The sequence below is a fragment of the Pseudomonas sp. SIMBA_068 genome, assembly GCF_046534705.1.
Taxonomy (GTDB): Bacteria; Pseudomonadota; Gammaproteobacteria; order Pseudomonadales; family Pseudomonadaceae; genus Aquipseudomonas; species Aquipseudomonas putida.
The window spans coordinates 229,842-286,947 of sequence record NZ_JAWRYI010000008.1; the positions used below are offsets into that span (position 1 = coordinate 229,842).

53 protein-coding genes (2 of these 53 only partly in view) are annotated in these 57,106 nt (G+C 63.6%); 28 read left to right on the forward strand and 25 right to left on the reverse strand.

Annotated elements, in window-relative coordinates:
- On the reverse strand, positions 1–835 hold the 5' portion of the coding sequence (pap, locus tag SB756_RS19435) for a polyphosphate:AMP phosphotransferase (protein WP_410911470.1). It extends 659 nt beyond the left edge of the window; only the first 835 of its 1,494 coding nucleotides appear in the window; its start codon is at positions 833–835; its stop codon lies beyond the left edge, outside the window.
- 136 nt (positions 836–971) lie between these two features.
- Here pap and mnmC point away from each other — a divergent pair, with 136 nt between their 5' ends.
- From mnmC to SB756_RS19460, 5 genes are all read left to right on the forward strand, one after another.
- On the forward strand, positions 972–2,936 hold the full coding sequence (gene mnmC / locus SB756_RS19440; RefSeq protein WP_410911472.1) for a bifunctional tRNA (5-methylaminomethyl-2-thiouridine)(34)-methyltransferase MnmD/FAD-dependent 5-carboxymethylaminomethyl-2-thiouridine(34) oxidoreductase MnmC: 1,965 nt from the start codon (positions 972–974) through the stop codon (positions 2,934–2,936).
- A gap of 198 nt (positions 2,937–3,134) precedes the next feature.
- Entirely contained in the window at positions 3,135–4,922 is a 1,788-nt protein-coding gene (locus tag SB756_RS19445) for an N-acetylglutaminylglutamine amidotransferase (protein ID WP_410911474.1), read from the forward strand.
- Between the two features lie 3 nt (positions 4,923–4,925).
- Positions 4,926–6,671 (forward strand): N-acetylglutaminylglutamine synthetase, encoded by a 1,746-nt coding sequence (ngg, locus tag SB756_RS19450; RefSeq protein WP_353456450.1) that lies wholly within the window; start codon positions 4,926–4,928, stop codon positions 6,669–6,671.
- Positions 6,672–6,795: 124 nt separating this feature from the next.
- Entirely contained in the window at positions 6,796–7,980 is a 1,185-nt protein-coding gene (locus SB756_RS19455) for an osmoprotectant NAGGN system M42 family peptidase (RefSeq protein WP_341797846.1), read from the forward strand.
- Between the two features lie 84 nt (positions 7,981–8,064).
- Positions 8,065–8,292 carry a YheU family protein gene (locus SB756_RS19460; RefSeq protein WP_059395309.1) on the forward strand — a complete coding sequence of 76 codons (228 nt, stop codon included), beginning with the start codon at positions 8,065–8,067 and terminating at the stop codon, positions 8,290–8,292.
- A gap of 52 nt (positions 8,293–8,344) precedes the next feature.
- Here the strand turns inward: SB756_RS19460 and csrA are convergent, their stop codons facing one another.
- A complete protein-coding gene (csrA, locus tag SB756_RS19465; protein ID WP_341797845.1) occupies positions 8,345–8,524 on the reverse strand; it encodes a carbon storage regulator CsrA in 180 nt (59 codons plus the stop codon).
- Positions 8,525–8,815: 291 nt separating this feature from the next.
- On the opposite strand from csrA, the gene SB756_RS19470 reads away from it, so the two are divergent.
- On the forward strand, positions 8,816–8,968 hold the full coding sequence (locus SB756_RS19470) for a DUF3309 family protein (RefSeq protein ID WP_003252624.1): 153 nt from the start codon (positions 8,816–8,818) through the stop codon (positions 8,966–8,968).
- 164 nt (positions 8,969–9,132) lie between these two features.
- Here SB756_RS19470 and SB756_RS19475 read toward each other — a convergent pair whose 3' ends face one another.
- From SB756_RS19475 to SB756_RS19520, 10 genes are all read right to left on the reverse strand, one after another.
- Positions 9,133–9,942, reverse strand: a complete 810-nt coding sequence (locus SB756_RS19475; protein WP_410911475.1) for an SDR family oxidoreductase — start codon at positions 9,940–9,942, stop codon at positions 9,133–9,135.
- Between the two features lie 69 nt (positions 9,943–10,011).
- On the reverse strand, positions 10,012–13,254 hold the full coding sequence (locus SB756_RS19480) for a transporter substrate-binding domain-containing protein (protein WP_410911476.1): 3,243 nt from the start codon (positions 13,252–13,254) through the stop codon (positions 10,012–10,014).
- A gap of 9 nt (positions 13,255–13,263) precedes the next feature.
- The gene (locus SB756_RS19485) at positions 13,264–13,890 is read right to left on the reverse strand and encodes a response regulator transcription factor (RefSeq protein ID WP_059395312.1); all 627 of its coding nucleotides are present in this window, start codon (positions 13,888–13,890) and stop codon (positions 13,264–13,266) included.
- A gap of 29 nt (positions 13,891–13,919) precedes the next feature.
- Positions 13,920–15,116, reverse strand: coding sequence for a hypothetical protein (locus tag SB756_RS19490; protein WP_410911478.1), 1,197 nt, complete (start codon positions 15,114–15,116; stop codon positions 13,920–13,922).
- Positions 15,113–15,847, reverse strand: a complete 735-nt coding sequence (locus SB756_RS19495) for a molecular chaperone (RefSeq protein ID WP_410911480.1) — start codon at positions 15,845–15,847, stop codon at positions 15,113–15,115. The genes SB756_RS19490 and SB756_RS19495 overlap by 4 nt, the downstream gene beginning before the upstream one ends.
- Positions 15,848–15,963: 116 nt before the next feature.
- Positions 15,964–18,474, reverse strand: coding sequence for a CS1-pili formation C-terminal domain-containing protein (locus tag SB756_RS19500; RefSeq protein ID WP_241800036.1), 2,511 nt, complete (start codon positions 18,472–18,474; stop codon positions 15,964–15,966).
- A gap of 90 nt (positions 18,475–18,564) precedes the next feature.
- On the reverse strand, positions 18,565–19,044 hold the full coding sequence (locus SB756_RS19505; protein ID WP_410911482.1) for a CS1 type fimbrial major subunit: 480 nt from the start codon (positions 19,042–19,044) through the stop codon (positions 18,565–18,567).
- 221 nt (positions 19,045–19,265) lie between these two features.
- The gene (locus tag SB756_RS19510; protein ID WP_016485333.1) at positions 19,266–20,930 is read right to left on the reverse strand and encodes a cation acetate symporter; all 1,665 of its coding nucleotides are present in this window, start codon (positions 20,928–20,930) and stop codon (positions 19,266–19,268) included.
- Positions 20,927–21,238, reverse strand: coding sequence for a DUF485 domain-containing protein (locus tag SB756_RS19515; protein WP_019473848.1), 312 nt, complete (start codon positions 21,236–21,238; stop codon positions 20,927–20,929). The genes SB756_RS19510 and SB756_RS19515 overlap by 4 nt, the downstream gene beginning before the upstream one ends.
- Positions 21,239–21,491: 253 nt before the next feature.
- Positions 21,492–22,352, reverse strand: coding sequence for a glycine betaine ABC transporter substrate-binding protein (locus SB756_RS19520; protein ID WP_410911484.1), 861 nt, complete (start codon positions 22,350–22,352; stop codon positions 21,492–21,494).
- 197 nt (positions 22,353–22,549) lie between these two features.
- On the opposite strand from SB756_RS19520, the gene SB756_RS19525 reads away from it, so the two are divergent.
- Positions 22,550–24,115 (forward strand): beta (1-6) glucans synthase, encoded by a 1,566-nt coding sequence (locus SB756_RS19525; RefSeq protein ID WP_410911486.1) that lies wholly within the window; start codon positions 22,550–22,552, stop codon positions 24,113–24,115.
- A gap of 19 nt (positions 24,116–24,134) precedes the next feature.
- Here the strand turns inward: SB756_RS19525 and SB756_RS19530 are convergent, their stop codons facing one another.
- Positions 24,135–24,488 carry a hypothetical protein gene (locus tag SB756_RS19530; RefSeq protein ID WP_410911487.1) on the reverse strand — a complete coding sequence of 118 codons (354 nt, stop codon included), beginning with the start codon at positions 24,486–24,488 and terminating at the stop codon, positions 24,135–24,137.
- Positions 24,489–24,678: 190 nt separating this feature from the next.
- Between SB756_RS19530 and SB756_RS19535 the strand changes: the two genes are divergently transcribed.
- Both SB756_RS19535 and SB756_RS19540 read left to right on the forward strand, forming a co-directional pair.
- Complete coding sequence (locus tag SB756_RS19535; RefSeq protein ID WP_341797836.1) at positions 24,679–25,977, forward strand: serine/threonine protein kinase; 1,299 nt, start codon at positions 24,679–24,681, stop codon at positions 25,975–25,977.
- 73 nt (positions 25,978–26,050) lie between these two features.
- A complete protein-coding gene (locus SB756_RS19540; RefSeq protein WP_410911523.1) occupies positions 26,051–26,797 on the forward strand; it encodes a VacJ family lipoprotein in 747 nt (248 codons plus the stop codon).
- Between the two features lie 114 nt (positions 26,798–26,911).
- Here the strand turns inward: SB756_RS19540 and SB756_RS19545 are convergent, their stop codons facing one another.
- Entirely contained in the window at positions 26,912–28,060 is a 1,149-nt protein-coding gene (locus SB756_RS19545) for a patatin-like phospholipase family protein (RefSeq protein WP_410911489.1), read from the reverse strand.
- Positions 28,061–28,122: 62 nt separating this feature from the next.
- The gene (locus SB756_RS19550) at positions 28,123–29,058 is read right to left on the reverse strand and encodes a lipid A biosynthesis lauroyl acyltransferase (protein WP_114942682.1); all 936 of its coding nucleotides are present in this window, start codon (positions 29,056–29,058) and stop codon (positions 28,123–28,125) included.
- 111 nt (positions 29,059–29,169) lie between these two features.
- Here SB756_RS19550 and minC point away from each other — a divergent pair, with 111 nt between their 5' ends.
- The 7 genes from minC (at position 29,170) to SB756_RS19585 (ending at position 35,945) form a co-directional block, all read left to right on the forward strand.
- Positions 29,170–29,931 (forward strand): septum site-determining protein MinC, encoded by a 762-nt coding sequence (gene minC / locus SB756_RS19555; RefSeq protein WP_016501048.1) that lies wholly within the window; start codon positions 29,170–29,172, stop codon positions 29,929–29,931.
- Between the two features lie 101 nt (positions 29,932–30,032).
- Positions 30,033–30,845 carry a septum site-determining protein MinD gene (minD, locus tag SB756_RS19560; RefSeq protein WP_016501049.1) on the forward strand — a complete coding sequence of 271 codons (813 nt, stop codon included), beginning with the start codon at positions 30,033–30,035 and terminating at the stop codon, positions 30,843–30,845.
- Positions 30,846–30,848: 3 nt separating this feature from the next.
- Positions 30,849–31,103, forward strand: coding sequence for a cell division topological specificity factor MinE (gene minE / locus SB756_RS19565; protein WP_003252572.1), 255 nt, complete (start codon positions 30,849–30,851; stop codon positions 31,101–31,103).
- A 151-nt stretch (positions 31,104–31,254) separates the two neighbouring features.
- A complete protein-coding gene (locus tag SB756_RS19570) occupies positions 31,255–31,890 on the forward strand; it encodes an RluA family pseudouridine synthase (protein WP_019472567.1) in 636 nt (211 codons plus the stop codon).
- A 182-nt stretch (positions 31,891–32,072) separates the two neighbouring features.
- Complete coding sequence (locus SB756_RS19575) at positions 32,073–33,362, forward strand: M18 family aminopeptidase (RefSeq protein ID WP_341797833.1); 1,290 nt, start codon at positions 32,073–32,075, stop codon at positions 33,360–33,362.
- Between the two features lie 217 nt (positions 33,363–33,579).
- Positions 33,580–33,747, forward strand: coding sequence for a hypothetical protein (locus SB756_RS19580; protein ID WP_016501052.1), 168 nt, complete (start codon positions 33,580–33,582; stop codon positions 33,745–33,747).
- 44 nt (positions 33,748–33,791) lie between these two features.
- Positions 33,792–35,945 (forward strand): mechanosensitive ion channel family protein, encoded by a 2,154-nt coding sequence (locus SB756_RS19585; protein ID WP_410911492.1) that lies wholly within the window; start codon positions 33,792–33,794, stop codon positions 35,943–35,945.
- Positions 35,946–36,062: 117 nt separating this feature from the next.
- Here the strand turns inward: SB756_RS19585 and SB756_RS19590 are convergent, their stop codons facing one another.
- Complete coding sequence (locus SB756_RS19590) at positions 36,063–36,776, reverse strand: UTRA domain-containing protein (protein ID WP_341797831.1); 714 nt, start codon at positions 36,774–36,776, stop codon at positions 36,063–36,065.
- Between the two features lie 328 nt (positions 36,777–37,104).
- Between SB756_RS19590 and SB756_RS19595 the strand changes: the two genes are divergently transcribed.
- From SB756_RS19595 to SB756_RS19620, 6 genes are all read left to right on the forward strand, one after another.
- The gene (locus SB756_RS19595) at positions 37,105–38,163 is read left to right on the forward strand and encodes an ABC transporter substrate-binding protein (RefSeq protein ID WP_341797830.1); all 1,059 of its coding nucleotides are present in this window, start codon (positions 37,105–37,107) and stop codon (positions 38,161–38,163) included.
- Between the two features lie 129 nt (positions 38,164–38,292).
- On the forward strand, positions 38,293–39,099 hold the full coding sequence (locus tag SB756_RS19600; RefSeq protein WP_341797829.1) for an alkaline phosphatase family protein: 807 nt from the start codon (positions 38,293–38,295) through the stop codon (positions 39,097–39,099).
- A complete protein-coding gene (locus tag SB756_RS19605) occupies positions 39,096–39,947 on the forward strand; it encodes an ABC transporter permease (protein ID WP_410911494.1) in 852 nt (283 codons plus the stop codon). Before SB756_RS19600 ends, SB756_RS19605 begins: the two co-directional genes overlap by 4 nt.
- Positions 39,937–40,731 (forward strand): ABC transporter permease, encoded by a 795-nt coding sequence (locus SB756_RS19610; RefSeq protein WP_410911496.1) that lies wholly within the window; start codon positions 39,937–39,939, stop codon positions 40,729–40,731. Before SB756_RS19605 ends, SB756_RS19610 begins: the two co-directional genes overlap by 11 nt.
- Before the next feature lies 1 nt (position 40,732).
- Positions 40,733–41,722 (forward strand): ABC transporter ATP-binding protein, encoded by a 990-nt coding sequence (locus tag SB756_RS19615; protein ID WP_016501059.1) that lies wholly within the window; start codon positions 40,733–40,735, stop codon positions 41,720–41,722.
- A 14-nt stretch (positions 41,723–41,736) separates the two neighbouring features.
- Positions 41,737–42,390 (forward strand): HAD family hydrolase, encoded by a 654-nt coding sequence (locus SB756_RS19620; RefSeq protein WP_341797827.1) that lies wholly within the window; start codon positions 41,737–41,739, stop codon positions 42,388–42,390.
- A 138-nt stretch (positions 42,391–42,528) separates the two neighbouring features.
- On the opposite strand, the gene SB756_RS19625 is transcribed toward SB756_RS19620, so the two are convergent.
- Positions 42,529–43,491, reverse strand: a complete 963-nt coding sequence (locus SB756_RS19625; RefSeq protein WP_341797826.1) for an NAD(P)H-quinone oxidoreductase — start codon at positions 43,489–43,491, stop codon at positions 42,529–42,531.
- A 140-nt stretch (positions 43,492–43,631) separates the two neighbouring features.
- Between SB756_RS19625 and SB756_RS19630 the strand changes: the two genes are divergently transcribed.
- Both SB756_RS19630 and SB756_RS19635 read left to right on the forward strand, forming a co-directional pair.
- Complete coding sequence (locus tag SB756_RS19630; protein WP_410911497.1) at positions 43,632–45,713, forward strand: carboxy terminal-processing peptidase; 2,082 nt, start codon at positions 43,632–43,634, stop codon at positions 45,711–45,713.
- Between the two features lie 118 nt (positions 45,714–45,831).
- Positions 45,832–46,800 (forward strand): EAL domain-containing protein, encoded by a 969-nt coding sequence (locus tag SB756_RS19635; RefSeq protein WP_410911499.1) that lies wholly within the window; start codon positions 45,832–45,834, stop codon positions 46,798–46,800.
- Positions 46,801–46,888: 88 nt separating this feature from the next.
- On the opposite strand, the gene SB756_RS19640 is transcribed toward SB756_RS19635, so the two are convergent.
- The 6 genes from SB756_RS19640 to SB756_RS19665 form a co-directional block, all read right to left on the reverse strand.
- The gene (locus tag SB756_RS19640; RefSeq protein WP_016501064.1) at positions 46,889–47,257 is read right to left on the reverse strand and encodes a hypothetical protein; all 369 of its coding nucleotides are present in this window, start codon (positions 47,255–47,257) and stop codon (positions 46,889–46,891) included.
- On the reverse strand, positions 47,254–47,592 hold the full coding sequence (locus SB756_RS19645; protein ID WP_410911501.1) for a helix-turn-helix domain-containing protein: 339 nt from the start codon (positions 47,590–47,592) through the stop codon (positions 47,254–47,256). Before SB756_RS19645 ends, SB756_RS19640 begins: the two co-directional genes overlap by 4 nt.
- A gap of 110 nt (positions 47,593–47,702) precedes the next feature.
- The gene (locus tag SB756_RS19650; RefSeq protein ID WP_341797823.1) at positions 47,703–48,143 is read right to left on the reverse strand and encodes a YkvA family protein; all 441 of its coding nucleotides are present in this window, start codon (positions 48,141–48,143) and stop codon (positions 47,703–47,705) included.
- A gap of 288 nt (positions 48,144–48,431) precedes the next feature.
- Positions 48,432–49,196: an FKBP-type peptidyl-prolyl cis-trans isomerase gene (locus SB756_RS19655; RefSeq protein WP_234229165.1), complete on the reverse strand. Its 765-nt coding sequence runs from the start codon at positions 49,194–49,196 to the stop codon at positions 48,432–48,434.
- 228 nt (positions 49,197–49,424) lie between these two features.
- The gene (gene pcaQ, locus SB756_RS19660; RefSeq protein WP_341797822.1) at positions 49,425–50,357 is read right to left on the reverse strand and encodes a pca operon transcription factor PcaQ; all 933 of its coding nucleotides are present in this window, start codon (positions 50,355–50,357) and stop codon (positions 49,425–49,427) included.
- Positions 50,358–50,367: 10 nt separating this feature from the next.
- Complete coding sequence (locus SB756_RS19665; RefSeq protein WP_410911503.1) at positions 50,368–51,297, reverse strand: helix-turn-helix transcriptional regulator; 930 nt, start codon at positions 51,295–51,297, stop codon at positions 50,368–50,370.
- A gap of 349 nt (positions 51,298–51,646) precedes the next feature.
- Here SB756_RS19665 and SB756_RS19670 point away from each other — a divergent pair, with 349 nt between their 5' ends.
- From SB756_RS19670 to SB756_RS19685, 4 genes are all read left to right on the forward strand, one after another.
- A complete protein-coding gene (locus tag SB756_RS19670) occupies positions 51,647–52,987 on the forward strand; it encodes an MFS transporter (RefSeq protein WP_410911505.1) in 1,341 nt (446 codons plus the stop codon).
- Between the two features lie 130 nt (positions 52,988–53,117).
- Positions 53,118–53,828, forward strand: coding sequence for a fumarylacetoacetate hydrolase family protein (locus tag SB756_RS19675; protein WP_341797821.1), 711 nt, complete (start codon positions 53,118–53,120; stop codon positions 53,826–53,828).
- An 18-nt stretch (positions 53,829–53,846) separates the two neighbouring features.
- Positions 53,847–54,605 (forward strand): SDR family oxidoreductase, encoded by a 759-nt coding sequence (locus SB756_RS19680; RefSeq protein ID WP_132844474.1) that lies wholly within the window; start codon positions 53,847–53,849, stop codon positions 54,603–54,605.
- 24 nt (positions 54,606–54,629) lie between these two features.
- On the forward strand, positions 54,630–55,580 hold the full coding sequence (locus tag SB756_RS19685) for a 2-hydroxyacid dehydrogenase (RefSeq protein ID WP_341797820.1): 951 nt from the start codon (positions 54,630–54,632) through the stop codon (positions 55,578–55,580).
- A gap of 122 nt (positions 55,581–55,702) precedes the next feature.
- Here the strand turns inward: SB756_RS19685 and nirD are convergent, their stop codons facing one another.
- Both nirD and nirB read right to left on the reverse strand, forming a co-directional pair.
- Positions 55,703–56,065 carry a nitrite reductase small subunit NirD gene (gene nirD / locus SB756_RS19690; protein ID WP_132844468.1) on the reverse strand — a complete coding sequence of 121 codons (363 nt, stop codon included), beginning with the start codon at positions 56,063–56,065 and terminating at the stop codon, positions 55,703–55,705.
- Positions 56,065–57,106 carry the final stretch of a nitrite reductase large subunit NirB gene (gene nirB / locus SB756_RS19695; RefSeq protein ID WP_341797819.1) on the reverse strand. It continues 1,511 nt past the right edge of the window, so the window shows 1,042 of its 2,553 coding nt (coding positions 1,512–2,553); the start codon falls outside the window, past its right edge; its stop codon occupies positions 56,065–56,067. Before nirB ends, nirD begins: the two co-directional genes overlap by 1 nt.

The window sequence follows — 57,106 nt, forward strand, 5'->3', positions numbered from 1 at the left end:
CCAACTGCTCCTGATAGTCAGCCTTGTCCAGGCGCAACGTCATGTCCAGGGCGCCGAGCAGGCTGCGGTCGTCGATGCTGCGGCCCAGCGGGGCGACATTGCCCTGGTGCTTGCCCTTGGGGTTGTTGGCCAGCGCGGCTTGCAGGCTGTCCAGCAGGATGCGCCCCACCGCCAGGCTACGGTAGTTCGGGTCTACCCCTTCGACGACATGCCACGGCGCATAGTCGCGGCTGGTGCGGCGCAGCACGCGCTCGCCAAAGCGCACGAAGCGGTCGTAGGTTTGCGACTGCTGCCAGTCCAGCGGGCTGATCTTCCAGCTGTGCAGCGGGTCGTCCTTGAGCGATTTCAGCCGTGCCTTCATCTGCTTCTTGGACAGGTGGAACCAGAACTTGATGATCAGCGCACCTTCATCGCACAGCATCTGCTCCAGGCGCTCGGCGCCCATGATAGCCTGATCGAGCACGGCATCCTTGAACACGCCGTGCACCCGCCCCTGCAGCATCTGGCTGTACCAGTTGCCAAAGAACACGCCCATCCGCCCCTTGGGTGGCAAAGCCCGCCAGTAACGCCAGGCGGGCGGCCGTGCCAGCTCTTCGTCGGTTTGCTGGTCGAAGGTGAGCACATCGATCATGCGCGGGTCCATCCACTCGTTGAGCAGCTTTACCGTCTCACCCTTGCCAGCGCCTTCGATGCCGTTGATCAGCACGATCACCGGGAAGCGCGCCTGCTGCTTGAGTTCGTACTGGGCTTCGAGCAGGGCCTCGCGTAAAGCGGGCACCTCGGCGTCGTAAGCCTCCTTGTCGATGCTGTGGCCGATTTCGGCGGATTCGAACATGCACTGGCTCCTTCAATGGATAAGCAAGACTAGCGGATTTCATTTATGCCTGTACTGACCTGTTCGCGCGTGAACGCGCTCCCACAGGTAACCCGGATGGCATAAAATCCCGCCATCCGCTGCAACCGAGCCAACCATGTCCACCCTCCTCCAGCACGCCCAGATCGACTGGGACGACCAGGGCCGCCCCCACTCGCGGCGATATGACGACGTCTATTTCGCGGTCAACGAAGGCATCGAAGAAACCAAACACGTATTCCTCGGCCAGACCCGCCTGGCCGAGCGCTTTGCCAACCTGACGCCGCACAGCTGCATGGTGATCGGCGAAACCGGTTTTGGCACCGGCATGAACTTTTTCTGCGCCTGGCAGCTGTTTGACCAGCACGCCCACAGCGACGCACGCCTGCACTTCATCAGTGTCGAGAAATACCCCCTCGGCCACGACGACATGGCCCGCGCCGTGCGCCTGTGGCCTGAACTTGCCGCCTACACCGAGCCCCTGCTGGAACAATATGTGGCGGTGCACCCGGGCTTTCAGCAATTCACCTTCGCCAATGGCCGGGTCACCCTGACCCTGCTGATCGGCGACGTGCTCGAGCAGCTGCCACAACTCGATGCGCGGATCGATGTGTGGTTCCTCGACGGTTTCGCCCCGGCCAAGAACCCCGACATGTGGACACCGGAGCTATTCGCGCAGCTGGCGCGGCTATCGCACCCGGGCACTGTGCTGGGCACATTCACCACCACCGGCTGGGTGCGCCGCAGCCTGGTCGACGCCGGTTTCGCCATGAAGAAGGTGCCAGGCATCGGCAAGAAGTGGGAGGTTATGAGCGGCGCCTACGTCGGCCCCCAGCCAGCCCAAGGCGCACCTTGGTACGCACGCCCCGCCCCTTCACAGGGGCCACGCGAGGCACTGGTGATCGGTGCCGGGCTGGCCGGCAGCACAACCGCTGCCAGCCTGGCCCGGCGTGGCTGGCAGGTCACCGTGCTGGAGCGCCACGAAGCGCCGGCCCAGGAAGCTTCGGGCAATCCGCAGGGGGTGCTGTACCTCAAGCTGTCCGCCCATGGCACCGCACTTTCACAGATGATCCTGTCCGGTTTCGGCTACACCCGGCGCCAGCTTGAACGCCTGCAGCGTGGCCGCGACTGGGATGCCTGCGGCGTGCTGCAACTGGCCTTCGACAACAAGGAAGCTGAGCGCCAAGGCAAGCTGGCTGCCGCCTTCGACCACGATTTGCTGCACGCACTGGAGCGCGCCGACGCCGAAGCCATCGCCGGGGTGGCCTTGCCGGCCGGCGGGTTGTTTTACCCCGAAGGCGGCTGGGTGCACCCACCTGCGTTGTGCCAGCAACAGCTGCAGCACCCAGGGATTCGGCTGGTCACCCATCAGGAAGTGCTGGAGCTGCGCAAGGCAGACCAGCAGTGGCAGGCCTGGGCAGGTGACCGCCTGATTGCCAGCGCGCCCGTGGTGATTCTGGCCGGTGCCGCCGAAGTCAGGCGCTTCGAGCCTTGCGCGCAACTGCCGCTCAAGCGTATCCGGGGGCAGATTACCCGCTTGCCCGCCACCGCCAGCAGCCGGGCGTTGCGCACCGTGGTGTGTGCGGAGGGCTACGTGGCGCCGCCGCGCGGTGATGAACATACCCTGGGCGCAAGCTTTGATTTTCACAGCGAAGACTTGGCGCCGACGCTGGCCGAGCACCAGGGCAACCTGGCGTTGCTGGACGAGATTTCCGTCGACTTGGCGCAGCGCCTGGGCACAGCCAGGTTGGCCCCTGAGCAGTTGCAGGGGCGCGCGGCATTCCGTTGCACCAGCCCGGATTACCTGCCGATCGTGGGGCCGGTAGCTGATGTACAGGCGTTTACCGAGGCCTATGCGGTGTTGGGCCGGGATGCGCGGCAAGTGCCGGATGTAGCCTGCCCTTGGCTGGATGGGTTGTATGTGAACAGCGGGCATGGGTCGCGCGGGTTGATCACGGCGCCGCTCAGTGGCGAGCTGGTGGCGGCCTGGGTGTGTGGTGAACCGCTGCCGTTGCCCCGGGCAGTGGCAGAGGCGTGTCATCCGAACCGGTTTGCCTTGCGTAAGCTGATTCGGGGGAAGTAAGAAATCGGGCCGCTGTGCGGCCCTTCGCGGGCTCGCCCGCTCCCACAGGCATAGCACGAGTCGGGCTTGCCCCCGGACATTGCCCAGCGGCCACATATAACAAATCGTTCTAAAACTCTCAAAAAGCACATCGGTCAGTTCCTTAAGGTGCCCTAATCCTGGGCACCCCCTCCCCAACGGAAAAACCGGTAAGGACTTATGTGCGGATTAGCAGGAGAGTTGCGTTTCACCCCCATCGACCAGGCCCCTCGCCCAGCCGACCTGGCTGCGGTAGAGCGCATAACGCATCACCTCGCGCCTCGCGGCCCGGATGCGTGGGGCTTCCATAGCCAAGGCCCTATTGCCCTCGGCCACCGGCGCCTGAAAATCATGGACTTGTCCGACGGCTCGGCGCAGCCGATGGTCGACAACACCTTGGGCCTGTCACTGGCGTTCAACGGTGCCATCTACAACTTCCCCGAACTGCGCCAGGAGCTGCAAGACCTGGGCTACAGCTTCTGGTCCGACGGCGACACCGAGGTGCTGCTCAAGGGCTACCACGCTTGGGGCGCGGCCTTGCTGCCCAAGCTCAACGGCATGTTCGCCCTGGCCATCTGGGAGCGCGACAACCAGCGCCTGTTCCTGGCCCGCGACCGCCTGGGCGTAAAGCCCCTGTACCTGTCGCGCAACAGCGAGCGCCTGCGTTTTGCCTCGACCCTGCCAGCGCTGCTCAAGGGCGGCGACATCGACCCGATGCTCGACCCGGTGGCGCTCAACCATTACCTGAACTTCCATGCCGTGGTGCCGGCACCACGTACCCTGCTGGCCAACGTGCAAAAGCTGGAGCCCGGCACCTGGATGCGCATCGACCGCCATGGCGAGGTCGAGCGCCAGACCTGGTGGCAGCTGAAATACGGTGCCAACCCGGATGAGCGTGAGCTGGACCTGGAAGGCTGGACCACCCGCGTGCTCGACGCCACCCGCGACGCCGTGGCCATCCGCCAACGCGCGGCCGTCGACGTCGGCGTGCTGCTGTCCGGTGGTGTCGACTCCAGCCTGCTGGTCGGTCTGCTGCGCGAAGCGGGCGTGGACGACCTGTCGACCTTCTCCATCGGTTTTGAAGATGCCGGTGGCGAACGTGGCGACGAGTTCCAGTATTCCGACCTGATCGCCAAGCACTACGGCACCCGCCACCACCAGCTGCGCATCGCCGAACACGAGATCATCGACCAGCTGCCAGCGGCATTCCGCGCCATGAGCGAGCCAATGGTCAGCCACGACTGCATCGCCTTCTACCTGCTGTCGCGGGAAGTGGCCAAGCACTGCAAGGGCGTGCAAAGCGGCCAGGGCGCCGACGAGCTGTTCGCCGGGTACCACTGGTACCCGCAGGTGGACGGCGCCGATGACGCCTTTGCGGCTTACCGCGATGCATTCTTCGACCGCAGCCACGCCGAATACCGCGACACCGTGCAGGCGCCCTGGCTGCTTGAAACCGACGCGGCCGGCGACTTCGTGCGCGAGCACTTCGCCCGCCCCGGCGCCCGCGACGCGGTGGACAAAGCCCTGCGCCTGGACAGCACGGTGATGTTGGTTGATGACCCGGTCAAGCGAGTGGACAACATGACCATGGCCTGGGGCCTGGAGGCACGTACGCCATTCCTCGATTACCGCCTGGTGGAGCTGTCGGCGCGTATTCCGGCGCGCTTCAAGCTGCCCGATGGCGGCAAGCAGGTGCTCAAGCAGGCGGCGCGACGGGTGATCCCGCATGAGGTGATCGACCGCAAGAAGGGCTACTTCCCGGTGCCGGGCCTCAAGCACCTTGAAGGCGCCACCCTGGGCTGGGTGCGTGAGCTGCTGACCGACCCCAGCCAGGACCGTGGGCTGTTCAACCCGGCCATGCTCGACCGCCTGCTGAGCAACCCGCACGGCCAGCTCACCCCGCTGCGCGGCTCCAAGCTGTGGCAGCTGGCGGCGCTGAACCTGTGGCTGAGCGAACAAGGAATCTGACCGATGAAAGCCCATGAAATCGCATACGGTCAGCGCCTGCTGCGCGGCCAGGCGCCGTCCTACGAGCGCCTGCAGGCACGCCTGGCCGGCGACGGCAGCCAGCCCCACGACCAGCCGCGTGCCGTGCACTGCGGCTGGGGCCGGCTGCTGATCGGCCATACCTACCCCGACCCGGCCAGCCTGGCCGAGGCGCTGCTGGACGAAAGCCCCGGCGAACGCGACATCGCCCTGTACGTGGCCGCGCCGCAGCAGTTGTTGGCCCAGGCCCCGCAGCAACTGTTCCTCGACCCGTCCGACACCCTGCGTCTGTGGTTTACCGACTACCGGCCAGCGCAGCGGGTGTTCCGCGGTTTCCGTGTGCGCCGGGCGCAGAACCCCGCCGACTGGCAGGCGATCAACACCCTGTACCAGGCGCGCGGCATGCTGCCGGTCGACGCCGAACTGCTTACGCCCCGGCACTTGGGCGGACCGGTGTACTGGCTGGCCGAGGACGAAGACAGCGGCGCGGTGATCGGCAGCGTCATGGGCCTGAACCATGCCAAGGCGTTCGACGACCCGGAGCACGGCAGCAGCCTGTGGTGCCTGGCAGTCGACCCGCACTGCACCCGCCCCGGCGTGGGCGAGGTGCTGGTGCGCCACCTGATCGAGCACTTCATGAGCCGTGGCCTGGCTTACCTCGACCTGTCGGTGCTGCACGACAACCGCCAGGCCAAGCGCCTGTATGAAAAGCTGGGTTTTCGCAACCTGCCCACCTTTGCGGTCAAGCGCAAGAACGGCATCAACGAGCAGTTGTTTCTTGGCCCCGGGCCGCAAGCGGACCTAAACCCCTACGCACGCATCATCGTCGACGAGGCGCTGCGCCGTGGCATTGAGGTGCAGGTGGATGACGCCGCCGCCGGCCTGTTCACCTTAAGCCTGGGCGGGCGGCGTATTCGCTGCCGTGAATCGCTCAGCGACCTGACCAGTGCCGTGACCATGACCTTGTGCCAGGACAAGCGCCTGACCCAGCACGCCCTGGGCAATGCCGGGCTGCAGGTGCCGGCGCAGCAGCTGGCGGGTAATGCCGACGACAACCTGGCGTTTCTCGACGAGCATGGCGCGGTGGTGGTCAAGCCGGTCGACGGCGAGCAAGGCCAGGGCGTGGCGGTTAACCTGACCTGCATCGATGACATCACCCGCGCCGTGGCGCACGCTCGCCAGTTCGACAGCCGCGTGCTGCTGGAAAGCTTCCATGCCGGGCTCGACCTGCGCATCGTGGTGATCGGCTACGAAGTGGTGGCCGCTGCCATCCGCCACCCGGCACAGGTGCTGGGCGATGGCAAACACAGCGTGCGCCAGTTGATCGAAGCCCAGAGCCGTCGGCGCCAGGCTGCCACCGGCGGCGAAAGCCGCATTCCGCTGGACGACGAAACCGAGCGCACCCTGCGCGCCGCGGGGTTTGGCTATGACGATGTGTTGCCGGCCAGCCAGCGCCTGGCCGTGCGACGCACCGCCAACCTGCACACCGGTGGCACCCTGGAGGATGTGACCGAACGCCTGCACCCGGTGCTGGCGGACGCTGCCGTGCGCGCTGCACGGGCGCTGGAAATTCCTGTGGTCGGGCTGGACTTCATGGTGCGCGATGCCGGGCAGCCGGAGTACGTGATCATCGAAGCCAACGAACGTGCCGGCCTGGCCAACCACGAACCCCAGCCAACGGCCGAGCGCTTTATCGACCTGCTGTTTCCGCATAGCCGGCCGTTGGCGTAACCGCTGATGGCCTCTTCGCGGGCGCGCCCGCTCCCACAGGCCCGCCACAGTTCCTGAGGCTTGTGGGGTCCCTGTGGGCGCGGGCGTGCCCGCGAAGAAGTCAACGCAACTCTAAGGAGTACTCATGTCCGAACGACTCCCCGAACCCGATCTCGACTACCTCAAACGTGTGCTGCTGGAGATGCTGGCCATCCCCAGCCCCACCGGTTTCACCGACACCATCGTGCGCTACGTGGCCGAACGCCTGGACGAGTTGGGCATACCCTTCGAGCTGACCCGCCGCGGCACCATTCGCGCCACCCTCAAGGGCCGCCAGACATCCCCCGACCGCGCCGTGTCGGCCCACCTGGACACCATCGGCGCCAGCGTGCGCCAGTTGCAGGACAACGGCCGCCTGGCGCTGGCACCGGTGGGTTGCTGGTCCAGCCGCTTTGCCGAAGGTAGCCGGGTCAGTGTATTCACCGATACCGGCGTGTTCCGTGGCAGCGTGCTACCGCTGATGGCCAGCGGGCATGCCTTCAATACCGCCATCGATCAGATGCCGGTGAGCTGGGAGCATGTGGAAGTGCGTCTGGATGCCTACTGCGCCACCCGCGCCGACTGTGAGGCACTGGGGATCAGCATTGGTGACTTTGTCGCCTTCGACCCGTTGCCAGAGTTTACCGAAAGCGGCCATATCAGCGCCCGTCACCTGGACGACAAGGCCGGTGTCGCGGCATTGCTGGCGGCACTGAAAGCTGTGGTGGAAAGCGGTCGCCAGCCGCTGATCGACTGCCATCCGCTGTTCACCATCACCGAGGAAACCGGCTCGGGCGCAGCCGGCGCCCTGCCATGGGATGTCAGCGAGTTCGTCGGCATCGACATTGCCCCGGTGGCACCCGGCCAGGCGTCCAGCGAGCATGCGGTGAGCGTGGCCATGCAGGACTCGTCAGGGCCTTACGACTACCACCTGTCCCGGCATTTGCTGAAGCTGGCCGGCGACCACGACTTGCCGGTGCGCCGTGACCTGTTCCGCTATTACTTCAGCGATGCCCATTCGGCGGTGACGGCGGGGCATGACATCCGCACCGCACTAGTTGCATTTGGTTGCGACGCCACCCATGGCTACGAACGCACGCACATCGACAGCCTTGCGGCGTTGAGCCGGTTGCTGTCGGCGTACTTGTTGAGCCCGCCAGTGTTTGCCAGCGACTCGCAGCCGGCCAATGCCTCGCTGGAAAGGTTCAGCCACCAGTTGGAGCACGATGCACAGATGGAAAGCGACACGCGGGTGCCTGCGGTGGACAGCCTGGTCGGCAATAAAAGCTGATGGCCTTGGGGGGCTGCTTGGCAGCCCCCCAATTCCCGAACGTTTCGCGTAGCATTGCCACACTTACTTCAGAAACGACCCACCATGCTGATCCCCTACGACCAACTGCAAGCCGAAACCCTGACCCTGCTGATCGAGGACTTCGTCACCCGCGATGGCACCGACAATGGCGACGATACCCCGCTGGAGACGCGCGTACTGCGGGTGCGCCAGGCGTTGGCGAAGGGCCAGGCATTCATCCTGTTCGACCTGGAAAGCCAGCAATGCCAGTTGCTCGCCAAGCATGACGTGCCCCGCGAGCTGCTCGACTAGCAGGCCCGGCCCCCTTCGCGGGCAAGACTGCGCAGGGATGCTGAAGGCACCATCAGGCCTCGCCTTGCTTGGCCTCCTTGATGCGCTTGTACACCTCGGCCCGGTGCACCTGCACCGAGCGCGGGGCTTCCACGCCAAAACGCACCACGCCCTCCCGGACATCCACCACCATGATGCGGATGTTATCGCCAATCACGATGATTTCCCCCACTTCACGCCCGATTACCAACATGTTCCGATCCTCTTGCCAAAGGGAAAACCGGAGACTGCCTGCCAGGCATTCGGCTACTCAATAGTTCCACTACAATTCAGAAGAGCCCTACATTTCAGGGTAACTTCCCCTACAGACTATTCCTCGTGAACAGGACTTGGCGCGCACTTTCACCGGCCTATCGGCATTGTGCTGCGAAGCGGCCGGAACAAGCGGTACACCGATGGAATCTTTCGCAAGCGGCGCCGGTCCGATTTAACAAGAGGCCTGCAGTTCGAGGCCCTTGCCCCTCAACCACGCAAGGACTCCACCATGACCACGATCCTTATCATCATCCTGATTCTGCTGCTGATCGGCGGCTTACCGGTCTTCCCCCACTCGCGTAGCTGGGGCTATGGCCCGTCCGGCATTATTGGCGTGGTATTGGTGATTCTGCTGGTCTTACTGTTGCTCGGGATGATATGACCCGATGCGGACAGCCACTTCAGGCGACCCCTGAAATGAAAACGCCCCGATAATCGGGGCGTTCTTGAGTGCTGCGATTGCTGCGATTTAGCGCATCAGCTGCCTGGGACTTGTCGAGCGCAGGCTTGCACCACCCTGCCCCGGTCAGTGCTTCTACAGCCCCTTCATCGCGAAGGGGCCTTTGCGCGCATTTTCACCGCCATATCGGCCATCTCATCATACAGCCGCTCAGGCGCCTGGCATTTCAGCTGCCAAGCCTGGCGCCCGGCCTCGTGGGGCAGAATCAGGAACTCGCCCACGGCGACCTGCTGGTGAATGTATCCGGCAATGTCGGCGGCGCTGATCGGCGAACCCTCCAGCAGCTTGCCCACTTGCGCCTTCATCGCCGGGTTCGGCCCGCGAAACGAGTCCAGCAGGTTGGTCTGGAAGAACGACGGGCACACCACGTGCACCGAGACCTCCAGCTGGCGTAACTCCACCAGCAGGCTTTCCGAAAGCGCCAGCACGCCAGCCTTGGCGACGTTGTAGTTGCTCATGCCAGGGCCCTGCATCAGTGCGGCCATCGATGCAACGTTGATGATCCGGCCCTTGCTGCGCTCCAGCAGCGGCAAAAAGGCCTTGCAGCCCTTGACCACGCCCATCAGGTTGACCGCGATCTGCCAGTCCCAGTCTTCCAGGGACAGTTCGGCGAAAAATCCGCCAGACGCAACGCCAGCGTTGTTGACGATCACGTCGATGCCCCCGAACTGCTCGGTGCATGCCTGGGCCAGGGCAGTGAGCTGGCTGTAATCACGCACATCGCAGCGCTGGATGAAGCCTTCGCCGCCGGCGGCACGGGCCAGTTCCAGGGTTTCGCGCAGGCCGTTTTCGTTGACATCGGCCAGCGCCAGGCGCCAGCCCTCGCGCGCCCAGCGCAGGGCGATCTCGCGACCGAGGCCGGACCCGGCGCCGGTGATCATGATGCGGTTATGCATGGTGGCTGGCCTTGTTCTGGCAGGTAGTGCAGCGAGTCTAATCAAGGCCTGGGGGGCTGGCAGGGTTCATCAGGGTAGTGAATGGGCAGACATGACTGTGTGGTCGGTACCGCCCTCGCGGCGCGGGGCATGCTCCGCGAGGTAGCGGGCAAGCCAGCGGTCCAGGCGCAGCATGGTCTCCTCCAGCGCTCTGGCGGCTTGGCGCACCTGTGACGCATCCGCCGGCCGTTGCATACACTGGGCTTCAAGCCGTTCACATGACGCAACCAACGCTTGTGCCCGCACAATGCGTGCACCGCCTTTCACCCTGTGCGCCACTTCAACGAGCGCCGAGGGGTTGTCGCTCGAGTATCTGAGCTGCGCCAGATCCGCCAGGTTACTGCGGGCCAGATCGGCCAGCAGTGCCACCAGCACAGCCCGGTCATCGCATACCAGCTTACGCAAATGGGCCAGATCAACGGCAGGCAAATGTTCGTCTGGCTCGCGGCTGACGTACTGGAAAGCTTGCAACGTTTGCATGAGGGTATCCAGGTTCAGCGGCTTGAACAGGCAGTGGTCCATACCCGCAAGCCTTGCGCGACGGCGCTCCTCTTGCAGGGCACTGGCGGTGAGCCCCACCACCCGACAGCGCGGCCTGGCCCGGCGGCGTTCGTGTTCGCGGATTGCCCGGGCCAAGGCAAAACCGCCAAGCCTGGGCATGTTGCAATCGCTGATGACGACGTCGAACGTTTGCTGCAACCAGAGGCGCAAGGCTTGATCGCCATCTTCGGCAACCTGTACCTGGTGACCGAGAAACGCCAACTGGTGCGCGAGTAGCAAGCGGTTGGCCGGGTAGTCATCGACCACCAGCACGCGCAGGGCAGCCAGCCTGGCAGGGTCGCCCTGCGGCGTTGCCGGCTTGGCCAGCACCGGCCGGGCTGCCAGCGCCAGGTCCAGGCGGATTTCAATCCGCGTACCTTGGCCCAGCACGCTGTGCAAGCGTAATTGCCCGCCAAGCATTTCACACAAGCTGCGGCTGATCCCCAGCCCCAGCCCGGCACTGCTGCGTGGCGACTGGCGCTGATTGCTGGCCTGGCGAAAAGGCTGCCCGAGGCTTTCCAGCTCGGCCTGGGCAATGCCTATGCCAGTGTCTGCGACTTCAAGCAATACACTTGCCCGCCCGGCTGCAGCCTGCATATTCAGGCTGACCAGGACCTTGCCCTGCGCGGTAAACTTGATTGCATTACTGACCAGGTTGGCCAGGACCTGCTTGAAACGCACCGGGTCAAGCATCACCCAGTTTTCCACCGCCCCCTTGCACACCATGTCCAGGGCCAGCCCCTTGCCGCGTGCCTGTTGCTCGAACAGCTGAACCACCCGGGCGACTTGCTCGCGCAGGCTCACCGGCACCAGTGCCAGCTGCAACTGGCCGGTTTCGATGCGTGTGATGTCGAGTATATCGCCGATCAACTCCTGCAGCCCGATAGCGGCATCCGCCGCTACTTCGATGGCCAGATGGTCTAGTTCGCCCTGCCCTGCCTTGCGTCGGGCAAGCTCCAGCATGCCCAGCACGGCATGCAGTGGCGTGCGGATTTCATGGCTCATGGCCGCGAGAAACTGCGTCTTGGCCTGGTTGGCCGCCTCGGCCTCGCGCTTTGCACGATGCAGTTGCACCTGCATCCGCCGCAGGTAGCGAACCCACAGCAAGGCCAGCAACAGCAGGCTGCATGCCAAGGCGATGCCCGCCAGCATGCGCCCGCCATAACGGCGCCATAACCCGTCGCCAACGATCATCGGGTTACGCCAGCGTCGCAGCATGGTCTCCATTTCTGACGGGGGCAGCGCGAGCAAGGCTTTGTCGAGAATACCCAGCAGCTCTTCGTCGGCATGGCTACTGGCAAAGGCGAAGTGCAGCGGTGGCAACGCCAGGCTGGCGGCGATAAGCAGCCTGCCGGGAAAGTGACGTGCAACCAGCGAGCACGCCTGGTCCAGTGGCAGCACGGCGGCGCCTGCCTTACCTTGCTCCAGCGCCTGCAGCGCAGCCAATGGATGAGGCACGAGCCGCTGACGGATGCCCGGGTATGACTTGGCCAGCGTCTGCGCCTGGGCGCTGCCACGTACCAGCGCCAGCGACCGCCTGCCGAGCTGCGCCAGGCTGCTGGGGGCCACCGTCTCGTTGCGCGTTACCAGCACCAGCGGCAAGCTTAGAAAACTGCGGCTGAAACGCAGTTGCCTGGCGTGTGCCGGGCTGTACCCAAGCCCGGCAATCAGTTCGGCCTGTCCCTGGCGCACCTGCCCGATCATGTGCTGTATGTCTGTGCCCCCGTGCACCTCGAAGTGCAAGCCAGTGAGGCGGCTGATGCGTTGCAGCAAGTCCATGCTCAAGCCGCGCAACTGGCCATGCTCATCGCGGTAGCTCAACGGTAGTTGGTGCTCACCGAGCAACACCTTGACCACGGGGTTTTCCGCTATCCAGCGCTGCTGGGCTTCGCTGAGTTCAACCAGGCCGGGTTTGACGGGGCTGGCAGGCTGTGGGCTCCAGTGTCCGCGAATGCGGGCATGTTGCTGTTCGGTCAGGCCTTGCAGCACGGCATCGACCAACCTGGGTAATGTGCCGCGGTCCCCGAGCATGGCAAATCCCATGGGCTGGGCTGCAAAATCGGGCCGGTCAACCCATTCCAGGCCTGGCAGTTGCCCTCGGGCCAACAGATAGCGGCTGCTCAGGGCATTGCCTAGAAACAACTCGGCTTCGCCAAGCTGTAACGCCGCCAAGGCGCTGTAGGGGCTGGGGTGCAGCTGGATCCGTGCGTTGGGATAGGCATGCTGAAGCAGGGCCAACGGTCGATACCCCTCGACCGCCAGCAGCCGCGGGCTTGCGCTGTTACCACTGACGAACCGCTCACTGGCCAGCAGCAATGGCTGGTCATCGATGTAAGGGCTGGACAGGCGCAGCTTGGCTTTCTGAGCCTGCTGTGCTGTTACCGAGCTGACCAGGTCGACACTACCCTTGCGCAAGGCCGCGAAAGCAGCGTCGTAGGTCTCGAACAGCCGCAGGCGTACCTCCAGGCCTAGCTTCTCGGCCAGCACACTGGCGTACTCGGCGCTGATGCCTTCGTAGGCGTGGCCGGTGCCGAGCATGTCGAAGGGCGGGTTGTCGCGGCCGACTACCCCCAGGTTCAGATGGCGCTTCTCCCACAGCCAGCGCAGGTCGGCGGGGGCCAGCGCCAGCGCAGGGCCCGTTTCCACGCCCCGGGTGTAGAGCTGCGGTGCGCAGAAAGCGGGTAGCGGGCTCAGGCAATACAGCAGCCACAGCAGCAGGACGCGGATTGGCACGGGTAGCGACTAGATGAGCGCATTGCGACGGGCGAAGTCCGCCAGGTCGATCAAAGAGTTGACCCGCAGTTTTTCCATGAGCCGGGTTTTGTAGGTGCTGATGGTCTTGTTGCTCAGCAGCATGGCTTCGCCGATCGCCTTGTTGCTCAGCCCGCGGGCGAGCTGCTGCAAGATCATCAGCTCACGGTCGGTCAGTGAGGCGATGCATTGCGCGTCTGTGAACTTGAGGTCCTGCTTGTGCACCGAACTCAGCACCACTTCAGGGAAGTAGGTATAACCCGACAACGTTGCGCGCACCGCTTTGCCAAGTTCGTCAAGCTCATCGGTCTTGGCCACGAAGCCCATTGCACCGGCCTGCATGCAGCGTAGCGAATAGGCTTCGGGCAATTGCGACGTCAGCACCAGAACCTTGGGCGGCTGCGTCATGGCCTTGATACGGGCGATTACCTCAAGGCCATCGAGCCCGGGCATGGCGATATCGAGGATGACCAGGTCCGGCGCCAACTCACGCGCCAGCCGCACTGCGTCAATACCATTGTCTGCCTGGCCGACGACATCGAGCCGTTCCTTGCGCAGCAGCATGCACACGGTGGCCCGGATGAACGGATGGTCGTCAACCACCACGACTTTGTACATAGGTTAACCTCGCGCATCATGGCGGTGGGCTAAAGCTCAGCGTCGAAAACGACGGTGACCTGGCCGGCATAGGTGGCGCCAGGGTATCGGAGCATGGCCTGCACGTCGTTGCGCTCCACCTGGAAACGCAACTGGCCAGGGCGATTGAGCGTGGGCATCGCCGATTCGAACGCTAACGCAGCCGCCTGCCCGCTCGGCAACGCCAGTTGCTGAACCGGCCGGCCCTGGTGCTCGATACCTCCGGGCAAGGTAATGGCCACGGTCACAGGCACTTCATGGTTGGCGTCGTTACGGATACCGCACGTACCAGCGGTGTAGTGCTGGCACAACTTGTAGGCTTTGAATGGGCCGGTGGACCATAGCCGGAACGGCAGGTCACGGTAGATGAGCCCGGGGGGCTGGCCACCGCCCAGCCAGGCCTGCCAGCCACCCTTGGGCTCAAGCACGGCGCGCTCCGAGCCAGGCGGGAACTCAAAGATGAAAGCATGCTGCACATCCAGTTCGAAGTTGATCACCAGCGTATCGCCGCTCAGGCCGGTGACGTTGTTGCCGAAATCAAAGTCGCCCCCAGGGCCTATGGTGTAAGTGAGGCTGCCGCGGTACATACCGGCGCGCAGGCGATACGGCGGGGGGATGTCCAGCTCGAAGGAAATGCCCGTGTCCAGTACCGTGGTGGTATCTACCAGATCATCCGGCGCCCATGAGTAGCTGATCAAACAAGGGGTCGGACTTTGCGGGTTGACCAACGAGGTGTGGTATCTGAAGCGGCTTTGGTTGCCGACGGAGTTCATGCCACTACAACCGCCTGAGAAGCGGCCGTTAAGGGGGTTATAAGGGCCGCCCAACACAGCTTCCTGGCTGATGGAGCGCACCTCGAAGGTCATCTGCCTGGGCTCGCCCGTCTGTTGGTGGCGTACCTCCACTTCACGACGCCCCGGCAGTTTCACGAAATATCGATCACGCAGGTCGGGGGCACGGTTGATGCTTGTCTTCTGGTAGGTAATTGGCAGGCTCACGGTGCCGGTACTGGCGCACAGGCCAGCCCAGACCCTGCAAAATTCAGCAGGCGGCGTGGTGTTTTCGAAGCGCCCCGACCCACCGCCACGGTATTGCGCCGAGAGCGTCACCTCCAGCGCGCTGGCCAAGGGCGCGAATGCCAGCAAACCTGCGACCAGCCAGACGCGTAAGTGACGGATGCGGGCCAAGCGCCCTGTGCTGCTACTCATCCTTCCACCACCATGCGCTTGCGCGCTTCGCCTTCATGCAACTCAAACTGATGGACCTTGGCCGCCTGCCCTTCGAATTGCCGTGTACGCCCCGGCAACACATGATGTTTGGTGGCAGTCTCGCAGGCCACGCCAGCCGCCTGGCACTGCCGGAACTGATCCAGCACGACAGTGGCATTGCCCTGGTTGCTGACCGTAAGGCTACCGCCCTTGCGCTGCACAGGCGTCTGGAACCGGGTTTCGCCAGGCCGAACGAACAGCAACGTGCCATAGCCGGCCAGCAAGTTGACCCCAGCCTTCAGGCTACTGCGGTAACGCTCGGCCTCTCCCTCGTCCACGGTGAACCCATCACCCAGCTCGGGCAGTACCGGGACGAAGCGCAAGCGGAAATAGCGCTCTGTATCGCGCTGGCCGCGGTACACCAGGCGCACCGCTTGCATGCCCTGCGCCGGCACGATCAGCCGCGCCGGGCTGGCCACCAGGCCGCGCTGCTCCAACGGCAGGCCTTCGGTGTCGACCTCGCGGGCATTGCCATCGCTGTCGTACACCAGCTCAGCGACACTGACCTTGACGAACGCCGTGGTATCACCGCTATTGCGCACCCGCTTGAGCAAGGTGCTTTTGCCGGAATCCAGGTAATCGTACAACGCGCCGACGTTAAGCTCGGGCGCCCCAATGGCTGCCAGCGGGGTAACCAGAAAGGCCAGGGCAAGCAGACGATGGATATTCACGTTTGAAGGTTCCTTGGATAAGTACAGCGATTGGCATACCGTAAACCGGGAGCAATCGCAGGATATGTAGGAGCCGTCTGCAACGACGGTAAGGCGGCTCTGTTACTGACCCTGAGCTAGCTCTCAACAGGCTCACCCCCGTTATCAGCGGCTTTGGCCAGGCTTGCCGGCGTGCAACGCTGGTCGCCGGCCAACAGCACATCGTCTTCACGTACCAGCTGCGTAAGATTCAGCGTCAGCAGGCATACGACCTGCCCTTGCTGACGCACCTCCAGGCTGGGGGTGGACTCGCTCATTTCCACCGCAAAGAACCCATCGGCCTCACTGACACTGCGACTGGCGTGGTTGATCACCTGCGCGCCCCGCAGCGGACGACCCTGGCTGTCGAGCAGGCGGCCGATGACGGTCAGCGTGCGCAATACCCGCAGCTGCCGGTAGCCAATGCCGCCACGGTTCAGGTGGTAGTCCACACTGGAAGGCTGAATCACCGCGGCGGTGGCTTGCGCGCCTTCAAGGTCGAATTGCACATGGCCGGCCTTGTAAGCGGCCACCGGAACCAGGTTGCGCCCAGGCCGCAGATTGGCAGTACCGCCATGGCGGTCGTCAGCGCGTAGTTTCAAACCTTGGATATCGGTTTCGACATCGACGATAAGCCCAGCCTGGTGCGGCAAGTACTGGCCGCTCACGGCCGCCTTGCCAGCCCCGACAGCCAGCATGCTTTCCAGGTTAAGGCCGCCGCTGAACTCACCGTTGTAGGAAGACCGCTGGAAATACGCATCACCGTGCAGCTGTTGGCTCTCGAACTGCGTGTCACCACCCAGGCCGGCGCCATAGCGGTCGGCGCTGGCGGTCAGGCCAACGCTGCGCAACGGGCCCAGGTCGACGTCCTGCTGATAGGCCACCGCAGCATTGAGGTCACGCCCGCCATCGCGCGCTGTACGGCTGCCGACGCTGGCCGACAGGCGCCGCCCACTCGTGCCACCCAGGCTCATGCTCAGGCTCAGGTTGACGCCGCGGCTGCGGGCCTCACCGGTACCCGCGTTGCCCGGTCGGTCGAACAGCGACAGGCGCCAGTTGGCCTGCGACCCCAGTAACTGGCCGAAGTACGACCAGCCCAAATCCACCCCCGTACCGGCGCTGGCCCCACTGCTGTGCGACACACGCACGCTGGCGGTATTGCGCGGGTCGAGGCGATGGTTGTAAGACACCGACGTCTGGGTTTGCCGCGCCTGCCAGCGGCTCGGCTGACGGTCATCACGCAGTGACTCGGGGCGGGTCAGCCAGGTGCTGCTCTGGCTGGCCACCAATGAGCTGTTTTCACCAGCGTGGATCATTTGCAGGTCGTAGCCGTTGCCGTAGCCCTGGGCCCGAAACAGGTTGCCGTACAGTTTGAAACGGTCGCGCACATCCCAGTCCAGCGACGTGCCGTATTGCAGGGTTTGGTCGATGCGCTGTGCCGAGACGCCGAGGATAGCCCGGGGGTGCACCAGGTAATTGGCCAGCACGCCTGCCGCCAGGCTGTCATCTGCGTCACGCTGCCAGTTGCTCAACAGGCTGCTCTGCCGCCCCAGGTACAGGTTGTAGCGCCAGGGGGCATCGGTGCTGCGCCAGTTGCCGGGTTTGTAGATGAATGCCTGGCTGCGCGAGGTCACCTGGCCGTCCTCGACCAGGCGGATTTCCACTTCATAGATGCCCCCGGGCAACACTTTGCTGTCCAGCGTCTGCAGCCCGGGCTGTACCGGCTGGCTATTGATCAGTACGCCGTTGCGGTAGATTTCCGCCACGGCGGGGCGGTTAGGCGTGACATAGATGGGCGTCGCGCTGGGCGCGCCATTGTCGGTGGCCAGGCTGTCGCTGCTGCCGAACATCAGGCCCAGGGTGGTATCGGGGCTGGCACCCATCAGCCGTGGTTGGCGGGTCAGGCCTTGGGCACTGGGGGTGAAATAGCCCAGGCGATAAAAGTGGTCCTGCACCAGTCGCTCACCGTACAACTGATCAACCCGGTAGCGCGTGCCCTGTTGACTGTCGCTGCCACGGTCAAGCTGGCCATCGGCCAGGGTCGTCCAGTTACCCAGGCTGCCCTGCCCTTGCAATGCATAGCGGCCGCTGGTGACCCGGCCATCATTGACCAGGTTGAGTTGGTTACGCACCAGCAGGCCATAGCTGCCTTGTTCGGGAAGCCGGTGATAACGCTCGTCTGCCGTTGACGCTTCGACCTGGTCGGTAAGCAGTGACAACTGCGAATTGGCCAAGCTGTAGTGCACTGCGCGCAGGCCATCTGGGCAGTCAGCCTGGCAATCACCCAACGGGCGCCCTTCGACCAGGCGTTCGCGCCAGCGCCGCCTCAGGCTTTCTGGCTCACGGCTGTCGACGGTTTCGGTGAATTCCAGCAGTTGCACGCGCTGATCCCGGCTGAGCACGACCATTGCATCACCCAGATAGCGGCCGTCCAGGTCTACCCTCACGGCCAACGGTACTTCATAGAAGTGCGCTTCGAATTCACTGGGCAGGCCTTCGATGCCACCCAGCGCCGCGGTCGCAGCGTGGCCCGTAACTGGCACTGCGGCCAGGCAGGCTGCCAACGGCAAGCTCAGGTACAGCGCGGAAAGGGGAAACTGTAGGGTCATTGGCGTCGCTTGCGGGCAATACCTGCCCGCCCCGCGGCAAGCGCCGAGGGCAGGAACAGGCAACAACGGATGAACGATGGGGGGGGTGAATCAAGGCGTGCCAGTTTCGAAGATCATGCTCACCAGGCCTTGGTAGTTGCCTGGCTCATAACCCGCTGCGGGGGCTGGCTGGGCTGCAATTTCGAAGCCGATGATCGCCCCCGGTGCGGCTTGGGTGGCGCTGACCACTTCGGCTGCGGTGGTCTGCAACACGGTGCCGCCAACCTTCACATCCAGGCCAATGTTGTGGGAACCGCTGGCAATGACTGCGGGCGAAACCAGGTAAGCGTTGATAGCGCCAACGGTGCTCTTGACCTGCAGCTCCTTGCGGACCGGGTCGAGCTTGGCCTGATTGGGGTTCCAGCCCAGTTCTTGCGGGTCGTTCATCCAGTTGCCGCCGACCGGCTCGACGAAGAACGCATCGGTCGGCACCTGGGCAGTGACTTGTACTTGCTTTTCGATCGGGTCCAAGGCGTGGGCGGCACCGGCAAACAGCATGGCCAGAGGGAGGGCAAGCAGCATACGTTTCACGATCAAATCTCCTTGAGGGAATCACTGGCTGACGGGCGACTGCCCGATCAGTGGTGGCGATTATTCGTGAACGCTGGCGATTGGAAGTTAGGACCGTTCCGAGCGGATTTAGGAAATTTCCCAAGGGACGCAGCTTGCCAGTATTGCCGGGAGCAACCCCAGAATGCATAACGCCCCGGCTAGCGGGGCGTTATGCATTTCAGCGCGTTATTGCTATTGCATCAGTGGGAAACCGCCCCGCTGGCACCCAGGCCAGTCTGCGAACGCACGAACTGCGGGTAGAACAGCGCACGCTCGTCGTCGGCAGCCTTGGACTTGTCGGTGACCGAGAAGAACCAGATGCTGACGAAGGCGATGGCCATGGAGAACAGCGCCGGGTACTCGTACGGGTAGATCGGCTTCTCGTGGCCGAGGATCTGCACCCAGATGGTCGGGCCGAGGATCATCAGCGTTACCGCACTTACAAGGCCCAGCCAGCCGCCAATCATGGCGCCCCGGGTGGTCAGTTTCTTCCAGTACATCGAAAGCAGCAGGACCGGGAAGTTGCAGCTGGCGGCGATGGAGAACGCCAGGCCGACCATGAAGGCGATGTTCTGCTTCTCGAACAGGATACCCAGGCCGATCGCCAGCACGCCCAGGGCGATGGTGGTGATCTTCGACACGCGGATCTCGTCCTTGTCGTTGGCCTTGCCCTTGCGCCATACGCTGGCGTACAGGTCGTGGGACACCGCCGAGGCACCGGCCAGGGTCAGGCCGGCAACCACTGCCAGGATGGTGGCGAATGCCACTGCCGAAATGAAGCCGAGGAAGATGCTGCCACCCACGGCATCGGCCAGGTGCACCGCTGCCATGTTGTTGCCGCCCAACAGTGCACCGGCGGCGTCCTTGAAGTCCGGGTTGGTGCTGACCAGCAGGATCGCGCCGAAGCCGATGATGAAGGTCAGGATGTAGAAGTAGCCGATGAAGCCGGTGGCGTAGAGCACGCTCTTGCGCGCTTCCTTGGCATCACTGACGGTGAAGAATCGCATCAGGATGTGTGGCAGGCCGGCAGTACCGAACATCAGTGCCAGGCCCAGCGAGAAGGCCGATATCGGGTCCTTGACCAGGCCGCCCGGGCTCATGATCGCCTCACCCTTGCTGTGCACCTTGATCGCTTCGGAGAACAGGGTGTTGAAATCGAAGCCTACGTGCTTCATCACCATCAGCGCCATGAAGCTGGCACCGGACAGCAGCAGCACGGCCTTGATGATCTGTACCCAGGTGGTGGCCAGCATGCCGCCGAACAGCACATACAGGCACATCAGGATACCCACCAGGATCACCGCAACGTGGTAGTCCAGGCCGAACAGCAGTTCGATCAGCTTGCCGGCACCAACCATCTGCGCGATCAGGTAGAACGCCACCACCACCAGCGAGCCGGAGGCCGACAGGGTACGGATTTCCTTCTGCCCTAGGCGGTACGAGGCCACGTCGGCGAAGGTGTACTTGCCCAGGTTGCGCAGGCGTTCGGCGATCAGGAAGAGGATGATCGGCCAGCCGACCAAAAAGCCGATCGAGTAGATCAGGCCGTCGTAGCCAGAGGTGAACACCAGCGCGGAAATACCCAGGAAGGAGGCAGCCGACATGTAGTCGCCAGCGATCGCCAGGCCATTCTGGAAGCCGGTGATCTTGCCACCGGCAGCGTAGTAGTCCGCCGCCGACTTGTTGCGTTTGGAGGCCCAGTAGGTGATACCGAGGGTGAAGGCGACAAAAGCCACGAACATGGCGATCGCGGCAACGTTCAGCGGCTGTTTCTGCACCTCGCCGGTCAGGGCATCGGCTGCCCACACGGCGGGTGCGAAGGCTCCGCAGGCCAGTACAGCCAGGGCTTTGGCGTGGCGAATCATTGTTGCGCCTCCTTGAGGATGGCCTTGTTCAGCTCATCGAATTCGCCGTTGGCGCGGCGTACGTAGATGGCGGTCAGGACGAATGCCGAAACGATCAGGCCGACGCCCAGGGGAATGCCCCAGGTAATCGACGACTCAGGGCTGAGCTTGGCGCCCAGCAGATGAGGACCGTAGGCGATCAGGAGGATGAAGCCGCAGTACAAGCCGAGCATGATCGCCGAGAGAATCCAGGCGAACCGTTCGCGTTTGGTGACCAGCTCCTTGAAACGGGGGCTGTTTTGTATCGAGAGGTAAATGCTGTCGTTCATTGTTTTTGTCCTAGCAGCACAGGTAGGGGTGAAACCCACGCCCTTACTTTATGCGGCTGTTGGACGGCAACCAGACGACCTTAGTCTTAGATGCAACGGTGTTTTACCGATTGCGCAACAAAACAGCTTGCGCCTGCCCTGCAGGAGCAGCCTTGTGCTGCGAAGAGGCCGGTGCAGGCTGCCCGAATCTTCGCAGCTTGTACCGGCCTCTTCGCAGCACAAGGCTGCTCCTACAGGAATTTGCAACAGCTGCTTACTTACCCGTCCACTCCTTCACGCGATCAGGGTGCTTGGCCACCCAATCCTTGGCCGCCGCTTCAGGCTTGGCCCCTTCCTGGATCGCCAGCATCACCTCGCCAATCTCGTCCTTGGACTGCCAGCTGAATTTCTTCAGGAACTCCGCCACTTCCGGTGCCTTGCTGGCCAGTTCCTTGCTGCCGATGCTGTTCACGGTTTCCGCCGCGCCATACACGCCTTTCGGGTCTTCGAGGAACTTCAGCTTCCACTTGGCGAACATCCAGTGCGGTACCCAGCCAGTCACTGCAATCGACTGTTGCTTGGCATAGGCACGGCCCAGTTCCGCCGTCATCGCCGCGCCCGAGCTGGCCTGCAGCTTGTAACCGGTCAGGTCGTAGTCCTTGATCGCCTGGTCGGTCTTGAGCATCACGCCGGAGCCCGCGTCGATGCCGACAATCTTCTGCTTGAAGCTACTATCGGTCTTGAGGTCGGCGATGCTCGCCGCCTTGACGTACTCGGGGACGATCAGGCCGATCTTGGCGTCCTTGAAGTTGGCACCGTAGTCGACCACGTTGTCCTTGTTCTTGGTCCAGTACTCACCATGGGTCACCGGCAACCATGCCGACAACATGGCATCGAGCTTGCCGGTTGCCACACCCTGCCACATGATCCCCGTGGCCACAGCCTGCAACTTCACGTCGTAGCCGAGCTTTTGCTTGATCACTTCGGCGGCCACGTTGGTGGTGGCCACACTGTCGGCCCAACCATCCACGTAACCTATGCTTACTTCTTTGGCCATTGCCTGTGCAGCGCTCATGGCCATTACCAGGGCGGTGCCCACACCCAGTAAACGTCGCATTTTTTTCAAAGTTGCCATCAAAGCATCCCCTCGTCAGGTCTTGGAGATTGCATCATCTTCCTGCAACACAGGTCGACCTGATCCAGCTGCGACCTGCACCCGCCCCATATGCGACAGCACTGTGCCATTAGCGTCATCGGCCTACACCCGCCTGCGCGATCCTTGCATGCCAAAGCTTTGGCGCCGGGCTACTATCTACCCTTTTGCGCCTGACGATGGACCGCCCGATGCCCAGTTCTGCCCGCCTGTTGCTGCCGCTTTACCTGCTTGCCTGCCTGTTGGCCCTGCTCGGGCTCGCCGGGCTCTGGTACGGGCTTGGCAAGCCGGTGCACCTGCCCGATGCGGCCAGCCCGACGCACAAGTTGCAATGCGCGTCCTACACCCCGTTCGACAAGGACCAGTCGCCCTACGACCAACCATTTCACCTACGCCCGGCACGCATGGACGCCGACCTGGCCTTGCTGGCTGAGCGTTTCCAGTGCATCCGCACCTATTCCGTGACCGGCCTTGAGGCAATCCCGGCGCTGGCGCGCAAGCATGGGCTGAAAGTGATGCTGGGCGCCTGGGTCAACGCTCACGCGGCCGACACCGAAAAGGAAATCGACCTGCTGATCGCCACCGCCAACGCCAACCCCGATGTGGTCAGCGCGGTGATCGTGGGCAACGAGACGTTGCTGCGCAAGGAAGTCACAGGCGCGCAGCTGGCCAAGCTGATCGCCCGGGTGAAAAGCCAGGTGAAGGTGCCGGTGACCTACGCGGATGTGTGGGAGTTCTGGCTGCAGCACCCGCAAGTAGCACCCGAGGTGGACTTTTTGACCATCCACCTGCTGCCCTACTGGGAAGACGATCCGCGCGGCATCGACGATGCGCTGGCCCACGTGGCCGATGTGCGCCGGGTGTTCGGCACACGCTTTGCGCCCAAGGACATCCTGATTGGCGAAACCGGCTGGCCCAGCGAAGGCCGCCAACGCGAAACCGCAATACCCAGCCGGGTCAACGAGGCACGCTTTATTCGCGGCTTCGTGGCCATGGCCGAAAGCAACGGTTGGCACTACAACCTGATCGAAGCGTTCGACCAGCCGTGGAAGCGCGCCAATGAAGGGGCAGTTGGCGGTTACTGGGGGCTTTACGATGCCGACCGGCAGGACAAGGGCGTGCTGGAAGGGCCGGTGAGCAACCTGCATGACTGGCCGCAATGGCTGCTGGCCAGTGCACTGTTGATGGCGGCCATGTTGTTGCTGGCCGGGCGCCCTGCTACGCCGATGGCGGCCTTGCTGTTGCCATTGCTGGCCGCGTTTGGCGCAGGTTGCCTGGGCTTGTGGGGCGAACTGATGCGCACCCATGCGCGTTTTGCCGGGGAATGGCTGTGGGCACTGGCGCTGGCCGGGTTGAACCTGTTGGTGCTGGCGCATGCACTGTTGGCGCTGGCACGCCGGGCGGGTTGGCGTGAGCGGCTGTTCGCCTGGCTACAGGCACGGGCAGGGTGGCTGTTGCTGGCGGCGGGCTTTGCCGCAGCGGTGAGCATGCTGGCGATGGTGTTCGACCCACGCTACCGCAGCTTCCCCAGCGCCGCGCTGGCCTTGCCGGCGCTGGTGTATGTGCTGTGGCCGGTGCGGGCACGGCGGGCGGAGGTGGCGTTGCTGGCGTTCATTGTCGGGGCCGGGGTGGCGCCGCAGTTGTTCGTTGAAGGGCTGGAAAACCAGCAGGCCTGGGGTTGGGCGGTGGTGAGTGTGCTGATGACAGCCGCATTGTGGCGCAGCTTGCGGTTGCGACCGGCTTGATTGTTGGGGTGGGGCGCGGTTACCTGACAAGGCGCAACCCCGCCAGCACCAGCGCAAACACGGCAATGCTGGCGGTATACAACACCAGCGCCGGCACAGCGAACACCAATGCCAACACCGCCAGCCACCAGCCCGCGCGCGCGGGTACGAACTGCGCCAGCAGCGCCAGGCCTAGCCCGCTCCAGGCCAGCACCTGGAGGTGAATGCCCAACCCCAGCAGCGAGCGCACCTCACACTGCCAATACGCCGCAGGCACCGTGCACAGTCCAACCCACTGGCCATCCTCCATCAGCCCATAGCGCACGCCATAGCTGGCAGCGAGCCACAGCCCCAGAAACAGCACCAGCAGTGCAGCCGGCAGCGAACGAGACATCCTGTTCTCCAATAGCGGTAATCGAAAGCATCCATGATCGCTTATGCCCGGTTGTAAGGCAAAATCACAACCCTGCAGCTATGTTGCAGATAACAAGCACACCAAAGACCACCGCGACTGGCAACTTTGCCCGGTTGGCTGTGGTCCTAGCCTGCACACTGCTCGACCTTGCGTTCTTTTGGGGGATTACATGCTTCGATCTTTGCGCCTCGCTGCCGTGCTCGGTAGCCTGCTCATGGCGGTGGCCGCTTCAGCGCGGGATATCGACGCTGCCAGCTACGGCTACCCCTTGACCAACCCGTTCGAGGCGACCATCGCCACCACGCCGCCGGACCAGCGCCCGACCCTGCCCAGCGACGAGGACATCGACCAATCGGACTACAGCCTCAACCTGCGCCCGGAGCGTGAGTTCACCTTGCCCGACAATTTCTGGGCGGTGAAAAAGCTCAAGTACCGCCTGGCCCGCCAGGATCACGAAGCGCCGCTGATCTTCATCATCGCCGGCACCGGTGCGCCGTACAGCAGCAGCATCAATGAATACCTGAAGAAGCTGTTCTACCAGGGCGGCTTCCACGTGGTGCAACTGTCATCGCCCACCAGCTACGACTTCATGAGTGCCGCCTCGCGCTTTGCCACCCCCGGCGTCAGCCAGGAAGACGCCGAAGACATGTACCGGGTGATGCAGGCCGTGCGTGCCCAGCACCCGCGCCTGCCAGTCAGTGAGTTCTACCTCACCGGCTACAGCCTGGGTGCGCTGGACGCTGCTTTCGTCAGCCACCTGGACGAAACCCGCCGCAGCTTCAACTTCAAGCGTGTGCTGCTGCTTAACCCACCGGTCAACCTGTACACCTCGATCAACAACCTGGACAAACTGGTGCAAACCCAGGTCAAGGGCATCGACCGCAGCACTACGTTCTACGAGCTGATGCTGACCAAGCTGACCCGCTACTTCCAGGACAAGGGCTACATCGACCTCAACGACGCCCTTCTGTATGACTTCCAGCAGTCCAGACAGCACCTGTCCAACGAACAGATGGCCATGCTGATCGGCACTTCGTTCCGTTTCTCGGCTGCCGACATTGCCTTCACTTCCGACCTGATCAACCGCCGCGGCCTGATCATTCCGCCGAAGTTTCCGATTACCGAAGGCAGCAGCCTCACGCCGTTCTTCAAGCGTGCCCTGCAGTGTGATTTCGACTGCTACATGACCGAACAGGTGATCCCGATGTGGCGCGCCCGCACCGACGGCAACAGCATCCTGCAGCTGGTCAACCAGGTGAGCCTGTACGCCCTGGAAGACTACCTGCGCGGCAGTGACAAGATCGCGGTGATGCACAACGCCGACGACGTCATTCTCGGCCCGGGCGACATCGGCTTCCTGCGCAAGGTATTTGGTGACCGGCTGACCCTCTACCCCCATGGCGGCCATTGCGGCAACCTCAACTACCGCGTCAACAGTGACGCCATGCTGGAGTTCTTCCGTGGTTAACAAACTCCTCTTCGCCACTGCCCTGCTTGCCGCCGGCCACACCCTGGCCGCCGAAACCGCCCCCCGGGCCAGCGTGATCGAGGCCGACCCGCAAGTGATCGGTACCGCGCCGCTGGTGCCTGAATCCGATGGCTTCATCGACCCGCTGCGCGAGCTGAAATTCAACCCGGGGCTGGACCAGCGCGAGTTCGAGCGCTCAACCCTGGAAGCGCTGAACGTGTACGACCCGCTGGAGTCGATCAACCGGCGCGTCTATCACTTCAACTACCGGCTGGACCAATGGGTGCTGCTGCCGCTGGTGAGTGGTTACCAGTATGTAACCCCGCGCTTCGTGCGCACGGGGGTAAGCAACTTCTTCAACAACCTGGGCGATGTGCCAAACCTGTTCAACAGCGTGCTGCAGCTCAAGGCCAAGCGTTCGGCCGAGATCACGGCGCGGCTGATGTTCAACACCCTGATCGGGGTGGGTGGGCTATGGGACCCGGCGACCAGCATGGGCCTGCCGCGCCAGAGCGAAGACTTTGGCCAGACCCTGGGCTTCTATGGCGTACCGGAGGGGCCGTACCTGATGCTGCCGGTGTTGGGGCCTTCGAACCTGCGCGACACCACCGGGCTGGTGGTGGACTATGCGGGCGAGCAGGCAATCAATTACCTGAACGTGGCCGAAGCCAGCACCGACCACCCGGAAATCTTTGCCCTGCGCGTGGTGGACAAGCGCTATACCACCAACTTCCGCTATGGCCAGCTGAACTCACCGTTCGAGTACGAGAAGGTGCGGTACGTGTACACCCAGGCACGCAAGTTGCAGATTGCGGAGTAAACCTGCTTCGGCTCAATCGCCGGCAAGCCAGCTGTCACAGGTCCGCACAATGCCCAAGGCTGTGGTAATCCTGTGGGAGCTGGCTTGCCGGCGATGAGGCCGGTACAGGCAACATCAAATTCCGAGGAACTGGCACAGCTCCCGCCTCTTGGCCAGGGCATCCTTGCGCCCCAGTTCGATCAGTTCACTGCAATAACTGGCCTCGAACAGCAGATAGCTCAATACCCCCGCCCCGCTGGTGCGCGTCGCCCCCGGCCCGCGCAGGAACAGGCGCAACGCCGCCGGCAGCTCACGCCGGTGCCGGGCGGCGATCTCGTCCAACGGCTGGCTGGGCGCTACCACCAGCACCTCGATCGGCGCCAACCCCAAGCGGCGGGCATCCAGGTGCGCCGGCAACAGCCGGCTCAAATGGTTGAGCCGCTGCAGCAGTTCGATGTCGTCTTCCAGGCTGTCGATGAACGTGCTGTTGAGCATGTGGCCACCGATCTGCGCCAGGCTCGGCTGCTGCCCGCTGAACACACGCTGAGTGGGCAAGGGCGGCGCTGGCCGCTGCGGGTTGCCGCTGACCCCGACCACCAGCACCCGGCTGGCGCCCAGGTGCAACGCCGGGCTGATCGGCGCCGACTGGCGCACCGCGCCGTCCCCGTAAAATTCGTCGCCCAGCTGCACCGGCGCAAACAGCAGCGGAATGGCCGCGCTGGCCAGCAGGTGGTCGATGGTCAATGGCGTGGGCACGCCGATGCGGCGGTGGCGTAGCCAGGCTTCAATGGTGCCACGCCCCTGGTAGAAGGTGACCGCTTGGCCGGACTCGTAGCCAAAGGCGGTGACTGCCACCGCGCGCAACTGCTCGGCGGCCAGGGAATGGCCGATGCCATCCAGGTTCAGGTGTGCCTCCAGCAGGCTGCGCAACGGGCTGCTGTCCAGCAGCGCCACCGGCGCCTGGCCGCCTAACCCCAACAGGCTGTGGCCGACGAAACGGCTGGCCTGGCGGACGACGCCGGGCCAGTCACTGCGGATGACCAGGTGGCTGCGAAAGTTCTGCCAGAAGGCGGTAAGCCGCTGAACGGCATCGTTGAAGTGGGTGGCGCCGCTGGCGAGGGTGACGGCGTTGATGGCACCGGCAGAGGTGCCGACGATGACCGGGAACGGATTGTGCGCGCCTGCGGGCAGCAGCTCGGCGATGCCGGCCAATACGCCGACCTGATAGGCGGCGCGGGCGCCGCCGCCAGAAAGGATAAGACCGGTTACCGGGGGTGGGGCCATCGCTTCCTTCCTGGATCAGCTGTTTTCAGGCCCGCGAAAGGGCCGGCACAGGTAAAGTCAGTTCAGCGCTTTTTCTTGTCGTACAGCCGCGGCGCACCCTCGGGCCGCGACTTGAAACGGCGGTGCGCCCACAGGTACTGCTCGGGGCACTCACGCAACACACTCTCGACCCACTGGTTGATGCGCAGGCAGTCGGCCTCTTCGCTTTCGCCGGGGAAGTCCGCCAATGGCGGGTGGATGACCAGACGATAGCCACTGCCATCCTCCAGGCGCTTCTGGGTGAACGGAATAACCTGCGCCTTGCCCAGCCGGGCGAACTTGGTGGTGGCGGTTACCGTCGCGGCCGGGATGCCGAACAGCGGCACGAAAATGCTCTGCTTGGCGCCGTAGTCCTGGTCCGGTGCATACCAGATCGCCCGGCCCGAACGCAGCAGCTTGAGCATGCCACGCACATCCTCGCGCTCCACCGCCAGCGAGTCGAGGTTATGCCGCTCGCGGCCGCTGCGCTGGATGAAGTCGAACAGCGCGTTGCCGTGCTCGCGGTACATGCCGTCAATGGTGTGCTGCTGGCCCAGCAGGGCGGCGCCGATTTCCAGGGTGGTAAAGTGCACAGCCATGAGGATGGCGCCCTGCCCCGCCTGCTGGGCGGCCTGCAGGTGCTCCAGTCCCTCGATATGGGCCAGGCGCGCCAGCCTGGCCTTGGGCCACCACCAGCTCATGGCCATTTCGAAGAAGGCGATACCGGTGGAGGCGAAGTTGGCCTTGAGCAAACGCCGCCGTTCGTCGACCGACAGCTCCGGAAAGCACAGCTCAAGGTTGCGCGCGGCAATGCGCCGACGTTCGCCGGCAAAGCAATACATCACGGCCCCCAGCGCGGCACCGGCTTTCAACAGGGCCCGGTACGGCAACTGGACCACCAGCCACAGCAGGCCCAGGCCCAGCCACAGGCCCCAGAACTTTGGGTGAAGGAAATAGGGACGAAAACGCGGGCGTTCCATTGAAGCTTCCGGAAAGACAAAGGCTGCGCATTCTACAACGGATCAGCGTATGTTGCGGGCAACCGGTGTTCTCGTTATAAATCAGGGCACTTTTTTCGCAACAAGCCGTCTATGCAGACCATGAGCCCAAACCACACATCCGACACCGCCTCCGTGTTCCAGCTCAAGGGCAGCATGCTCGCCATCACAGTGCTGGAGCTGGCGCGCAATGACCTTGAAGCCCTCGACCGCCAGCTGGCGGCCAAAGTTGCCCAGGCACCGAACTTCTTCAGCAATACGCCACTGGTGCTGGCGCTGGACAAACTGCCGGCCGGCGAAGGGGCAATCGACCTGCCAGGCTTGATGCGCATCTGCCGCCACCATGGCCTGCGTACCCTGGCCATCCGCGCCAACCGCATCGAGGACATCGCCGCCGCCATCGCCATCGACCTGCCGGTGCTACCGCCGTCCGGCGCCCGCGAGCGGCCGCTGGAGCCCGAGCCCGAGGTAGTCAGAAAGCCCGAGCCGGCGCCCGCCCCACCACCGGCCCCCGAGCCCGAGGTGCGGCCGACCCGGATCATTACTGCGCCGGTGCGCGGCGGCCAGCAGATCTATGCTCAGGGTGGCGACCTGATCGTTACCGCCTCGGTCAGCCCGGGTGCGGAACTTCTGGCCGATGGCAACATCCATGTGTACGGCGCCATGCGCGGCCGGGCCCTGGCCGGCATCAAAGGCAATACCAAGGCGCGGATCTTCTGCCAGCAGATGACCGCCGAAATGGTCTCCATCGCCGGCCAGTACAAGGTTTGCGAAGACCTGCGCCGCGACCCCCTGTGGGGCACAGGTGTGCAAGTCAGCCTGTCCGGTGATGTGTTGAACATCACCCGTCTTTAACGGATACTTGCCGTCATTTTCAGAGCAACTTTTTTAACTGTTGCCGTTTATTTGCTTTTTGCCGGGACACGTGTCCCGACTTATTTTAGGGGTGAAACACCTTGGCCAAGATTCTCGTGGTTACTTCCGGCAAGGGGGGTGTGGGCAAGACCACCACCAGCGCCGCCATTGGTACCGGCCTCGCACTGCGTGGCCACAAGACCGTCATCGTCGACTTCGACGTGGGCCTGCGTAACCTCGACCTGATCATGGGCTGCGAGCGCCGCGTGGTGTACGACTTCGTCAACGTGGTCAACGAAGAAGCCAACCTGCAGCAGGCCCTGATCAAGGACAAGCGCCTCGAGAACCTGTATGTACTTGCCGCCAGCCAGACCCGCGATAAAGACGCGCTGACCCTGGAAGGCGTCGAGAAGGTGCTGATGGCGTTGAAAGAAGATTTCGAATACGTCATCTGCGACTCCCCGGCCGGTATCGAGAAAGGTGCGCACCTGGCGATGTACTTCGCCGACGAAGCCATCGTGGTAACCAACCCTGAGGTTTCTTCGGTACGTGACTCGGACCGCATGCTGGGCATTCTGTCGAGCAAATCGCGCCGCTCCGAAAACGGCGAGGAGCCGATCAAGGAACACCTGCTGATCACTCGCTACAACCCAGAGCGCGTCGTTAACGGCGAGATGCTGAGCATCGACGACGTCACCGACATCCTGGCGATCAAGCTCAAGGGCGTAATCCCTGAGTCCCAGGCTGTGCTCAAGGCCTCCAACCAAGGTATCCCGGTCATCCTCGACGACCAGAGCGATGCTGGCCAGGCGTACAGCGACACCGTCGACCGCCTGCTGGGGAAAGACAAACCCCTGCGTTTTGTTGAAGTGCCGAAGCAAGGATTCTTCGCGCGCCTGTTTGGAGGCAAGTAAACCATGAACCTTTTTGACTTCTTTCGTGGCAGACAGAAACAGACCAGCGCGTCGGTAGCGAAAGAGCGTCTACAGATCATCGTGGCGCACGAGCGCGGCCAACGCAGCGAGCCGGACTACCTGCCGGCGCTGCAGAAAGAACTGCTGGAAGTGATCCGCAAGTATGTGAACATCGGCAACGATGACGTGCATATCGAGCTGGAAAACCAGGGCAGCTGCTCGATTCTGGAGCTGAACATTACCCTGCCGGATCGCTGATCTGGCTGAAAGCTGGGGCTGCTTTGCAGCCCATTCGAGGCACAAGGCCGCTCCTGCAAGGGATCTCGTTCCCCTGTAGGAGCGGCCTTGTGCCGCGAATGGGCCGCAGAGCGGCCCCGCTTTTTTCTCCCGATTTAACAGAGAACACGCAATGCCGCTGTCCAATATCCAGATCCTGCACGAAGACGCCGCCATCCTGGTGATCAACAAACCGACCCTGCTGCTGTCGGTGCCTGGCCGCGCCGAGGACAACAAGGACTGCCTGATCACCCGCCTGCAGGAAAACGGCTACCCCGACGCGCTGATCGTGCACCGCCTGGATTGGGAAACCTCCGGCATCATCCTGCTGGCCCGCGATGCCGACAGCCACCGCGAGCTGTCGCGCCAGTTCCACGACCGCGAAACCGAAAAGGCCTACACCGCGCTGTGCTGGGGCCAACCGGCACTGGACAGCGGCAGCATCGACCTGCCGCTGCGCTACGACCCGCCAACCAAGCCACGGCATGTGGTGGACCACGAGCAGGGCAAGCATGCGCTGACGTTCTGGCGCATCGTCGAGCGCTGCGGCGACCACTGCCGGGTAGAACTGACGCCGATTACCGGGCGCTCGCACCAGTTGCGCGTGCACATGCTGTCGATCGGCCACCCGCTGCTGGGTGACCGGCTGTATGCCAACCCCGAAGCGCTGGCGGCGCACGAGCGGCTTTGCCTGCATGCATCCATGCTGAGCTTTACCCACCCGGTGTCCGGGGAGCGGTTGAAGTTCGAGTGCCCTGCGCCCTTCTAAGCCGCACCTCGCCCCCCTGTAGGAGCAGCCTTGTGCTGCGAAGAGGCCAGTCCCAACAACACAGATAGAGGTTGTTCGCACCGGCCTCTTCGCAGCACAAGGCTGCTCCTACAGGGTGTAATGCAGACACAAATTGTCGACATTGTGCGTTAAACTCGCGCCACTGCTGTCTGGAGTGAGCTATGCGCGACGAACTGAATTCTGGCCTTATCGATTTCCTCAAGGCCTCCCCCACGCCCTTCCATGCCACCGCCAGCCTGGCCCAGCGCCTGGAAGCTGCCGGCTACCAGCGCCTGGACGAGCGTGACAGCTGGGTTACCGTGCCTGGCGGCCGCTACTACGTCACCCGCAACGACTCGTCGATCATCGCCATCAAACTGGGCAAGCACGAACCGTTGCTGAACGGTATCCGGATGGTCGGTGCCCATACCGACAGCCCGTGCCTGCGGGTCAAGCCGCAGCCCGAGCTGCAGCGCCACGGTTTCCTGCAACTGGGTGTGGAAGTGTATGGCGGCGCCCTGCTGGCGCCCTGGTTCGACCGCGACCTGTCCCTGGCCGGCCGCGTTACCTATCGCCGTGACGGCAAGGTAGAAAGCCAGCTGATCGACTTCAAACTGCCTATCGCGATCATTCCCAACCTGGCCATCCACCTGAACCGCACCGCCAATGAAGGCTGGGCGATCAACCCGCAGAACGAGCTGCCGCCCATCCTGGCCCAAGTCGCGGGTGACGATCGCATCGACTTCCGCGCCCTGCTTACCGAGCAACTGGCCCGCGAGCATGAGCTGATCGCCGACGTGGTGCTGGATTACGAACTGAGCTTCTACGATACCCAAGGCGCCGCGCTGGTCGGCCTGAATGGCGACTTCATCGCCGGGGCCCGCCTGGACAACCTGCTGTCGTGCTACGCCGGCCTGCAAGCCCTGCTGGCCGCCGACAGCGACGAAACCAGCGTGCTGGTGTGCAACGACCACGAGGAAGTCGGCAGCAGCTCAGCCTGCGGCGCCGACGGCCCAATGCTGGAGCAGACCCTGCAGCGCCTGCTGCCCAATGGCGACGCTTACGTGCGCACCATCCAGCGCTCGCTGATGGTGTCGGCCGACAACGCCCACGGCGTGCACCCCAACTACGCCGACAAGCACGATGGCAACCACGGGCCCAAGCTTAACGCCGGGCCGGTGATCAAGGTGAACAACAACCAGCGCTACGCCACCAACAGCGAAACCGCCGGTTTCTTCCGCCACCTGTGCATGGCCGAGGAAGTGCCGGTGCAAAGCTTTGTGGTGCGCAGCGACATGGGCTGTGGCTCGACCATCGGGCCGATCACAGCCAGCCACCTGGGCGTGCGCACGGTGGATATCGGTTTGCCGACCTTTGCCATGCATTCCATTCGTGAGCTGTGCGGCAGCCATGACCTGGCACACCTGGTGAAGGTGCTGACTGCCTTCTACCGTAGCCGCGAGCTGCCCTGAGCAGTTGAGCCCCATACCGCACTTGTAGGAGCAGCCTTGTGCTGCGAAGAGGCCAGTACAACCCATGCATCTTTACTGGGTGTACCGGCCTCTTCGCAGCACAAGGCTGCTCCTACATAAAAGGGATGTGACCTGATCGAATGCTCAAGGTCAATCCCGCCTCGCTTGCCAAGCGCTATGCTTGTTACATGGCCCCACTGCAAAAGGATTGCTGTCCATGTCCCCGTTTCTGTCACTGTTCGTGCCGGTGTTCCTGTTCCTGATGCTGCTGACCATCGGCTTCAGCATGCGCGAGCGCAATATCGGAGTGCTGATGATGTGGATCGGCACCTTGGGCATCTTCGGCCTCACCTGCTGGAAGATCCTCGAGAAACTGCCGACATAAACCTCTACACTCGGTCAATCGTTTGACCTGAGGTAGATTTACCCGTGCCTGCCCTCCTGCGTTACCTGTTCCTGCTGCTGTTGCTGTTCATCACTCCGGTACAGGCAGCGGGCATCCCCGGCCTGCTGGGCGGCAGTGCGCCCGCGCAACCGGAGCCCACCGAGCCACTGGGCAAGTCGCTGGACGAAGTGATCAAGAACCTGGAAAACGACCAGCAGCGGGCCAAGCTGCTGGCCGACCTGAAAAAGCTGCGCGACGCCACCAAGCAATCACAACCCAGCGTGGAACAGGGCGTGCTCGGCCTGATCGGCGGCGCCCTGCATGATTTCGAAAAACAGTTCAGTGGCGATGCCAGCCCGTTCCACCGCTGGTCTACGGAAATCGAACAAGCCCAGGCCGAACTGACCGAACTGGTGGTGCCGGTGCACCAGTGGCCGGCGATCCTGTTCGGCTTTGCCGCCGTCATTGCCGTTTGGAGCGTGCTGGCCTACGCCTTCAACTGGGTCGGCCACCGGATACGCCTGCGCTTTGGCCTGAGCGAAGAACTGCCCCAGCACCCGCGTACCTGGGACCTGGTGCGCTTTGCCCTGCGCAAGCTCGGCCCGTGGTTGGTGGCGCTGGTGTTCACCGTGTACCTGAGCTTTGTGCTGCCGCCGTCGCTGGGTAAGTCGCTGGCCATGGTGCTGGCCTACGCGCTGGTCGTCGGCACCTGCTTCTCGGCCATCTGCGTGATCGCCTTCTCGCTGCTCGACGGCCCGCACCGCCACCGCGCCCTGCACATTTTGCGGCACCAGGCGTTCCGCCCGCTGTGGCTGATCGGCAGCTTCGCAGCGTTTGGCGAGGCCATGAGCGACCCGCGCATGCTGGTCGCACTGGGGACCCACCTGGCCCATGCCCTGGCGACCCTGGCCAACGTCATCGCCGCGCTGTGCACCGGGCTGTTCATTCTGCGCTTCCGCCGCCCGATCGCCCACCTGATCCGCAACCAGCCCCTGGCGCGACGCCTGACCCGCCGCACCCTCAGCGACACCATCGAGATCCTCGGCAGCTTCTGGTTCATCCCGGCGTTGATCCTGGTGGCGATTTCGCTGTTCGCCACCTTCGTCTCGGCCGGCGACACCAGCACCGCCCTGCGTCAGTCGCTGATGTGTACCGTGCTGGTGGTGGTGTGCATGGTGCTCAACGGCCTGGTACGCCGCCACGCCGCCAACCCCAAACGCGCCAACAAGCGCCAGGCGGTGTATGCCGAACGCCTGCGCAACTTCGGCTACCTGCTGGTGCACCTGTTCATCTGGCTGGTGTTCATCGAACTGGGGCTGCGGGTGTGGGGCCTGTCGATGATCGGCTTTGCCGAGGGCGACGGCCACGAAGTCAGCCTGCGCCTGCTGGGCCTGGCCGGCACGCTGATCGTCGCCTGGCTGGTGTGGATCCTTGCCGACACCGCCGTGCACCACGCCCTGGTGCGTTCGCGCCGGGGCCTGGCCAACGCCCGTGCACAAACCATGATGCCGTTGATCCGCAACGTGCTGTTCGTGGTGATCTTCATCATTGCGGTGATCGTCGCCCTGGCCAACATGGGCATGAACGTCACCCCGCTGCTGGCCGGTGCCGGTGTGATCGGCCTGGCCATCGGCTTTGGCGCGCAATCGCTGGTGGCCGACCTGATCACCGGGTTGTTCATCATCATCGAAGACTCGCTGGCCATCGACGACTACGTGGATGTGGGCGGGCACCTGGGCACGGTGGAGGGGCTGACCATCCGTACCGTACGCCTGCGGGACATCGACGGCATCGTGCACACCATCCCGTTCAGCGAGATCAAGAGCATCAAGAACTACTCGCGGGAGTTCGGCTACGCCATCTTCCGTGTGGCCGTCCCGCACAGCATGAACATCGACCAGGCGATCACGCTGGTTCGCGAGGTGGGGCAGAAGCTGCGCAATGACCCATTGATGCGCCGCAACATCTGGTCGCCGCTGGAGCTGCAAGGCGTGGAGAGCTTCGAGTCGGGGTCGGCGATCTTGCGGGCCCGGTTCAAGACCGCGCCGATCAAGCAGTGGGAAGTGTCGCGGGCATTCAACCTGGCACTGAAGCGGCAGCTGGATGAGGCCGGGCTGGACCTGGCGACGCCGCGGTTGTCGGTACAGGTGGTGACCGCCGGGGGCGGTGGCATGACGGAGGCAGGTTCCTCCAGTTAGCGCCCTATCGCCGGCGAGCCAGCTCCCACAGGTACTGCACAGGGCCTGACACCCATGCAGTCAAGGTGTGAGCGGGCTTGCCGGCGATGGGCGGCAAAGCAGCCCCAGAATCCAGGATCAACCGGCCTGTGCACGAATGCGGATTGCATCGTGCCGCCAATACTCCAGGTCGCAGTCGATCAGGTGCCCATGCTGGTCGCTGTTGACCCGGGTAATGTGCAACCCCGGGCTGCCCACCGACACCTTCAACGCCCCTGCCGCCTCCACCGGCAACGCCGTCGGCAAAATCTCGAAGCACACCTGCCCATACCGGATGCCATACACCCGCCCATAAATTTCGGTCAGCGACTGCGCCAGGTCCTGTTCGAGAATGTCCGGGAAATACCTGGGATTCAGATAGTGCTCGGCATACAGCACCGCCCGCCCGTCAATCCGCCGTAACCGGCAGATGCGCACCACGCTGGACAACGCCGGCAGCTGCAAGCGCGCACAGATCGCCGCCGAGGCCGGCTGCAGCCGTGCCGACAGGAGTTCGGTACTGGCCACACGCCCTTGGTCGCGGACCATGGCATGGAAGTGACTGCGCTCGATCAGGTCGTAGGTCAGCCGCTCGGGCGCGACAAACCAGCCGCGGCGCTCTTCGCGGTAGATCATGCCCTGGGCCTCCAGCTGCGCCAGCGCCTCGCGCAGGGTGATGCGCGTGGTGTCGAACACCTCGCTCAGCTTGCGCTCGGCCGGCAGCTTGCCGCCCGGCGCCAGCAGGCCGTGCTCGATCTGCTCCTGCAAGGCATGGCAGATGGCTGTTACCGCACGCGGTGGCATCGGCTGCATCAAAGGTTACCTATCTGGACTAGTCCAGCCCCAGAACAGGGCACTTGGAGAATAGTGCAAGCCTAGGCAGGGCTGATGAACATCCTGTGACAAGGCTGCCCACGGGGTACTGCCAGAATCGGGCCAGCCCCGCAAAACCGCGGGTTCACCATGGTCTACGCTGTATTGCCAGGAGCCCGCAGCCAGCGGCACGGGCCCTTCCCTACATCAAATTGTCACGCAAGCGGCCTACCTTGGCTCAAGGTTTGCTGACCTAGACCAAAGGTTCCAGGCAACGGCTTCACTCATAACAACGATCGGTTAAAGGCACCCACCCAAGGAGCTACGGATGAAAAAGTTGTTCATGGCGTCACTGCTCGGTTCGGCCATCGCGTTCTGTACCTCGGCCATGGCCGAGGACCTCAAGGCCCTGGAAGATGCCGCCCGCAAGGAAGGCACCGTCAACAGCGTGGGCATGCCCGATGCCTGGGCCAACTGGAAAGGCACCTGGGAAGACTTGGCCAGCAAGTACGGCCTCAAGCACAGCGACACCGACATGAGCTCGGCCCAGGAAATCGCCAAGTTTGAAGCCGAGAAGGACAACGCCAGCGCCGACATCGGTGACGTGGGTGCCGCCTTCGGCCCCATCGCCGTGACCAAGGGCGTGAGCCAGCCGTACAAACCAAGCACCTGGGACCAGGTGCCGGAGTGGGCCAAGGACAAGGACGGCCACTGGGCGCTGGCCTATACCGGTACCATCGCCTTCATTATCAACAAGGACCTGGTCAAGGAAGAGGAACGGCCAAAAACCTGGCATGACCTGGAAAAAGGCAAGTACAAGGTCGCCATCGGCGACGTCGGCACTGCCGCCCAGGCCGCCAATGGGGTGCTCGCCGCCGCCATCGCCTACAAAGGCGACGAAAGCAACGTGGCGCCGGGCCTGCAGCTGTTCACCAAACTGGCCCAGCAGAAGCGCCTGTCGCTGGCCAACCCGACCATCCAGACCCTGGAGAAAGGCGAGGTGGAAGTCGGCGTGGTGTGGGACTTCAACGGCCTGAGCTACCGTGAACAGATCGACCCCAAGCGCTTCGAAGTGCTGATCCCGTCGGACGGCTCGGTAATCTCCGGCTATACCACGGTCATCAACAAATACGCCAAGCACCCCAACGCGGCCAAACTGACCCGCGAATACATCTTCAGCGATGCCGGGCAGATCAATCTGGCCAAAGGGCATGCCCGGCCGATCCGTGCCGAGCACCTGAAGCTGCCGGCGGATGTGCAGGCCAAGTTGCTGCCTAACGAGCAGTACGGTGCCGCCCAGCCGATCAAGAATGCCGAAGCCTGGGAAGCCACCTCCAAGAAACTGCCGCAGATGTGGCAGGAGCAGGTGATCATCGAGATGGAGTAAGGGGCTAGCTTGTCTAGTGCCTGACCCGGCCCTTTCGCGGGCACGCCCGCTCCCACAGAGACCGTGCAAAACCCTGTGGGAGCGAGCATGCCCGCGAAGAAGCCAACGCGGTTTATGACTGGAGCCACCATGCAACACAACGTCATCCTGGTCCTGCTAGACGGCCTGAACTATCAGGTCGCCCACCACGCCATGGGCCACCTGCATGCCTATGTCGAGGCCGACCGCGCCGCGCTGTACCGCGTGGAATGCGAGCTACCATCGCTGTCACGGCCGCTGTACGAATGCATCCTCACCGGCGTACCGCCGATCGACAGCGGCATCGTGCACAACAACGTCAACCGCCTGTCCAACCAGCGCAGCGTGTTCCACTACGCCCGCGAGGCCAACCTGGGCACCGCAGCGGCGGCTTATCACTGGATGAGCGAGCTGTACAACCGCTCGCCCTTCGACCCGCAGCGCGACCGCCATACCCACGCGCCGAAGTTGCCGATCCAGCACGGGCTGTTCTACTGGGACGACCGCTACCCCGATTCGCACCTGCTGGCCGATGGCGAATACCTGCGCCGCCGCCATGCCCCCAACTTCCTGCTGGTGCACCCGATGAGCATCGACGATGTCGGCCACCACCACGGCCTGGACAGCAGCCAGTACCGCAACGCCGCGCGCAGCGCCGATATCTTGCTGGCCGACTACCTGCCAGGCTGGCTCGAAGAGGGCTACCAGGTACTGGTCACCGCCGACCACGGCATGAACAACGACCGCTCGCACAACGGCCTGCTGGCCGAGGAGCGCGAAGTGCCATTATTCGTCTTTGGCGACGCGTTCAGCCTGGACCCGGCGGCCAAGCCGTTGCAGACCGAGCTGTGCGGCACCATGTGCGAGCTGCTTGGCGCTGCCCACGACAAGACCGTGTGCCGGGAGCTGCTGAAGTGACGGCCCCCAAGCGCAGCGGCGCCCGTGGCCGCTACCTGGCCCTGCTCTGCCTGCTGCCGTTTGCCGTGTTCTTTGTCGTCTTCCAGATTGCCCCGCTGGCCTGGGTAGCGATCAACAGCGTGCAATCGGAAGCCGGCTGGGGCGTCGAAAATTTCAGCAAGGTATTCAGCTCGAAGTTCTACCTGCAGGCCCTGCAGCGCAGCCTGGAAATCAGCTTCTGTTCGAGCCTGTTCGGCATCGTCATCGCCACCCTTGGCGCTTATTCGCTGCGCCAGGTGAACTCGAAACTGCGCGACTTCGTCAGCGCCTTCGCCAACATGACCAGCAACTTTGCCGGGGTGCCGCTGGCCTTCGCCTTCATCATCCTGCTCGGTTTCAACGGCGCACTGACGCTGCTGCTCAAGCAGATCGGCCTTTTGGAAGACTTCAGCATCTATTCCAAAAGCGGGCTGATCCTGGTGTACACCTACTTCCAGATCCCGTTGGGCGTGTTGCTGCTCTACCCCGCCTTCGACGCCCTGCGTGAAGACTGGCGCGAGTCGGCCGCGCTGCTCGGTGCCAATCACTGGCAATACTGGCGGCACATCGGCTTGCCGGTGCTGACCCCGGCACTGCTGGGCACGTTCGTCATCCTGCTGGCCAATGCCCTGGGCGCCTACGCCACCGTGTATGCGTTGACCACCGGCAATTTCAACGTACTGCCGATCCGTATCGCTGGCCTGGTGGCCGGCGACATCAGCCTCGACCCCAACTTGGCCAGCGCCCTGGCGATGGTGCTGGTGGGGCTGATGACGCTGGTCACGGTGGTGCATCAATGGCTACTGAAACGGAGCTACCATGCGCGCTGACACCCGTTCCGGCGGCTGGTACCACCGCATCGTGGTCTACCTGCTGTTCCTGATCCTGCTGTTGCCACTGGCCGGCACCCTGCTCTACTCGCTGGCCACCAGCTGGTCGGCCAGCCTGCTGCCCAGCGGCCTGACCCTGAAATGGTACGTGGCGCTATGGAGCGAGCCGCGCTTCCTGGCCGCCTTCGGCCAGTCGCTGCTGGTGTGCATGGGCGCGCTGCTGCTGTCGGTGGTGCTGATACTACCGCTGCTGTTCGTGGTGCATTACCACTTCCCGCGGCTCGACGCGCTGATGAACATCCTCATCCTGCTGCCGTTCGCGGTACCGCCGGTAGTGTCGTCGGTAGGGCTGCTGCAGCTGTACGGCAGCGGGCCGATGGCCATGGTCGGCACGCCATGGATCCTGATCGGCTGCTACTTCACCATCGCCCTGCCGTTCATGTACCGGGCCATTACCAACAACCTGCAGGCCATCAACCTGCGCGACCTGATGGACGCCGCCCAACTGCTCGGCGCCAGCAACTGGCAGGCCGCGCTGCTGGTGGTGCTGCCAAACCTGCGCAAGGGCCTGATGGTGGCGCTGCTGCTGTCGTTCTCGTTCCTGTTCGGCGAATTCGTGTTCGCCAACCTGCTGGTCGGCACCCGCTATGAGACCCTGCAGGTGTACCTGAACAACATGCGCAACAGCAGCGGCCACTTCAACAGCGCACTGGTGATCTCGTACTTCGCCTTCGTGCTGGTACTGACCTGGGTCGCCAACCGCCTGAACAAGGACAAGACCTGACATGAGCTTCGTCAGCGTACAGAAACTGCAGAAAAGCTACGCCGGCAGCCCGGTATTCGAGAACATCGACTGCCACATCGAACGCGGCGAGTTCGTTACCCTGCTGGGCCCGTCCGGCTGCGGCAAGTCCACCCTGCTGCGCTGCATCGCCGGGCTGACCCCGGTAGACAGCGGGCAGATACTCCTCGACGGCCACGACATCGTGCCGCTGAGCCCGCAAAAGCGTGGCATAGGCATGGTGTTCCAGAGCTACGCGCTGTTCCCCAACATGACCGTGGAACAGAACGTGGCTTTTGGCCTGCGCATGCAGAAGGTCAAGGCCGACGAAAGCCAGGCCCGGGTGCGCGAGGTGCTGGCGCTGGTGGAGCTGGGCAACTTTGCCGGGCGCTACCCGCACCAGTTGTCTGGCGGCCAGTGCCAGCGCGTGGCCCTGGCCCGTTCGCTGGTTACCCGCCCGCGCCTGCTGCTGCTCGACGAGCCATTGTCGGCACTGGATGCGCGCATTCGCAAACACCTGCGCGAGCAGATTCGTGCCATTCAGCGTGAACTTGGGCTGACCACCATCTTCGTTACCCACGACCAGGAAGAAGCGCTGACCCTGTCCGACCGCATCTTCCTGATGAACCAGGGGCGTATCGTGCAGAGCGGCGATGCCGAAACCCTCTACACAGCGCCCGTGGACCTGTTTGCCGCCGGCTTTATCGGCAACTACAACCTGCTCGACGCCGACAGCGCCAGCCGCCTGCTGCAACGCCCGGTGGCCAGCCGCCTGGCGATCCGCCCGGAGTCGATCACCCTGGGCGTGAATGGCGAACTGGACGCAGAAGTACGCAGCCACAGCCTGCTGGGCAATGTGATTCGCTACCGCGTGAACGTGCGCGAGGTGGAACTGGTGGTCGACGTGCTCAACCGCTCGCCGGCCGACCTGCACGCGGACGGAAAACGCGTTAGCTTGTCGATCGACCCGACAGCGCTGCGGGAAGTGGCTTAAGGAGATTCAACACAATGGCACTGGCAATTTTCGATCTGGACGAAACCCTGATCCACGGGGACTGTGCGTCGCTGTGGAGCGAGCAAATGGCCCGGTTGGGCTGGGTCGACGGCAAGGACTTCCTGCGCCGCGACCGTGAGCTGATGGAGGCCTACGGCAAGGGCCACCTGCAGATGGAGGACTACATGGCCTTCAGCCTGGAGCCGATGGCCGGGCGTACGCTGGAGGAGGTAGAGCATCTGGTTGAGCCGTGGGTCGAGGACGTGATCGAGCCCATCATCTACGGCGACGCCTGCCGCTGCATTGCCGAGCACCGCCAGCGTGGGGACCGCATTCTGATCATTTCCGCTTCGGGGACGCACCTGGTCGGGCCCATTGCGGCGCGCCTGGGGGTGGATGAGTACCTGGCGATCGAGCTGGAGGCGGTGAACGGGGTGTATACGGGCAAGACTCACGGGGTGCTGACCTACCGCGAGGGCAAGATCACCCGGTTGCTGGAGTGGCTGGATCAGGAACAGGAAAACCTGGAGGGGGCGAGTTTCTATTCCGATTCGCGCAATGACTTGCCGTTGTTGCTGAAGGTAGATCACCCGCATGTGGTGAACCCGGATGCGGTGCTGCGCGAGCATGCCCAGACCAATGGATGGCCGATTCTGAGCTGGTCTTGAAGGCCTTGGGTGTGCTTTGCGCCCCTTTCGCGGCACAAGGCCGCTCCTACAGGGATTTACGCACAGGTTCGACCTGATGCGATCCCTTGTAGGAGCGGCCTTGTGCCGCGAAAGGGCTGCAAAGCAGCCCCGGCAATATCAAGCCTGGCTCGGATCTATGACCATCACCAACTTGCCCGACACCTGGTTGGTCTCAAGCTCGGCATACGCCGCCTGGGCAAACTCCACCGGGTAGGTATCGACCAGCTGCGGCGACAAGCGCCCTTCGGCGAACAGCGGCCACACCTGCTGTTGCAGCTCGCGCAGCAACTCGGCCTTGAAGCCGTCGTCACGGTTGCGCAGCGTAGAGCCGGTAATCTCCAGGCGCTTGCCCAGCACCTGGGCCAGGTCCAGCTCAAACTTGCGCCCACCCATCAGGCCGATGATCACCCAACGGCCGTCACGGGCCAGCAGCTTGAGGTTGAGCTCACCGTAGCTGGCGCCCACCGGGTCGAGAATCACGTCGAACGGCCCGAAACCTTCCAGTGCATCCAGGTTCTCGTTACGTACCACACCACCCGCAGCGCCCAGCGCTTCGCAATAGGCCAGGCGATCCGGCGAGCCGACGCTGACCCACACCGGGCTGCCGAATGCCTTGCACAGCTGAATGGCGGCCGAGCCAACGCCACTGGCGCCAGCATGCACCAGCACCTTCTCACCGGCCTTCACGCCACCCAGCTGGAAGATGTTCAGCCAGGCAGTGGCATACACCTCCGGCAAGGCTGCCGCTTCATGCAAGCTGAGCCCTTCGGGTACCGGCAGTACATGGCGGGCATCGACCACCACCTCCTCGGCCATGGCGCCGCTAGCCAGCAGTGCGCACACCCGGTCGCCCACGCGCCAGTCGGCACCGGCGCCCACTTCCTCAACCACACCGGCGCATTCAAGGCCCATGTACGGGCTGGCACCGGGCGGCGGCGGGTACAAACCTTTCATTTGCAGCAGATCGGCGCGGTTCAGGCCCGCAGCCGCCACGCGAATGCGCACTTGGCCCGCGTCACAGGCCGGGCGTTCGGCCTCGACCCACTCCACATGTCCGTCAACGCCTTGCAATGCCTTCACAGTGCCTCCATAGTTGAATCATGACTGGGCCTGGGGAACGCACACCCCAGGCTTTTTGCAGTATTTGCCCGGTTCCATGGAACCGGCAACGGAAAAGACGGCCTACTATGCGTGATCAATTGCCTCCACGTCGAATCAGCATGAAGCATTTCCTCCCAAGCACCGCCCTCGCTGTAATGATCGGCCTGGGTAGCCTCGCGCTCGGCGGCAATGCAGCGGCCGCCAACAAGTGGGACGGCCTGCAGCCGGACCGCGACGAGATCGTCGCCAGCCTCAACGTGGTGGAATTGCTCAAGCGCCACCACTACAGCAAGCCGCCTCTGGACGATGCCCGTTCGCTCATCATCTACGACAGCTACATCAAGCTGCTGGACCCGGCGCGCAGCTACTTCACCGCTGCCGACATTGCCGAATTCGACAAGTGGAAAACGCAATTCGACGATTTCCTCAAGAGCGGCAACCTTGACCCGGGCTTCACCATCTACAAACGCTACCTGGACCGCGTCAAGCAGCGCCTGGACTTCGCCCTGGCCGAGCTGAACAAAGGCGTGGACAAGATCGATTTCACCGCCAAGGAAAACTTGCTGATCGACCGCAAGGACGCCCCGTGGATGAAGGACCAAGCCGAGCTCGACGACCTGTGGCGCAAACGCGTCAAGGACGAAGTGCTGCGCCAGAAGATCGCCGGCAAGGAACCCAAGCAGATCCAGGAAACCCTGACCAAGCGCTACAAGAACCAGCTGGCGCGCCTCGACCAGACCCGTGCCGAGGATATCTTCCAGGCCTACATCAACACCTTCGCCCAGTCCTACGACCCGCACACCAACTACCTGTCGCCGGATAACGCCGAGAATTTCGACATCAACATGAGCCTGTCGCTCGAAGGCATTGGCGCGGTGCTGCAAAGCGACAACGACCAGGTCAAGATCGTGCGCCTGGTGCCGGCAGGCCCGGCAGCCAAGACCAAGCAGGTAGCCCCGGCCGACAAGATCATCGGCGTGGCCCAGGGCAACAAGGAAATGGTCGACGTGGTCGGCTGGCGCCTGGACGAAGTGGTCAAGCTGATCCGTGGCCCGAAAGGCTCGGTGGTACGCCTGGAAGTCATCCCGGCCAGCAATGCGCCGAGCGACCAGACCAGCAAGGTCGTGTCGATCACCCGTGAAGCGGTAAAACTCGAAGAGCAGGCGGCGAAAAAGTCGGTGCTCAAGCTCAAGCAGGACGGGCGTGACTACAAGTTGGGCATCATCGAGATCCCGGCCTTCTACCTCGACTTCAAGGCTTACCGCGCCGGTGACCCGGAATACAAGAGCACCACGCGTGACGTGAAGAAACTGCTCACCGAACTGCAGAAGGAGAAAGTCGACGGCGTGGTCATCGACCTGCGCAACAACGGCGGCGGCTCGCTGCAGGAAGCCACCGAGCTGACCAGCCTGTTCATCGAGAAAGGCCCGACCGTACTGGTGCGCAACAGCGACGGCCGCGTCGACGTGCTGGAAGACGAAAACCCGGGCGCCTTCTACAAGGGCCCGCTGGCCCTGCTGGTGAACCGCCTGTCGGCCTCGGCGTCAGAGATCTTCGCCGGCGCCATGCAGGACTACCACCGCGCGCTGATCATCGGTGGCCAGACCTTCGGTAAAGGCACCGTGCAGACCATCCAGCCGCTCAACCATGGCGAGCTGAAGCTGACCCTGGCCAAGTTCTACCGGGTTTCCGGGCAGAGCACCCAACACCAGGGCGTGCTGCCGGACATCGACTACCCGTCGATCATCGACACCAAGGAAATTGGCGAGAGCGCCCTGCCCGAGGCCATGCCCTGGGACACCATTCGCCCGGTCGTCAAGCCGGCGGCCGACCCGTTCAAGCCGTACCTGGCCCAGCTCAAGGCACAGCATGAAGCGCGCAGCGACAAGGATGCCGAGTTCACCTACATTCGCGACCGCCTGGCCCTGACGCAGAAGCTGATGACCGAAAAAACCGTCAGCCTCAACGAGCAGGATCGCCGTGCACGCCACGACGAAATCGAAGCCAAGCAGCTGGCGCTGGAAAACATCCGCCGCAAGGCCAAGGGTGAAGAGCCGCTCAAAGAGCTGAAGAAAGAGGACGAGGACGCGTTGCCGGTCGAAGATGAAAACACCAAGCCGGAGGACGACGCTTACCTGTCCGAAACCGGTCGTATCCTGATCGACTACCTCAGCGCCAGCACCAAGGTGGCCAAGAAGTAAGGCGCACCGGCAGTGATGGCAGAATAATGTGACCTGTCATCAAACAGTCATCGCGCTGTCGTGAAATACGGGGGCCGGGCATGCAGATGCCCGGCCCTTTCATTTTCAGGAATACGTCATGACCGTCGCCGAACAGCTCAGTGCCTTGAGTGCCATCCTGGCTCAACGCAGCATTCACAGTCTGTTCCAGCCAATCATGTGCCTGAGCGAGCAACGGGTTTTCGCCCATGAAGCGCTGAGCCGCGGGCCGTCCAACAGCCCGCTGCATGCACCGCTGAACCTCTTCAGTATCGCCCGCCAGGCCGGCCGCCTGACCGAGCTGGAAGCCGCCTGCCGAGAAAGCGCCTGCCGGCGCTTCAGCGAGCAACAACTGCAGGGCAAGCTGTTTCTCAACATCTCGCCCGAATCGTTGCTGGAGCCACACTACCCGTCCGGCCTTACCCTGAAGCTGCTGGAGCAGGTCGGCCTGCCGCCCAGCCGGGTGGTGATCGAGCTGACCGAGCACACCCCGACCGACGACTTCCAGCTGCTGTCCAATGCACTGCACCACTACCGCGACATGGGCTTCTCGATAGCCCTCGACGATCTGGGCGCAGGCTATTCGAGCTTGCGCCTGTGGTCGGAGCTGCGCCCCGAATACGTGAAGATCGACCGCCACTTCATAGACGGCATTCACCGCGACCCGCTCAAGCGCGAGTTCGTCGGCTCGATATTGCAGATTGCCCGGGCCTCGAAGGCACAGGTAATTGCCGAAGGTATCGAGCTGGCAGAAGAACTGAAAGTGCTGACTGAGATGGGTGTAGACCTGGTGCAGGGCTACCTGCTGGGGCGGCCGCAAGAGTTGGGGGTGCGGGAAAGCTGGCCTTTACCGACGCCGATGAGCGCGCCACTGGCTGGACAGCCGACGGTGCGGCTCAATGCGACGCTTGGGCAGTTGCTGGAGTTGTTCGAGCGGCATCAGCACCTGGAGGCATTGGAGGTGGTGGATGCTGATGGCAAAGGTTGTGGATTGATCCACCGGCATGGTTTGCCTGCTCTGGCCCTATCGCCGGCAAGCCAGCTCCCACATGTTCACCACAGGCCTTGAGCCTCGCGCTGTATCTGTAGGAGCAGCACAAGGCTGCTCCTACAGGCCGGTGGTGTACCGGCGGGAGGGACCGCGCTGATGCTGACAATCAGGCTGTTTCCGGGTAGCTGTACTCGAACACCCGGACCACCTCGGAGGCATGCCACGACGCCGCCTCCATGCCATCGACCGGCCCGGCAAAGCGCCCCAGCCGTTCAACACATTCAAAGAAGCCGGTACGCGGCAAACGGCTTGCGCCCTGGCTGATCACCAAGGAGCTGCGCAACGGCTGCTCGGCACGGGCATCCAGCACCGCCAGGTACTCCAGCGCAGCGGTCAGCGTCTGCATGGCAGGGCTAGGCAGTTGCAAGCGCTCGATCAGCGCTCGGTACGTCAGCAAGTGACGTTGACGACGGGCCAGGTCAAGCTCGCCCAGCAGGTTATCCCAGTGCTGACGGCTGATCCTGACCTGGCTCATGATGGCTCGCTCCAGCCAGCCACCCCCAGATGCCAGGCCAAGGCGCGGCGGATGGCAGCATCCGGCTGGCGTTCACCCGATTCGATCATGGCCAGATACGCCGGGCTCACCCCGACATTGCGCGCCAGTTGCTCAGGGGCAATGCCCTTGGCCTGGCGAATCTGCGCCACTTCGCTGAACGCCGGCAATGGCGCCACGGCAGCTGAGCCGGGCTCTTCGCTGACGAACGCCTCTGCAGGTGCCTGCCCAGCCGCCTTGAGCAGTGCCTGGTACTGCTCCCAGGGAACGACGGCGTACTCGGGTTGACCGTCCCGGCTAATGACCTGAATACCCATTACAAACCCCTTAAAAAAGGATTACAGCATGTAATCCGTAGGCATAACCCTTATGCCAATTATATTACCAACTCCGGGGTCTGTCCGGTTGACTGCAGTTCAGGCTGTTTTCATTGCGTGTTGCGCTCCAGCCCCAGCGCTTGCGGGGTAGCCGGCAGGCGCTCGACCACGCGCAGCCGCTCGGGTGCCTGGCTGTCGCGCCAAGCCTTGAAGCGCGCCAGTTCGTCGGCCACGGTCTTCAGCACCCAGCCCAGCACCGCGATGTCATCGAGAAAACCCACGCCCAGCAACCAGTCGGGGATGGCATCGATGGGGCTGACGAAATACAGCAGGCCAGCCACGATGGTGACCAGGGCCTTGGGGCTGATGGCGCGGTATTCGCCACGCCACCACGCCAGGCACAGCGACTGCAGCAGTTTCACGTCCTCACGCAACTGACCGATGCGCGGGCCTTTGCGGGCCACTGCAAACAGCAGGGCCGGCAGCCGACCACGGCTGAGCAGGCGCTCGGCCAAGGGCAGGAAACGGGCAAAATTCCAGGGTGCGCTCATGGAGCCTCCAGGCGGAACAGGTTATCCACATTTATTGTGGATAACCTTGTGAACAGGGTCGCGTTTCTGAGCCCAGGTGCCTGCCAGGCAAGGCCCACGGTCAGATCGGGCGTTTTTTACACAACCGTTTCAAGCCGTGGGTACCTGACCGCAAACGATTTGCGCCAGAAACATCCTACATCTACTAGCTGCATTTCCTCGGACAGTATCAGTTGTTGCTGGTTCGTCCAATCGCCACAAACGAAAACGCCCCGTCAGGACGGGGCGTTTTGCAAGAACCAACCAATGTTACTTGGCAGGTGCTTCAGCAGGCGCTTCAGCTGGAGCCTCGGCTTCCGGCTCGCCACCCTGCAGCTGGGCCGGATCCTTGATGGCGATCAGTTCCAGGTCGAACACCAGTACCGAGTTCGCCGGGATCAGCGGGCTTGGGCTTTGGGCGCCGTAGGCCAGCTCAGCCGGGATGAACAGCTTGTACTTCTCGCCAACGTGCATCAGCTGCAGGCCTTCGACCCAACCCGGGATCACACCGCTGACCGGCAGGTCGATCGGGCTGCCACGCTCGACAGAGCTGTCGAACACCTTGCCATCGGTCAGTTTGCCTTCGTAGTGGACAGTGACTACGTCGGTCGGCTTTGGCTGCGGGCCATCAGCCTTCTTGACCACTTCGTACTGCAGGCCCGAGGCAGTGGTGACCACGCCTGGCTTCTTGGCGTTTTCTTCGAGGAATTTCTTGCCGGCGGAGGCGGCTTCTTCGCTGGCCTTGGCCAGGCGCTCCTCGGCGCGTTTCTGCAGGGCGGTGAACGCCTCTACCAGCTCTTCGTCCTTGATGCGTTGTTCTTTCTTGCCAACGGCGTCTTCGATACCGAGGGCGACCGATTTCGAATCAAGGTCTTCCATGCCTTCCTGAGCCAAGCTCTTGCCCATGTTCAGGCCGATACCGTAGGAGGCTTTCTGCGCCGGAGTCTTCAGCTCGGGGCTGCTGGCCTGTTGATCACAGCCAGCCAGTACCAGGCCTACCAGGGCAACCGCAGCCGCCAAACGATGCTGTTTCATGCTATTTCCTTGTTCATGCGCCATAAGGGCAATCAGGGTAAAGCCGCGAGCTTAGCAGGCGGCCATGACCAATGGCTACCGGCATAGGAGCGGGTTTTGGTAAGGAAGTTCAGTAGTTAAACGGTAATTCATGCCGGGCTTGCAGCCATTGGCCAGTATTGACCGGTTGTGCCGTTTTTGCCCGGTTCTAAAGGGGATTTATTTCGCTGGACTCTGAAAGGCCTGCACTCAGGGGTAGTTGCCGTCCCGGTACTCCCCTGCCACCTCGCGCAACACCTCGCACACCCACTGCCCAGGCAGGCTCTGCGGCAAGGCGGCATTGCGGCAGATACCCACCGAGCCGCCCGGCTCGCGCACGCCCAGGTCGAGCTCGACCAGCTCACCACGGCGCAGGTCGAGCAGCACCGCATCGCGCGGCGCTACCCACAACGCGTCGCTGCCCAGCAGATAGCGCCGGCTCAGGGCCAACGACAGGGTTTCCAGGCGCTGCGCCGGCATCTGGATGCCGCATTGCACAAACAGGCTGTCGGCATGCTGGCGGATGGTGGTGCCCGCCGGTGGCAACACCAACGGGTAACGCCCGACCTTGGCGCGCTCGACCGGCGTGGCGGCCAGCAACGGGTGGCCCGGGCGTACCACCAGGCTCATCGACTCGCTGTACAGGTGCTCGAACGAAAGGCCCTGGATCTGCGGGCTGTCGGTCATGCGCCCGACTACCAGTTCCAGCTCACCCAGACGCAGTTGGCCGAGCAGCTGCGCGCTGACCCCGGTGGCCACACTGATGACCAGCGCTTCATGGCGCTGGTGCAGGCGGCACAGCACCTCGGGCATGAGCAGGCCCTCGACCGTCGACAGCACGCCAATACGCACCTGCGACGGCGCCCGCGCTTCGCCGCGCAAGCTGCTGACGCCATCGCGCAGGGCCTGCACGCTGGGCCCGGCATAACGCATGAAACGCGCCCCGGCCGGGGTCAGCTCGACGCCTTGGCGGCTGCGCGCGAACAGGCGCGCTTCCAGCAGGCCTTCGAGTTCCTTGAGGGTCTTGGAAATCGCCGGCTGGCTGATCGACAGGTTATCGGCCGCCCTGGCCAGGCTGCCCTGCCGGGCAATCTCCAGGAAACACAGCAGGTGGCGGTATTTGATGCGGGTGTCGAGGTTCATGGCGGCAAGCTTACCGCATCGCTACCTGCGGCGTATCCGGGTCGCGCTGCTGGCGGCGGAATTGCCCGGGCGGCAGGCCATGGATCTGCCGGAAGCGCCGGGAAAAGTAGGCTTCATCAGCAAAGCCACAGAGCCGCGCCACCTCGCCCACCGGGCGGCTGCCATTGAGCAGGTAGTTGCGCGCGGTGTGCATGCGCCGCTCCAGCACCAGCTCGCTGAAGGTCTTGCCGATTTCCTTGCGCAGCCAGTGGGTCAGGTAGGTGGGCGACAGGTAGGTGGCGGCGGCGACTTTTTGCAGGTTCAGGTCGGGGTCATCGATATGCCGGCGCAGGTATTCACTCATGCGGCCCAGCGCGGCCCGGCGGCTGAGCTGGGCAGCGTTGCTGTCGGCCAGTTCGCGCAGCGGCTCGGCGTACAGGCCGCAGACCTGGCCGATCAGCTGCAGCAACAGGCCCTTGAGCATTTCGCGGGTGCCAAAGCGGCGGTTGGCATCCAGTTCACGCAAGCGATCGAGGATTTGCCGGGCCTCGGCAAAGTCGGCGTCACCCAGGCAAAAGTCGAGATGCTCTTGAAAGCGGAACGGTGACAGCTCCGGCGCCTGCAGGATCGACACTTCTTCCAGGTCCATCGGGTCGCAGGCCAGGTGCGGCAGGAGGAACGTCTGGGAGAAATTGATCACCACGAAGTCGCTGTCCGCCGGATGTGGGATCACGTGCACCCTGTGCGGCAGGATGAAAGCCAGAGTGTTGCGCCTGAACGGGCGCTGCACGCTGCCGATGTGTTGCACCGTGTCGCCGCCTAAATTGACCTGGATCTGAAAATACTCGTGACGGTGCGGCGCGGTCTCGGCGGGGCGCCCGCACTGGTCGCGGATGTAGAAATCCATCAGCTCGCTGCGCTGCTGCATGACGTAGGTCGGAACCTCGCGCTTGGGGGGCATTGGGTTGGCTCCAGTCTTCAAGGATGGCGCTGTCTGGCCCCTTCACGGGCAAGGCCGCGAGAGACCAGGGGCATGCACTACAGGTTGTACGATGTCTAAAGTCATCAAATTAAACCTGTCTGCAAAAACTCGCGCAACCCTAACCGTCCACAACCCGCTGGGAATGCGACATACAGCTGAAAATACGCGCAAAACCCCACCTTCTGATTTTCTTGGACAGCACAGCCCTACCCCGCCTTCAGCGAAAAAAACGGTCTAAAACCGCCGTTGCATTCAATACGTCGTACGACCACTGTAGGAACGGGACTGCAGCCCAACCTCTACCAACAACAACAAACGAGGTCGACTCATGTCGAGCACGCCTACCCCCCGCGCCGCGTCGTCGTACGCGCTGGACGCGGCCCCTGCCCAGCGCCTGCCCTCCCGCCGCCGCTGGTTCATGCTGTCGCTGCTGCTGGTGGCGACCATCATCAACTACGTCGACCGGGTGAACATTTCCATCGCAGCGCCGTTCATGGCCAAGGACCTGGGCCTGGACAAGGTCGAGATGGGCCTGATCTTCTCCGCCTTCGCCTGGACCTACGCATTGGCACTGGTGCCGGCCGGCTTCATCGCCGACCGTTTCGGCTCGCGCCTGACCTACGGCGTGTCGCTGATCAGCTGGTCGGCAGTCACCGTGGCCCAAGGCCTGGCCAGCGGCTTCGCCTCACTGTTCGGCCTGCGCCTGGCGGTCGGCGCCATGGAGGCCCCGGCTTTCCCGGCCAACAGCCGTGCGGTCACGGTGTGGTTCCCCGCCCGCGAGCGCGGCATGGCCAGCAGCATCTACGTATGTGGCCAGTACCTGGGCACCGCGCTATTCACCGGCGCGCTGCTGTGGCTGGCGACCACCTATGACTGGCGCCACGTGTTCTACAGCACCGGCCTGGTGGGCATCCTGTTCGGCGTCGTGTGGCTGGTGCTATACCGCGACCCGCTGAACTGCAAGAAGGTCAGCAAGGAGGAACTGGCCTACATCGAGAACGGCGGTGGCCTGGTGAAAAGCAGCCAGCAACGTACCCGCTTCGACTGGCGGCAGGTCGCCGAACTGTTCCGCTATCGCCAGGTCTGGGCGATCTGCCTGGGCAAGTTCGCCAGCACCTCGGCACTGTACTTCTTCCTTACCTGGTTCCCCACCTACCTGATCGAAGACCGCCAGCTGACGCTGATCAAGGTCGGCATCTTCGCGGTCATGCCGTTCATTGGTGCCACGGTCGGCATCCTCCTGGCGGGCATCGTCTCCGACCTGCTGATCCGCAAGGGCTACTCGCTGTCGTTTGCCCGCAAGCTGCCGCTGGTGGTGGGCTCGATGCTGGGGATGTCGATCGTGCTGGTGAACTTCACCGATTCCAATGTGCTGTGCATCGCCGTGCTGACCCTGGCGTTCTTCGCCCAGGGCATCGCCTCGTCGTCGTGGGCTGCCGTGTCGGAAGTGGCGCCGAAGGAGCTGATCGGCCTGACCGGCGGCATCACCAGCCTGGCGGCGAACATCGGCGGCATCGTCACACCGATCGTGATCGGCGCCATCGTGCACGCCAGTGGCTCGTTCGCCATGGCGTTCTGGTTCATCGGCGGCGTGGCGTTGATGGGCACGCTGTCTTACTCGCTGCTGCTTGGGAAGCTCTATCGCATCGAGCTGAAAACAACTGCTTGAGATTGCACTGCCTGTGCTGGCGATTGGGCCGGTACAGGTTACTTGGATAATCCAATCCAACCCCGCTTTCGTCCAACTTTGCCGGCCAGCCGCTGGATACGCTGGCCACTCCAGTACGGAGGATTCACCCATGACCTACCTGTTCAACCCGCCGGCCATCGTCAGCCTGCCGATCCGCAGCAGCGATGCGCGCTTCCCCGTCGGCCGGGTGTTCTGCATCGGCCGCAACTACCCGTGGCCGGAATCCTACGGCGCGGCGCCGCTGGAGCCGGTGTTTTTCATGAAGCCGGCGAGCAACGTCGTCGAGGCATCGGGCGAGCTGCCCTTCCCGCCGCAGACCGACGAGTTCTGCCATGAAATCGAGCTGGTCGCGGCCATTGCCAAGGGCGGTGCCGACATTGCCCCGGGACACGCCCTGGAGCACGTGTTCGGCTTCGCCGCCGGCCTGGACCTGACCCGCCGCGATCACCAGCGCAAGGCCAAGGCCGAGGGCCTGCCCTGGGAAGGTGCCAAAGTATTCGAGGCCTCGGCACCGATGACCGCCATCGTCCCCGCCAGCGAATGCGCCTGGCCACTGGATGCGTCGCTGTGGCTGCAAGTCAATGGCGAGGAGCGCCAGCGTGCTCACCTGAGCCAGCAGACCTGGGCATTGGCCGAAGTGATCAGCCGGCTGTCACGCCAGCTGCCGCTGCGCACGGGCGACCTGATCATGACCGGCAGCCCGCCCGGCGTGGCCCCGCTGAACCCCGGGGACACGATACACGCCGGCATCGACGGTATCGGCGAACTGCATCTGCGTGTCGGCCCCCGCCCTGCCGGGCAAACAGCCAACGCAGCCTGAACCTGACGGAGACCCGACATGACCCAGAACAAGAAAATCGCCCTGGTCACCGGTGCCGGTAGCGGCATCGGCCGCGCCGTCGCCCTCGCCCTGCTGGATGACGGCTTCAGCCTGGTGCTCGCCGGGCGCCGCGCCGAACCCCTGCAAGCCGTGGTTGCACAGGCGCTGGCAGCAGGCGGTGAGGCGCTGGCCGTGCCCACCGATGTACGCGACGAGCAGAGCGTCGCGCAGCTGTTCGCCACCATCGAAGAAGTGCACGGCCGGCTCGATGTGATCTTCAACAATGCCGGTATCAACGCGCCCGCCGTGCCGGTGGACGAGCTGCCGCTGGAGAACTGGCGCAACGTCATCGCCACCAACGTCGACGGTGTGTTCCTGTGCGCCCGCGCTGCCTTCGGCCTGATGCGCCGCCAGCAACCGCAAGGTGGGCGAATCATCAACAACGGCTCGATCTCGGCGCACACCCCACGCCCGTTCACTGCACCCTACACGGCCAGCAAGCATGCGGTGCTTGGCCTGACCAAGGCGCTGGCGCTGGATGGCCGGCCGTACAACATCGTGTGTAGCCAGGTGGACATCGGCAACGCCCTGACCGAGTTGTCCGAGCGCATGACCCGGGGGGTACGCCAGGCCAATGGCGAGGTCGCAGCCGAGCCGATGCTGGACGTGCGCCATGTGGCCGATGCGGTGCGCTACATCGCGGCGCTGCCGCTGGACGCCAACGTACTGAACATGACCGTGATGGCCAGCAACATGCCGTTCGTTGGCCGTGGCTGATCCCTGTTTATGATGGAGTGACCGATGAAACCCGAAGTCCTGCAACTGAGCCCTGTCCTGATCCCGCAGATCCGCGAGCGCCTGGAACAGCTGTTCACCGTGCACCGCTACTACGAACAGGCCGACAAGGAGGCCTACGTCAGCCAGCATGCCGGCAATATTCGCGGCGTGATCACCGGCGGCCACACCGGTATCAGCCAGGCGCTGATGGCACGCTTGCCCCACCTTGAAGTGATCGCGGTCAATGGTGTCGGTACCGACGCGGTAGACCTGGCCTATGCTCGCGATCGTGGCATCCAGGTAACGGCAACCATCGGTGCCCTCACCGAGGACGTCGCCGATCTCGCGATTGGCCTGCTGATCGGCTTGTGCCGGGGTATCTGCACCGGTGACCGCTTCGTTCGCGCCGGCCATTGGGCCACCAGTGCCACGCCGCTGGCACCGTTGCCACTGGCCCGGCAGGTGTCGGGCATGCGCGTGGGCATCGTCGGCATGGGGCGCGTCGGCCGCGCAGTCGCCCAACGGGCGGCAGCGTTCGGGTGCCCGATTCGCTACACCGACCTGCAGCCGCTGGACGTGCCTTACGGCTTTGAGGCAGACCTGCTGCAGCTGGCCAAGGACAGTGATGCACTGATCCTGGCGGCGGCGGCCGACAAGGGCGAGGCGCTGATCGATCGCCAAGTGCTGCGGGCGTTAGGTGCAGAGGGATACCTGATCAACATCGCACGCGGCAAGCTGGTGGATGAGCCGGCGTTGATCGCGGCGCTGCAGGCCGGGGAAATCGCTGGCGCGGCGCTGGATGTGTTTGCCGACGAACCCCGCGCGCCCGAGGCATTGTTCGAGCGTGAGGATGTGGTGCTGCAGCCGCATCGAGCCAGCGCCACGGTGCAGACCCGCACGCGCATGGGCGAGATGGTGGTGGCCAGCCTGGTGGATGTATTTGCCGGGCGCACGCCGCAGGGCTTGGTGATCTAGCCGGCTGGTGCCGGCCTCTTCGCGGGCTTGCCCCCGCGAAGCATCCAACACGGTGCATGGCACGGGCTTCGCCCGTGTTCGCGGGACAAGCCCGCGAAGTGGGGGCAGCCAACAAATGGTGATCAGGCCACAGACAGCTCCACGGCCTCCCCCTTCAACCGCACCGGCCACACCCGCAACCTCTGCCCGGCATCCTCCAGGCACTCCCCACTCAGCAGGCTGAAGTGCTGCTTGTAGAGCGGCGCTGCCACCACCAACTCACCTTGCACGCTGCCCACCAGCCCGCGACCGATGATGTTGGCGCCGGAGCGTGGGTCGCGGTTGTCCACCGCATACAGCGGCTGCGCCTGCCCTGGCAGGTAGAACAGCGCCACCTGAGCCCCGTCGAGCCACACCACGACCCCGGAATCGGCCACCAGGTCTTGCGCCTGGCACACCGCCTGCCAGTTCTCACAGGTTTTCACAGCAGCATTGGACAGGTTCATCAGACAGCCTCCTCGACAGTAGGGATCAGGTGCAGCGGCGCCGCTGGCCGGCGTTGTTCGCGTTCACGCACGAAGTGCACGTCCGGGTCAGCGCGGCGATCGTTGACAAAGGTACGGAAGCGCTTGAGCTTCTCGGGGTCGTTGAGGGCGTTGGCCCATTCGCATTCATACTGGTCGACCACATGCTGCATCTGGCTTTCCAGCTCGCTGGCCAGGCCCAGGCTATCGTCGATCACGACCTGCTTCAGGTAGTCCAGGCCGCCTTCCAGGTTCTCGCGCCACACCGAGGTGCGCTGTAACTTGTCGGCCGTACGGATGTAGAACATCAGTACACGGTCGATCAGGCGTACCAGGGTTTCGTCGTCCAGGTCGGTGGCGAACAGCTCGGCATGCCGTGGGCGCATGCCGCCGTTGCCGCACACGTAGAGGTTCCAGCCCTTGTCGGTGGCGATCACGCCGATGTCCTTGCTCTGCGCCTCGGCACACTCGCGGGTGCAGCCAGACACCGCGAACTTGAGCTTGTGCGGGCTGCGCAGGCCCTTGTAGCGGTCTTCCAGGCGCAGGGCCATGGCGACACTGTCCTGCACGCCGTAACGGCACCAGGTGCTGCCCACGCACGATTTCACCGTGCGGGTCGACTTGCCGTAGGCGTGGCCGGTTTCGAAGCCGGCCTCGATCAGCTCGCCCCAGATCAGCGGCAGCTCGTGCAACTGGGCACCGAACAGGTCGATGCGCTGACCGCCGGTGATCTTGGTGTACAGGTCGTACTTCTTGGCCACCTGGCCGATGACGATGAGCTTGTCGGGGGTGATTTCACCACCCGGAATACGCGGCACCACCGAGTAGGTGCCGTTCTTCTGCATGTTGGCCATGAAGGTGTCGTTGGTGTCCTGCAGCGGCACCAGCGCCGGGTCCATGATCGGCTGGTTCCAGCAGGAGGCGAGGATGTTGCCCACCGCCGGCTTGCAGATGTCACAGCCAACGTGGCCCTTACCGTGGCGTGCGAGCAGCTCGCTGTAGGTGCGGATGCCCTCCACCCGC

What these genes read in the sequence shown, in the direction of transcription:
- SB756_RS19485 (WP_059395312.1), bottom strand. Translation starts at nt 13,890, where the DNA reads ATGTACAAAGTCGTGGTGGTTGACGACCATCCGTTCATCCGGGCCACC.
- pcaQ (WP_341797822.1), bottom strand. Translation starts at nt 50,357, where the DNA reads ATGAACCTCGACACCCGCATCAAATACCGCCACCTGCTGTGTTTCCTG.
- SB756_RS19595 (WP_341797830.1), top strand. Translation starts at nt 37,105, where the DNA reads ATGAAAAAGTTGTTCATGGCGTCACTGCTCGGTTCGGCCATCGCGTTC.
- SB756_RS19600 (WP_341797829.1), top strand. Translation starts at nt 38,293, where the DNA reads ATGCAACACAACGTCATCCTGGTCCTGCTAGACGGCCTGAACTATCAG.
- ngg (WP_353456450.1), top strand. Translation starts at nt 4,926, where the DNA reads ATGAAAGCCCATGAAATCGCATACGGTCAGCGCCTGCTGCGCGGCCAG.
- SB756_RS19640 (WP_016501064.1), bottom strand. Translation starts at nt 47,257, where the DNA reads ATGAGCCAGGTCAGGATCAGCCGTCAGCACTGGGATAACCTGCTGGGC.
- SB756_RS19630 (WP_410911497.1), top strand. Translation starts at nt 43,632, where the DNA reads ATGAAGCATTTCCTCCCAAGCACCGCCCTCGCTGTAATGATCGGCCTG.
- SB756_RS19680 (WP_132844474.1), top strand. Translation starts at nt 53,847, where the DNA reads ATGACCCAGAACAAGAAAATCGCCCTGGTCACCGGTGCCGGTAGCGGC.
- SB756_RS19580 (WP_016501052.1), top strand. Translation starts at nt 33,580, where the DNA reads ATGTCCCCGTTTCTGTCACTGTTCGTGCCGGTGTTCCTGTTCCTGATG.
- nirD (WP_132844468.1), bottom strand. Translation starts at nt 56,065, where the DNA reads ATGAACCTGTCCAATGCTGCTGTGAAAACCTGTGAGAACTGGCAGGCG.
- SB756_RS19570 (WP_019472567.1), top strand. Translation starts at nt 31,255, where the DNA reads ATGCCGCTGTCCAATATCCAGATCCTGCACGAAGACGCCGCCATCCTG.
- SB756_RS19510 (WP_016485333.1), bottom strand. Translation starts at nt 20,930, where the DNA reads ATGATTCGCCACGCCAAAGCCCTGGCTGTACTGGCCTGCGGAGCCTTC.
- SB756_RS19515 (WP_019473848.1), bottom strand. Translation starts at nt 21,238, where the DNA reads ATGAACGACAGCATTTACCTCTCGATACAAAACAGCCCCCGTTTCAAG.
- minC (WP_016501048.1), top strand. Translation starts at nt 29,170, where the DNA reads ATGCAGACCATGAGCCCAAACCACACATCCGACACCGCCTCCGTGTTC.
- SB756_RS19500 (WP_241800036.1), bottom strand. Translation starts at nt 18,474, where the DNA reads ATGACCCTACAGTTTCCCCTTTCCGCGCTGTACCTGAGCTTGCCGTTG.
- SB756_RS19535 (WP_341797836.1), top strand. Translation starts at nt 24,679, where the DNA reads ATGCTTCGATCTTTGCGCCTCGCTGCCGTGCTCGGTAGCCTGCTCATG.
- SB756_RS19545 (WP_410911489.1), bottom strand. Translation starts at nt 28,060, where the DNA reads ATGGCCCCACCCCCGGTAACCGGTCTTATCCTTTCTGGCGGCGGCGCC.
- SB756_RS19635 (WP_410911499.1), top strand. Translation starts at nt 45,832, where the DNA reads ATGACCGTCGCCGAACAGCTCAGTGCCTTGAGTGCCATCCTGGCTCAA.
- SB756_RS19650 (WP_341797823.1), bottom strand. Translation starts at nt 48,143, where the DNA reads ATGAGCGCACCCTGGAATTTTGCCCGTTTCCTGCCCTTGGCCGAGCGC.
- SB756_RS19475 (WP_410911475.1), bottom strand. Translation starts at nt 9,942, where the DNA reads ATGCATAACCGCATCATGATCACCGGCGCCGGGTCCGGCCTCGGTCGC.
- csrA (WP_341797845.1), bottom strand. Translation starts at nt 8,524, where the DNA reads ATGTTGGTAATCGGGCGTGAAGTGGGGGAAATCATCGTGATTGGCGAT.
- SB756_RS19445 (WP_410911474.1), top strand. Translation starts at nt 3,135, where the DNA reads ATGTGCGGATTAGCAGGAGAGTTGCGTTTCACCCCCATCGACCAGGCC.
- SB756_RS19575 (WP_341797833.1), top strand. Translation starts at nt 32,073, where the DNA reads ATGCGCGACGAACTGAATTCTGGCCTTATCGATTTCCTCAAGGCCTCC.
- SB756_RS19620 (WP_341797827.1), top strand. Translation starts at nt 41,737, where the DNA reads ATGGCACTGGCAATTTTCGATCTGGACGAAACCCTGATCCACGGGGAC.
- SB756_RS19520 (WP_410911484.1), bottom strand. Translation starts at nt 22,352, where the DNA reads ATGGCAACTTTGAAAAAAATGCGACGTTTACTGGGTGTGGGCACCGCC.
- SB756_RS19590 (WP_341797831.1), bottom strand. Translation starts at nt 36,776, where the DNA reads ATGCAGCCGATGCCACCGCGTGCGGTAACAGCCATCTGCCATGCCTTG.
- SB756_RS19525 (WP_410911486.1), top strand. Translation starts at nt 22,550, where the DNA reads ATGGACCGCCCGATGCCCAGTTCTGCCCGCCTGTTGCTGCCGCTTTAC.
- SB756_RS19665 (WP_410911503.1), bottom strand. Translation starts at nt 51,297, where the DNA reads ATGCCCCCCAAGCGCGAGGTTCCGACCTACGTCATGCAGCAGCGCAGC.
- SB756_RS19675 (WP_341797821.1), top strand. Translation starts at nt 53,118, where the DNA reads ATGACCTACCTGTTCAACCCGCCGGCCATCGTCAGCCTGCCGATCCGC.
- SB756_RS19655 (WP_234229165.1), bottom strand. Translation starts at nt 49,196, where the DNA reads ATGAAACAGCATCGTTTGGCGGCTGCGGTTGCCCTGGTAGGCCTGGTA.
- SB756_RS19530 (WP_410911487.1), bottom strand. Translation starts at nt 24,488, where the DNA reads ATGTCTCGTTCGCTGCCGGCTGCACTGCTGGTGCTGTTTCTGGGGCTG.
- mnmC (WP_410911472.1), top strand. Translation starts at nt 972, where the DNA reads ATGTCCACCCTCCTCCAGCACGCCCAGATCGACTGGGACGACCAGGGC.
- SB756_RS19645 (WP_410911501.1), bottom strand. Translation starts at nt 47,592, where the DNA reads ATGGGTATTCAGGTCATTAGCCGGGACGGTCAACCCGAGTACGCCGTC.
- SB756_RS19490 (WP_410911478.1), bottom strand. Translation starts at nt 15,116, where the DNA reads ATGAGTAGCAGCACAGGGCGCTTGGCCCGCATCCGTCACTTACGCGTC.
- SB756_RS19460 (WP_059395309.1), top strand. Translation starts at nt 8,065, where the DNA reads ATGCTGATCCCCTACGACCAACTGCAAGCCGAAACCCTGACCCTGCTG.
- SB756_RS19685 (WP_341797820.1), top strand. Translation starts at nt 54,630, where the DNA reads ATGAAACCCGAAGTCCTGCAACTGAGCCCTGTCCTGATCCCGCAGATC.
- SB756_RS19670 (WP_410911505.1), top strand. Translation starts at nt 51,647, where the DNA reads ATGTCGAGCACGCCTACCCCCCGCGCCGCGTCGTCGTACGCGCTGGAC.
- SB756_RS19470 (WP_003252624.1), top strand. Translation starts at nt 8,816, where the DNA reads ATGACCACGATCCTTATCATCATCCTGATTCTGCTGCTGATCGGCGGC.
- SB756_RS19615 (WP_016501059.1), top strand. Translation starts at nt 40,733, where the DNA reads ATGAGCTTCGTCAGCGTACAGAAACTGCAGAAAAGCTACGCCGGCAGC.
- SB756_RS19610 (WP_410911496.1), top strand. Translation starts at nt 39,937, where the DNA reads ATGCGCGCTGACACCCGTTCCGGCGGCTGGTACCACCGCATCGTGGTC.
- SB756_RS19455 (WP_341797846.1), top strand. Translation starts at nt 6,796, where the DNA reads ATGTCCGAACGACTCCCCGAACCCGATCTCGACTACCTCAAACGTGTG.
- minE (WP_003252572.1), top strand. Translation starts at nt 30,849, where the DNA reads ATGAACCTTTTTGACTTCTTTCGTGGCAGACAGAAACAGACCAGCGCG.
- SB756_RS19550 (WP_114942682.1), bottom strand. Translation starts at nt 29,058, where the DNA reads ATGGAACGCCCGCGTTTTCGTCCCTATTTCCTTCACCCAAAGTTCTGG.